Annotated in this window: 46 protein-coding genes and 1 pseudogene; 21 read left to right on the top strand and 26 right to left on the bottom strand. The window is 65.3% G+C overall.

Annotated elements, in window-relative coordinates; translation table 11 throughout:
• The first annotated feature begins 160 nt into the window (after positions 1-160).
• The 4 genes from ehuB (at position 161) to ehuA (ending at position 3,253) form a co-directional block, all read left to right on the top strand.
• On the top strand, positions 161-1,021 hold the full coding sequence (gene ehuB / locus ACNFCI_RS13325; RefSeq protein WP_084855740.1) for an ectoine/hydroxyectoine ABC transporter substrate-binding protein EhuB: 861 nt from the start codon (positions 161-163) through the stop codon (positions 1,019-1,021).
• A gap of 62 nt (positions 1,022-1,083) precedes the next feature.
• On the top strand, positions 1,084-1,743 hold the full coding sequence (ehuC, locus tag ACNFCI_RS13320) for an ectoine/hydroxyectoine ABC transporter permease subunit EhuC (protein WP_084855739.1): 660 nt from the start codon (positions 1,084-1,086) through the stop codon (positions 1,741-1,743).
• Positions 1,740-2,396, top strand: coding sequence for an ectoine/hydroxyectoine ABC transporter permease subunit EhuD (gene ehuD / locus ACNFCI_RS13315; protein WP_084855738.1), 657 nt, complete (start codon positions 1,740-1,742; stop codon positions 2,394-2,396). Before ehuC ends, ehuD begins: the two co-directional genes overlap by 4 nt.
• The gene (gene ehuA, locus ACNFCI_RS13310) at positions 2,396-3,253 is read left to right on the top strand and encodes an ectoine/hydroxyectoine ABC transporter ATP-binding protein EhuA (RefSeq protein ID WP_084855737.1); all 858 of its coding nucleotides are present in this window, start codon (positions 2,396-2,398) and stop codon (positions 3,251-3,253) included. Before ehuD ends, ehuA begins: the two co-directional genes overlap by 1 nt.
• Before the next feature lie 123 nt (positions 3,254-3,376).
• On the opposite strand, the gene ACNFCI_RS13305 is transcribed toward ehuA, so the two are convergent.
• Positions 3,377-5,125, bottom strand: coding sequence for a BCCT family transporter (locus ACNFCI_RS13305; protein ID WP_368829150.1), 1,749 nt, complete (start codon positions 5,123-5,125; stop codon positions 3,377-3,379).
• A 263-nt stretch (positions 5,126-5,388) separates the two neighbouring features.
• Between ACNFCI_RS13305 and ACNFCI_RS13300 the strand changes: the two genes are divergently transcribed.
• Positions 5,389-6,006 carry a dihydrofolate reductase family protein gene (locus tag ACNFCI_RS13300; RefSeq protein ID WP_368829149.1) on the top strand — a complete coding sequence of 206 codons (618 nt, stop codon included), beginning with the start codon at positions 5,389-5,391 and terminating at the stop codon, positions 6,004-6,006.
• A 163-nt stretch (positions 6,007-6,169) separates the two neighbouring features.
• On the opposite strand, the pseudogene ACNFCI_RS13295 reads toward ACNFCI_RS13300, so the two are convergent.
• From ACNFCI_RS13295 to ACNFCI_RS13260, 8 genes and pseudogenes are all read right to left on the bottom strand, one after another.
• Positions 6,170-6,331: pseudogene (locus tag ACNFCI_RS13295) on the bottom strand (hypothetical protein); the annotation flags it as partial.
• A gap of 396 nt (positions 6,332-6,727) precedes the next feature.
• The gene (locus ACNFCI_RS13290) at positions 6,728-7,912 is read right to left on the bottom strand and encodes a type III PLP-dependent enzyme (protein ID WP_368829148.1); all 1,185 of its coding nucleotides are present in this window, start codon (positions 7,910-7,912) and stop codon (positions 6,728-6,730) included.
• The gene (locus tag ACNFCI_RS13285; RefSeq protein WP_368829147.1) at positions 7,909-9,663 is read right to left on the bottom strand and encodes an IucA/IucC family siderophore biosynthesis protein; all 1,755 of its coding nucleotides are present in this window, start codon (positions 9,661-9,663) and stop codon (positions 7,909-7,911) included. The genes ACNFCI_RS13290 and ACNFCI_RS13285 overlap by 4 nt, the downstream gene beginning before the upstream one ends.
• On the bottom strand, positions 9,660-10,802 hold the full coding sequence (locus ACNFCI_RS13280; RefSeq protein WP_084855732.1) for an MFS transporter: 1,143 nt from the start codon (positions 10,800-10,802) through the stop codon (positions 9,660-9,662). Before ACNFCI_RS13280 ends, ACNFCI_RS13285 begins: the two co-directional genes overlap by 4 nt.
• A complete protein-coding gene (locus ACNFCI_RS13275; RefSeq protein ID WP_368829146.1) occupies positions 10,787-12,565 on the bottom strand; it encodes an IucA/IucC family protein in 1,779 nt (592 codons plus the stop codon). Before ACNFCI_RS13275 ends, ACNFCI_RS13280 begins: the two co-directional genes overlap by 16 nt.
• Positions 12,562-13,761 carry an ATP-grasp domain-containing protein gene (locus tag ACNFCI_RS13270; RefSeq protein ID WP_084855730.1) on the bottom strand — a complete coding sequence of 400 codons (1,200 nt, stop codon included), beginning with the start codon at positions 13,759-13,761 and terminating at the stop codon, positions 12,562-12,564. Before ACNFCI_RS13270 ends, ACNFCI_RS13275 begins: the two co-directional genes overlap by 4 nt.
• Before the next feature lie 91 nt (positions 13,762-13,852).
• Positions 13,853-14,140: a hypothetical protein gene (locus tag ACNFCI_RS13265; protein WP_367302687.1), complete on the bottom strand. Its 288-nt coding sequence runs from the start codon at positions 14,138-14,140 to the stop codon at positions 13,853-13,855.
• Positions 14,141-14,172: 32 nt separating this feature from the next.
• Entirely contained in the window at positions 14,173-14,943 is a 771-nt protein-coding gene (locus ACNFCI_RS13260) for an HpcH/HpaI aldolase family protein (protein WP_084855729.1), read from the bottom strand.
• A 211-nt stretch (positions 14,944-15,154) separates the two neighbouring features.
• On the opposite strand from ACNFCI_RS13260, the gene ACNFCI_RS13255 reads away from it, so the two are divergent.
• Positions 15,155-15,547, top strand: coding sequence for a GFA family protein (locus tag ACNFCI_RS13255; RefSeq protein ID WP_084855728.1), 393 nt, complete (start codon positions 15,155-15,157; stop codon positions 15,545-15,547).
• Positions 15,548-15,599: 52 nt separating this feature from the next.
• On the opposite strand, the gene nhaB is transcribed toward ACNFCI_RS13255, so the two are convergent.
• On the bottom strand, positions 15,600-17,102 hold the full coding sequence (nhaB, locus tag ACNFCI_RS13250) for a sodium/proton antiporter NhaB (protein ID WP_368829145.1): 1,503 nt from the start codon (positions 17,100-17,102) through the stop codon (positions 15,600-15,602).
• Positions 17,103-17,252: 150 nt separating this feature from the next.
• Between nhaB and ACNFCI_RS13245 the strand changes: the two genes are divergently transcribed.
• Together ACNFCI_RS13245 and nudC are read left to right on the top strand one after the other, a co-directional pair.
• On the top strand, positions 17,253-18,065 hold the full coding sequence (locus ACNFCI_RS13245) for a crotonase/enoyl-CoA hydratase family protein (protein WP_084855726.1): 813 nt from the start codon (positions 17,253-17,255) through the stop codon (positions 18,063-18,065).
• A 36-nt stretch (positions 18,066-18,101) separates the two neighbouring features.
• Positions 18,102-18,932, top strand: a complete 831-nt coding sequence (gene nudC / locus ACNFCI_RS13240; protein ID WP_084855725.1) for an NAD(+) diphosphatase — start codon at positions 18,102-18,104, stop codon at positions 18,930-18,932.
• Here the strand turns inward: nudC and ACNFCI_RS13235 are convergent.
• The 4 genes from ACNFCI_RS13235 to ACNFCI_RS13220 form a co-directional block, all read right to left on the bottom strand.
• Positions 18,900-19,679 (bottom strand): TSUP family transporter, encoded by a 780-nt coding sequence (locus tag ACNFCI_RS13235; RefSeq protein ID WP_084855724.1) that lies wholly within the window; start codon positions 19,677-19,679, stop codon positions 18,900-18,902. The genes nudC and ACNFCI_RS13235 overlap by 33 nt on opposite strands.
• A gap of 209 nt (positions 19,680-19,888) precedes the next feature.
• Positions 19,889-21,244 (bottom strand): glutamine synthetase family protein, encoded by a 1,356-nt coding sequence (locus tag ACNFCI_RS13230; protein ID WP_416768014.1) that lies wholly within the window; start codon positions 21,242-21,244, stop codon positions 19,889-19,891.
• Between the two features lie 9 nt (positions 21,245-21,253).
• Positions 21,254-21,832: a helix-turn-helix domain-containing protein gene (locus ACNFCI_RS13225; protein ID WP_084855722.1), complete on the bottom strand. Its 579-nt coding sequence runs from the start codon at positions 21,830-21,832 to the stop codon at positions 21,254-21,256.
• Positions 21,825-23,114, bottom strand: a complete 1,290-nt coding sequence (locus ACNFCI_RS13220) for an NAD(P)/FAD-dependent oxidoreductase (protein WP_368829144.1) — start codon at positions 23,112-23,114, stop codon at positions 21,825-21,827. The genes ACNFCI_RS13225 and ACNFCI_RS13220 overlap by 8 nt, the downstream gene beginning before the upstream one ends.
• Positions 23,115-23,280: 166 nt before the next feature.
• Between ACNFCI_RS13220 and ACNFCI_RS13215 the strand changes: the two genes are divergently transcribed.
• The 4 genes from ACNFCI_RS13215 to ACNFCI_RS13200 all read left to right on the top strand — a co-directional run bounded on the left by ACNFCI_RS13215 (position 23,281) and on the right by ACNFCI_RS13200 (position 31,283).
• Positions 23,281-27,999, top strand: coding sequence for an NEL-type E3 ubiquitin ligase domain-containing protein (locus ACNFCI_RS13215; RefSeq protein WP_416768013.1), 4,719 nt, complete (start codon positions 23,281-23,283; stop codon positions 27,997-27,999).
• Between the two features lie 94 nt (positions 28,000-28,093).
• Complete coding sequence (locus ACNFCI_RS13210) at positions 28,094-28,981, top strand: LysR substrate-binding domain-containing protein (RefSeq protein WP_368829163.1); 888 nt, start codon at positions 28,094-28,096, stop codon at positions 28,979-28,981.
• Between the two features lie 95 nt (positions 28,982-29,076).
• Complete coding sequence (aguA, locus tag ACNFCI_RS13205; RefSeq protein WP_084855719.1) at positions 29,077-30,186, top strand: agmatine deiminase; 1,110 nt, start codon at positions 29,077-29,079, stop codon at positions 30,184-30,186.
• Entirely contained in the window at positions 30,186-31,283 is a 1,098-nt protein-coding gene (locus ACNFCI_RS13200) for an extracellular solute-binding protein (protein WP_084855718.1), read from the top strand. Before aguA ends, ACNFCI_RS13200 begins: the two co-directional genes overlap by 1 nt.
• A 119-nt stretch (positions 31,284-31,402) precedes the next feature.
• Here the strand turns inward: ACNFCI_RS13200 and ACNFCI_RS13195 are convergent, their stop codons facing one another.
• The 8 genes from ACNFCI_RS13195 to ACNFCI_RS13160 form a co-directional block, all read right to left on the bottom strand.
• Positions 31,403-33,364 carry a DNA topoisomerase III gene (locus tag ACNFCI_RS13195; protein ID WP_416768012.1) on the bottom strand — a complete coding sequence of 654 codons (1,962 nt, stop codon included), beginning with the start codon at positions 33,362-33,364 and terminating at the stop codon, positions 31,403-31,405.
• Between the two features lie 244 nt (positions 33,365-33,608).
• Positions 33,609-34,043: a GNAT family N-acetyltransferase gene (locus tag ACNFCI_RS13190; protein ID WP_084855716.1), complete on the bottom strand. Its 435-nt coding sequence runs from the start codon at positions 34,041-34,043 to the stop codon at positions 33,609-33,611.
• Positions 34,036-35,202: a cupin domain-containing protein gene (locus tag ACNFCI_RS13185; protein WP_084855715.1), complete on the bottom strand. Its 1,167-nt coding sequence runs from the start codon at positions 35,200-35,202 to the stop codon at positions 34,036-34,038. The genes ACNFCI_RS13190 and ACNFCI_RS13185 overlap by 8 nt, the downstream gene beginning before the upstream one ends.
• An 81-nt stretch (positions 35,203-35,283) precedes the next feature.
• Positions 35,284-36,654, bottom strand: a complete 1,371-nt coding sequence (purB, locus tag ACNFCI_RS13180; protein ID WP_084855714.1) for an adenylosuccinate lyase — start codon at positions 36,652-36,654, stop codon at positions 35,284-35,286.
• A 245-nt stretch (positions 36,655-36,899) separates the two neighbouring features.
• The gene (gene hflD, locus ACNFCI_RS13175) at positions 36,900-37,526 is read right to left on the bottom strand and encodes a high frequency lysogenization protein HflD (protein WP_324818307.1); all 627 of its coding nucleotides are present in this window, start codon (positions 37,524-37,526) and stop codon (positions 36,900-36,902) included.
• Entirely contained in the window at positions 37,523-38,647 is a 1,125-nt protein-coding gene (gene mnmA / locus ACNFCI_RS13170) for a tRNA 2-thiouridine(34) synthase MnmA (protein WP_084855712.1), read from the bottom strand. The genes hflD and mnmA overlap by 4 nt, the downstream gene beginning before the upstream one ends.
• 58 nt (positions 38,648-38,705) lie before the next feature.
• Positions 38,706-39,146 (bottom strand): NUDIX hydrolase, encoded by a 441-nt coding sequence (locus ACNFCI_RS13165; protein ID WP_368829140.1) that lies wholly within the window; start codon positions 39,144-39,146, stop codon positions 38,706-38,708.
• Between the two features lie 191 nt (positions 39,147-39,337).
• Positions 39,338-41,563: an NADP-dependent isocitrate dehydrogenase gene (locus ACNFCI_RS13160; protein ID WP_084855710.1), complete on the bottom strand. Its 2,226-nt coding sequence runs from the start codon at positions 41,561-41,563 to the stop codon at positions 39,338-39,340.
• A gap of 429 nt (positions 41,564-41,992) precedes the next feature.
• Between ACNFCI_RS13160 and icd the strand changes: the two genes are divergently transcribed.
• A complete protein-coding gene (icd, locus tag ACNFCI_RS13155) occupies positions 41,993-43,249 on the top strand; it encodes an NADP-dependent isocitrate dehydrogenase (protein WP_084855709.1) in 1,257 nt (418 codons plus the stop codon).
• A gap of 70 nt (positions 43,250-43,319) precedes the next feature.
• On the opposite strand, the gene cspD is transcribed toward icd, so the two are convergent.
• Positions 43,320-43,577, bottom strand: a complete 258-nt coding sequence (cspD, locus tag ACNFCI_RS13150) for a cold shock domain-containing protein CspD (protein WP_084855708.1) — start codon at positions 43,575-43,577, stop codon at positions 43,320-43,322.
• Positions 43,578-43,806: 229 nt separating this feature from the next.
• Between cspD and clpS the strand changes: the two genes are divergently transcribed.
• Complete coding sequence (gene clpS / locus ACNFCI_RS13145; protein ID WP_043212233.1) at positions 43,807-44,169, top strand: ATP-dependent Clp protease adapter ClpS; 363 nt, start codon at positions 43,807-43,809, stop codon at positions 44,167-44,169.
• A 30-nt stretch (positions 44,170-44,199) separates the two neighbouring features.
• The gene (clpA, locus tag ACNFCI_RS13140) at positions 44,200-46,470 is read left to right on the top strand and encodes an ATP-dependent Clp protease ATP-binding subunit ClpA (RefSeq protein ID WP_416768011.1); all 2,271 of its coding nucleotides are present in this window, start codon (positions 44,200-44,202) and stop codon (positions 46,468-46,470) included.
• Positions 46,471-46,641: 171 nt separating this feature from the next.
• On the opposite strand, the gene infA is transcribed toward clpA, so the two are convergent.
• The 3 genes from infA to aat all read right to left on the bottom strand — a co-directional run bounded on the left by infA (position 46,642) and on the right by aat (position 48,406).
• The gene (gene infA / locus ACNFCI_RS13135; protein ID WP_002553999.1) at positions 46,642-46,860 is read right to left on the bottom strand and encodes a translation initiation factor IF-1; all 219 of its coding nucleotides are present in this window, start codon (positions 46,858-46,860) and stop codon (positions 46,642-46,644) included.
• 102 nt (positions 46,861-46,962) lie between these two features.
• On the bottom strand, positions 46,963-47,670 hold the full coding sequence (locus ACNFCI_RS13130) for an arginyltransferase (protein ID WP_084855706.1): 708 nt from the start codon (positions 47,668-47,670) through the stop codon (positions 46,963-46,965).
• Between the two features lie 55 nt (positions 47,671-47,725).
• Positions 47,726-48,406, bottom strand: coding sequence for a leucyl/phenylalanyl-tRNA--protein transferase (gene aat / locus ACNFCI_RS13125; protein WP_368829139.1), 681 nt, complete (start codon positions 48,404-48,406; stop codon positions 47,726-47,728).
• 477 nt (positions 48,407-48,883) lie between these two features.
• Between aat and ACNFCI_RS13120 the strand changes: the two genes are divergently transcribed.
• The 6 genes from ACNFCI_RS13120 to cysG all read left to right on the top strand — a co-directional run bounded on the left by ACNFCI_RS13120 (position 48,884) and on the right by cysG (position 56,418).
• Positions 48,884-51,322 carry a DNA translocase FtsK gene (locus ACNFCI_RS13120; protein ID WP_368829138.1) on the top strand — a complete coding sequence of 813 codons (2,439 nt, stop codon included), beginning with the start codon at positions 48,884-48,886 and terminating at the stop codon, positions 51,320-51,322.
• 62 nt (positions 51,323-51,384) lie between these two features.
• Positions 51,385-52,008: an outer membrane lipoprotein chaperone LolA gene (lolA, locus tag ACNFCI_RS13115; RefSeq protein WP_084855703.1), complete on the top strand. Its 624-nt coding sequence runs from the start codon at positions 51,385-51,387 to the stop codon at positions 52,006-52,008.
• An 11-nt stretch (positions 52,009-52,019) separates the two neighbouring features.
• Positions 52,020-53,345, top strand: a complete 1,326-nt coding sequence (locus ACNFCI_RS13110) for a replication-associated recombination protein A (protein ID WP_224458684.1) — start codon at positions 52,020-52,022, stop codon at positions 53,343-53,345.
• Positions 53,342-53,716: a fluoride efflux transporter CrcB gene (gene crcB / locus ACNFCI_RS13105; RefSeq protein WP_084855701.1), complete on the top strand. Its 375-nt coding sequence runs from the start codon at positions 53,342-53,344 to the stop codon at positions 53,714-53,716. The genes ACNFCI_RS13110 and crcB overlap by 4 nt, the downstream gene beginning before the upstream one ends.
• Before the next feature lie 26 nt (positions 53,717-53,742).
• Positions 53,743-55,023, top strand: coding sequence for a serine--tRNA ligase (gene serS, locus ACNFCI_RS13100; RefSeq protein WP_084855700.1), 1,281 nt, complete (start codon positions 53,743-53,745; stop codon positions 55,021-55,023).
• The gene (cysG, locus tag ACNFCI_RS13095; protein ID WP_084855699.1) at positions 55,024-56,418 is read left to right on the top strand and encodes a siroheme synthase CysG; all 1,395 of its coding nucleotides are present in this window, start codon (positions 55,024-55,026) and stop codon (positions 56,416-56,418) included.
• Positions 56,419-56,556 lie beyond the last annotated feature (138 nt).

Genomic DNA, 56,556 nt, shown 5'->3' with positions numbered 1-56,556 from the left:
AGGTCGACACCCGTTACACGAACAAGAGCCTGTCGGCCCGCCGGAACGCTCGGGCTGTGCACCGATCGAACGACACATCCGGCCTTCGCTGTTTTGCTCCACTGCCTCCTATACACACAGCCGTCACCGACGGTTTGATAACAAGACAGGAGATTCATTGATGAGCCAGCCTCCTTCCGCCAACGCGGTATCCCCCTTCAAGCGTCTGCTGGTGGCCTGTGCGGCCTTGGGCCTGGTCGCCAGTGCCCAGGCGACCACCCTGGAGACGATCAAGGAGAACAGCCGTATCCGCATCGGCTACGCCAACGAAACGCCGTTCGCCTTCACCGAGACCGACGGTCGGGTCACGGGCGAGTCGCCGGAGATCGCCAAGATCATCTTCCAGAAGATGGGCATCAAGCAGGTCGATGGCGTGCTCACCGAATGGGGGGCATTGATCCCCGGGTTGCGCGCAGGCCGCTTCGATGTGATCGCCGCCGGCATGTACATCACCCCGGCGCGCTGCAAGCAGGTGATCTTCACCGACCCGCAGTACGCCTTGCCCGACACCCTGCTGGTGGCCGCCGGCAACCCGAAGAACCTGCACAGCTATGCCGACATCGCCAAGAACCCCGAGGTGAAGCTGGCGATCATGGCCGGCACGGTCAACCTGGCCTATGCCCGCGATTCTGGCGTCAAGGACGAGCAGATCCTCCAGGTGCCGGACACCACCGCCCAGTTGCAGGCCGTGCGCGCCGGGCGCGCCGATGCCGCGGTGGGCACCCAGCTGACCATGAAGGGCCTGGCGAAGAAAGGCGGCGAGAAGGTCGAGGCGATCGGTGACTTCAAGGACGACCCGGCCCACACCGGCTATGGCGCCCTGGCGTTCCGCCCCGAGGACAAGGACCTGCGCGATGCGGTCAATGCCGAGCTCAAGCGTTGGCTGGGCAGCGAGGAGCACCTCAAGGCCGTGGCCCCGTTCGGCTTCGACCGCTCCAATGTGACCGACAAGACCGCCGCCGAGCTCTGTGCCCAGCAATGAATCGAGGTGGCATGGCCTCTGCCATGCCGTTCCCTGCGTAATCCGATTATTCAGGTCGAACCATGGGTGAATTGATACCGCTGTTACTGCAAGGGGCCTGGATCACCATCCAGGTCACATTCTTCGGCTCGTTGCTGGCTATCGTCGCTGCGATCCTCGCCGCCCTGGGCCGGCGCTCTTCGTGGCGGCCCTTGAGCTGGTTCTGCGTGGCCTACATCGAGCTGTTTCGCGGCACGTCGCTGCTGGTGCAGCTGTTCTGGCTGTTCTTCGTGTTGCCGTTGCCGCCGTTCAACCTGGAGCTGAGCGCCTACACCGTGGCCATCGTCGGCCTTGGGCTGCACATCGGGGCCTACGGTGCCGAGGTGATGCGCGGGGCCATAGGCTCGGTGGCCAAGGGCCAATACGAGGCCTGCGTGGCGCTGAACATGCCGCCGGCCACGCGCTTTCGTCGCGTCATCCTGCCCCAGGCGCTGTTGGCGGCGATCGCACCGGGCACCAACTTGCTGATCGAGCTGCTCAAGAACACCTCCCTGGTGTCGTTGATCACCTTGTCGGACCTGAGCTTCCGCGCCCGCCAGCTGGACCAGGCGACCTTCCAGACCCTGGAGATCTTCAGCCTGACCCTGCTGCTGTACTTCGTCCTGGCGCAGGTCATCAACTTCGCTATGCGCGGCGTCGAACGACGCCTGGGCCGTGGTCGTCTGCGGGGGAGCCTGTCATGAACGTCTGGGACTGGAACTACGTCGCGCAGATCTTGCCCGACCTGCTGCAGGCCTCGCTCAAGACCCTGGGCATCACCCTGGTGGGCTTCATGATCGCCATCGTCCTGGGCTTGTTCCTGGCCATTGGGCGGCGCAGCCGGCAAGTGGTCATCGCCTGGCCGGTGACCCTGCTGATCGAGTTCATCCGCAGCACGCCGCTGCTGATCCAGGTGTACTTCCTGTACTACGTGTTGCCCAACTATGGCGTGAACATGACCGCCATGCAGGCGGGCATCCTCGGTATCGGCCTGCACTACGCCTGCTACATCGCCGAGGTGTACCGCGGCGGGCTGGACGCCGTACCGCGCAGCCAGTGGGAGGCCGTGGTGGCGTTGAACTTCGCTCCCTGGACCGCCTACCGCACGATCATCCTGCCCCAGGCCGTGCGGCCGATCCTGCCGCCGCTGGGCAACTACCTGATCGCCATGCTCAAGGACACCCCGGTGTTGTCCGCCATCACCGTGGTGGAAATCATGCAGCAGGCCAAGAACGTCGGCTCCGAGAGCTTCCGCTACCTGGAGCCGATCACCCTGGTCGGTCTTTTCTTCCTGGCCTTGAGCGTCGCTCTGGCCTACCTGGTTCGGCGCCTCGAAGTGCGCCTGGAGTTACGCTAATGATCGCGCCTGTCTCGAACCTCGCCACCCTTGCCACCAGCCCCCAGCAGCGGGACCACGCCATGCCGGAACCGACTATCGCCCAGCCGATCGTCGCCTTCCGCGACGTGACCAAGCGCTACGGCAACTTCACCGTGCTCGATGGCCTGAACCTGGAAGTCGCCCCGGGCGAAAAAGTGGCGATCATCGGCCCCAGCGGCTCGGGTAAGTCCACTCTGCTGCGTGTGCTCATGACCCTTGAAGGGATCGACCAGGGCATGATCGAGGTGGATGGCGAGTCGCTGACCCACATGCCCGGGCGCAACGGTGGCCTGGTCAGTGCCAACGAACGCCACGTTCGCCGCGTGCGTGCGAAGATCGGCATGGTGTTCCAGAGCTTCAATCTGTTCCCGCACATGAGTGCCCTGCAGAACGTTATCGAGGCACCGGTTCAGGTGCTGGGCGTCAAGCCTGCCGAGGCCCGTGAACGTGCCGCCGAGCTGTTGGAGATGGTGGGGCTGGGCACCAAGTTCGATCACTACCCCTCGCAGCTTTCCGGTGGCCAGCAGCAGCGCGTGGCGATCGCCCGGGCCCTGGCCATGCGGCCGAAGGTGATGTTGTTCGACGAGGTGACATCGGCGCTGGACCCCGAGCTATGCGGGGAGGTCCTGAATGTGATCCGCCGGCTGGGCAGCGAGCACAACCTGACCATGCTCATGGTTACCCACCAGATGGGCTTCGCCCGTGAGTTCGCCGACCGGGTGTGCTTCTTCTACAAGGGCCAGATCCATGAACAGGGCGCGCCGGCCCAGCTCTACGAGAACCCCCAGCAGGAGCGGACCCGGGCTTTTCTGAGCGCGGTCAGGGAGGCCAACTGACGGGGTAATGCCATTCGCGGGTAATCCGCTCCTACAGGCTCAGCGCCACCTTGTGGGAGCGGGTTTACCCGCGAAGCAGGCGACGCGATAGCGGCAGGGCAGCCGCTACCGCGCCGTACGACTTCAGAGCTGGGTGGCCTGGGCCTCGGTGTGGGCGCGCTTGGTGGAGGATTTCTTCTCCTGCACGACGATGTAGAACTCCTCGCCATGCTTGACCGCACCGTAGAGCACGGCTTTTTCGATCAGCTCGGTGCCGCGCAGGTGGCGCAGCATCATCGGGTCCTTGCGCAGGTCGCGGTACAGCGCCAGGCACAGCAGCACCATCACGATGACAAAGGGCAGCGACACGACGATGGTCAGGTTCTGCAGGCCCGTCAGGGCCTCGCCCGGGTTGTTCGGGTCGCCGATGGCCAGCATGATCGCCGCCACCGTGCCGGTCAGGGCGCCCCAGAAGATCACCGTGGCACGGGACGGGTCGGTGGTGCCGCGCTCGGACAGCGTGCCCATCACCAGGGAAGCGGCGTCTGCGCCGGAGACGAAGAAAATACCCACCAGGACCATCACCAGTACCGAGGTCACCGAGGCCCACGGGTAGCTTTCCAGCAACTGGTACAGCGCATGGTTGCTGTTCACCGCGCCATTGACCAGCTGGTAGGTGCCTTCCTGCAGGGCGTCGATGCCGGCGCCGCCGAAGACGGTGAACCAGATCAGGCTCACCAGGCTCGGCACCAGCAGCACGCCGGTGACGAACTGGCGAATGGTGCGGCCGCGGCTGATGCGGGCGATGAACATGCCCACGAACGGTGTCCAGGAGATCCACCATGCCCAGTAGAACACGGTCCAGCCGGCCAGCCAGCTGTCCATCTGTTCGCCGCCGCTGGCACTGGTGCGGGCCATCATCTGCGGCAGCATTTCGATGTAGACGCCGATGGAGGTCGGCAGCAGGTTCAGCATCAACAGGGTCGGGCCGACGATGAAGGTGAACAGCGCCAGCGCCAGGGCCAGCACCATGTTGGTGTTGGACAGCCACTGGATGCCCTTGCCGATGCCCGAGACCGCCGAGGCGACGAAGGCCACGGTGAGCAGGGTGATGATCGAGATGTAGAAGATCTTGCCCGGGTGTTCGATCCAGCCGTTGTACTCCAGGCCGCCGGCGATCTGCAGGGCGCCCAGGCCCAGCGAGGCGGCCGAGCCGAACAGGGTGGCGAAGATCGCCATCATGTCGATCAGGCGACCGATGGGGCCGTTGGCGTGGCGGCCGATCAACGGACGGAATGCCGTGGAGATCAGTTGCGAACGCCCGCGGCGGAAGGTGCCGTAGGCGATCACCAGGCCGACGATCGCATACATGGCCCAGGGGTGCAGGGTCCAGTGGAACAGCGTGGTGGCCATGGCCACCTGCATCGCCTCGCTGCTTTGCGCCGCGGCGGTGCCGGGCGGCGGGGACACATAGTGCGACAGCGGTTCGGCCACGCCGAAGAACATCAGGCCAATGCCCATGCCGGCGCTGAACATCATCGCCACCCACGACACGGTACGAAACTCGGGGCGTTCGCCATCACGTCCCAGCGGCACCTTGCCGTAGCGGCTCGCCGCCAGCCATAGCACGAACACCACGAACAGCGTGGAAGTGAGGACGAAGAACCAACCGAAGTTGACGATGACCCAGGACTGGGCCGTGGAGGCGCTGGCCGCGAGGCTTGCCTGGCTGACGAAGCCCCATATGACGAATGCGATTGCGAGGATGCTGGTGATGCCGAAGACGATCCAGTCGATCTTGCCCTCCAGGTGACGATCCCGTTTGGCCTCTTCGGTCTGCGAAGGGTCCGTCACGCCAAGCGCGAGGGTTTCAACGTTCTCTTCCGTTGCCATAGTGTAATAACGCCCCTTTGGTGGGTGCCTTGCCGCTGCAGGTTGTAGTTTTTTTAAGCGTGCCGCTGTGCATCGACAGCCGCCCCGGAACCAGGCCGTGCTGTCGAGGCGGGATTATCCTGCTGAAAAAAGGGGGCTTCCTGTCCCAAGACCGTCCTGACACGTCCTTGTAACGACGCCCTGGCCAGCTGTCGATTTGGCTGTGCGCCGTTCGACCATGAACAGGGGCGGCATATCGGCGGCCCAGAACTGGAGATCACACCATGCGCAAGCTCATCGTTGCCGCATTCGTTTCGCTCGACGGCGTCATGCAGGCCCCTGGCGGTCCGAGCGAAGACCTGAGCGGCGGGTTCCGTTTCGGCGGCTGGCTCGTGCCCTATGCCGACCAGGCCTTCGGCCAGGCCATCGATGCGTTGTTCGCCGAGCCGTTCGAGCTGCTGCTGGGGCGGCGCACCTACGACATCTTCGCCGGTTACTGGCCCCGTATCGGCGCCGAATCGAGCGATCACATGATCGCCGAGGTGTTCAACCGTATCCCCAAGCATGTGGCCACCCATCACCCCGCAACCCTGGAATGGCACAACAGCCATGGGTTGCAGGGCGATGTCCGGGAGGCCGTGGGCGCGCTCAAGCTGCAAGCGGGCGACCGTTTGCTGACCCAGGGCAGCAGTGAACTGGTGCAGCAGCTGCTGGCGGCGGGGCTGGTGGATGAGTTGCTGCTGATGGTCCACCCGATCCTGCTGGGCGCGGGCAAGCGCCTGTTTGGCGACGATGCCCAGCCGGCAGCCTTTACCCTGGCAGACTCGACCGCGACGCCGAGCGGCGTGCTCATCAGCCGCTATGTGCGCAGCGGGGAGGTGCGGACCGGGTCGTTCGACTAGCGCCGGTAAGGACGCAGGGCGGCGGCAGGACCGCCCAAGCGCCGGCCCCCCGGCGCCCCCCCAGCCCGGGGGGCGCCGGGGGGCCGGCGATTGGGCCCGGTGGCCCAGTGCAAAAAAAACCGCACCTTTGTCAGGTGCGGCTTTGTCGAGCAGGCCTCTGGCCTTAGCGGTCGTTCTTGGTGGAAGAGTCCACTGCGTTCGACAGCCCTTTGCTGTTGTGCGTACCCGGCGTGGTGCCGGAGATCGCAGTGGCTTTGGTCAGGCCGCGGGTGTCTTTCGACTGGGCGATGCCCGAGGTGGCAGTACCGTGGCCTTTGCTGTCGTTACGGTCCTGACCATAGTGGTTGCCGCTCAGGCCGTGGTCACGAGACGCCTTGCCGGCATGCCCGTCGGATTTGCCCAGGCCCAGGCCACCGTCACCATGCCCAGCGCCCAGGCCGCCGCCGTGTCCACCACCGTGGCCGCCGCCATGACCACCGCCGCCGCCGTGGCCACCACCACCGCCACCGCCGCCACCACCGCCTTTGGCATAAGCCGATGCGATCGGTGACATCTCAGCAGGCAGGAAGGCTGTGGTGCCCAATACCAGTGCAAAAGCAGCCACGGCAGCCAGGGTTTTCTTCATGATTTAAACGCCTCCAGGGGCGAGTGTTGTGATGTGTCCTATGGACCGGTCGCGGCGACTTTCGTTCAAAGCCGCCCGACGAAATAGCCGGCCTGGTCAACCCTCCAGGAAGACCATGCGCGGCGGTGCGTGCATGAGGAAATCGCGGTGGGAGATATTCCAGGCATAGGCGCCGGCCAGGGTGAACACCAGCAGGTCGCCGACCGCCAGTGCCGGGATCGGCTGGCGACGGGCCAGCACGTCCTTGGGCGTGCACAACTGGCCGACCAGGGTGACGGTCTGTTCCTCTATTTCCGCGCACTGGTCGCCCCGCACCACCACGAACGGGTGGTCGTGCCCCTGGGCTGCCGGGGTGCGGAAATGGTGGGTACCGCCGCGGGCGATGGCGAAGTACTCGCCGTGGTTGCGCTTGATGTCCAGCACTTCCATGGCGTAGTAGCCACAGGGCGCGGCGATGTAGCGGCCGATTTCGAACCGCAGGCGCACATCCGCCATGCCTTCCTCGGCCACCACCTGGTGCAGGGCATCGCAGAAGCCTGGCCAGTCGAAGGAGCCGTGCGGGTCCCGGTAGTCGATGCCCATGCCGCCCCCGACGTTCAGCAGCGTGAGCGGCAACTGAGCGTCCTGGGCGATGCGGCGGAAGGTGCGGCAGTAGGCGCGGATCAACTGCAGGTGGGCTGCCACGTCGAGCTGGTGGGAGAGCAGGTGGAAGTGCAGCCCCTTGAGGGTGAGCAACGGTTCTTCGCGCAGCACGGCCAGGGCCTGGTCGAGCGCCTCTTCATCCAGGCCGAAGGGGGTCGGTTTGCCGCCCATCACCAGGCGGCTGTCAGGGGCTTCGTCGAGTTTCAGGTTCAGGCGCAGCAACAACGGAATGGCTTGCCCGGTCCTTCGGGCCAGGGCCGCCAGGCGGCGCAACTCGTGCAGGCTTTCCACATGGAAGGCGTCGAGGTTGCCGGCCAGGGCGGCTTCCAGCTCGCTTTCCAGTTTGCCGGGGCCGCCGAAGATCAGCGGGTGCTCGGGGCAGTGCTGGCGCAGCCAGGCCAGCTCGCCGCCGGACGCTGCCTCGAAGCCATCGACCAAAGGCGCCAGGGTGCGCAGCACCGCGGCCTCCGGGTTGGCCTTGGCAGCATAGAACAGCTCGCAGTTGCCCGGCAGCGCGGCGCGCATGTCGCGCACCCGCTCGCGCAGGGCGGGCAGGTCGTAGAGGTAGGCGCAGATGGGTTCCTGCTGCTCGCGGCGCAGGTTGGCGAGGGCATGGCTGATACGCGGTGGCAGGGTCATGCGCGTGCTCCGTGGAAGAGGGGGTTGGGCAGGGCGGTGTAGCCGGCTTCGCGGTCGGCGCGCTGCAGCAGCCGGGTCATGAAGTTCTCCTTGCTGGGCAGGGTGGCGCCGGCACACAGCTCGCTGAGTTCGGCCGGGTTGCCCAGGTGTTCGCACTGCGCTTGCAGTTGCTGGCCGAGCTGGGTCCACAGGCGTTTCTCCAGCGCCGCGTCGCCGTCGGCGAGGTGGAACAGGGCCTCGCCCAGGTTGTTGACCAGCGCGCAGTAGGCAACACGTTTCCAGGCTTTTTCCGGGCTGTAGTACAGCGAGGCGCGGGTGCGCTCGTCGAGGTCGGCCAGGCGTTGCTCGGGCCAGTGCCCGGCCACCAGCTTGGTACCTTCCAGGTCGCGTACCCACACCCGGCACGGCAGGCCGTCCTCGTCGAAGCCCAGCAAGGTGTTCTGCAGGTGCGGCTCAAGCACCACGCCTTGGCGGTACAGGCAATGCAATACGCCGCCGAGCAACAGCCCGGCATAACGCTCCAGCCACAGGGCGGCGGCTTCCTCGCGGCTCAGGCCCAGGCGGGCGGCGCACTGGCGCAGGCGCGAGGCGCACATGCCGTGGCCATCCAGGCCCCAGGTGAACAGGGCCATGGCCACTTGCGGCTGGAAGGCCTCGCGGCTGGCGGCATCGAAGTTGCTGCGATAGAGAATGCCGAAGCATTCGGTCACCTCGCGGGCCTCTTCGGCGCTGCCCAAGGCGCTCAGATCAAGGGTGCTGGCCGCCGGTTCCGGCATCAGGGCGAAGCCGGGCTGGTGGACGGCCAGGTCGGCCATGGCCGGTTGCAGCAGGTGGGTCAGGGCGACGGCGCTGTCGAGCTCGTACCAGGCATTCTTGCGGATGCAGTTGGTCAGGCGCACGTGCACCGAGAACTTGAGGAAGTAGGCCAGCTCCGGGTGGTAGAGGGTGCGCACCGAGGAGGTCGGGTACAGCGGTACGCCGCGTGCGCCCTTGTAGGTCATCAGGCCCTGGGCCATGGCCCGCTGCACCAGCGGGTTGGCCAGGATGCGCTCCACCTCCCACGGGTGGCAGGGGTAGAGGTTGTCCTCGCCGCAGAGCTGGCGCAGGGTCGGGCGTGGGTCTTCGCCCAGGTGGCGCACCAGGGAGGGGGCCACTTCGAACCAGTGCAGCGAGAACTGTGCGCCCACTTCCGGCGAGCAGGCCAGCAGGTCGTCCAGGCCTACACCTTCACGGCTCTTGGGGGTGGGGTGCAGGGCATGGCCCCATACCTGGTGCTGCTCTGAGCGCAGCAGGCTGTCGGCGGGCTGACGGTGGGCCGGCACGGCATGACGCAGGAAGGTCTGGGTGATGTTCAGGCTGTTGTTGATCTGCTGCATCAGTTCGCCGTGACGCTCGGCGCAGGTCAAAGGCGCCAGCAGCAACTGGGCCAGCTCCAGGGCGCCCAGGGGGCGCCAGCCGTGGCCGTTGCCCTTGAAGTAGGGGGCGCTGGTGAAGCGGCAGCGCCCCAGCACGCTGGTGCGGTCGGCGGCCAGGGCCAGGCGCCCGCCTGGCAGGGTGATGCAGATGCGCTGGCCGGCGAGCTGGCGCAGGCTCATGGGCAGATCCTGGCCCTGGGCGTCGAGGCAGGCCTCGCCACGGGGCAGGGCGTATTCGCGCAGGTAGCAGTTGAGCAGGCACTCGATGGCGTGACGCTGGGCGTCACCGGCCAGGGCGTGTTCGTGCAGGGATGGGTAATCGGTGGCCAGGGTCATGCGGTGATCTCCCGTTGAGCGACAAGTAGAGGGCGGGCCAGCAGCAGCGCGGCGAATGCGGCGAGGCTGGCGACCAGGAACGGTGAAGCGATGCCAAGGCGTTGGCTGACCAGCCCCGCCACCACGCCGGCGGCGGCGCCGGCCCATTTGCCACTGGAGTCGAACCAGGCGAACAGGCGCCCGGCACTGCCCTGGTTGCGCCGCTGGCTGAGGCAGCGGTGCAGGCCGATGAAGGCGAGCAACATGCCCAGCCCGCCGAGCAGGCGCCAGGCGAACAGCAGCCACGGGTCGCTGGCGCCGAACTGCAGCACGTTGCCCAGGGCGAACAGCGCAAGCCCCGGCAGCAGCAAGTTGCTTTCATGGCGCTGGAACCACGGCAGGGCGACCAGGTAGACCAGGTGCGGCAGGGCGTAGAGCAGGCCGATCAGGGCATCGTTGCGCACCCCCAGGGCTTCGCCGTAGGGCACGAAGTAGGGGAAGGTGACGACCATGGCGAAGCAGAACAGGAACTGCACCACCAGCAGGCGCGGCAAGTCCTGGGGCAGCTCGCTGCCAGTGTCGCCGGCTTTCTTGCGCGCCTTGGCCTGGCCGCGGTCGTCGGGCAGCGGCAGGATCAGCACGAACGCCAGCAGCGGCAGCCAGGCCAGCACACGGTACAGCTCCTGGCCCATGCCGCTGGCGGTGAGCAGGCCGAGCAGGATCGGCCCGCTGATCATCGCCAGGCGCGCCGAGTACTGGGTCCAGTTCAGGGCGCGCGACAGATTGCCGTCGTTGAGCTGTGTGGCCAGGTAGGCATTGGAGGCCGCCATGGCGCCGCCGAAGGTGCCCTGGATCACCAGGGCCAGGGCGAACACCGCAAGGTTCGGGCTCAGGCCCGCGAGCAGGAAGCCTGCGGCCAGTCCGGCATGGGCGCGCAGCAGCGACAGCCGGCAACCGTGGCGATCCGCCAAGCGGCCCCAGATCGGCGCCGCCAGGGCGGTGCACAGCGTGGGCAGGACGAACAGCACGCCGATGCTCCAGCCCGGTGCGTCCGGCGCCAGGTCGGCAAGGATGCGTGGCAGGTACAGGGGCACGCCCAGGGCGGTGAACGCCGACAGGTAGTGCCCCAGCAGCACGCTGAACATCAGGCGTCGGGACATGTCGGGCCCTCCAGCAGGAAGTTCCGGGCGCTGTAGCCATAGAACTTGTTGATGTCCTGGGCCCCGGACCAGGCCTTGCTGAACAGGCTGCCGGCACTGAGCAGGTACTTGACCGGCAGGTAGGGGCTGTCGAGCAGGAAGCGGCGTGCCTCGCCGCAGTCCAGGCCTTCGCCTTCGAGCTGTTCCAGGCAGGCGTGCAGGCGCTCGCGCAGGCGCTGGTACAACGCCTGGCGCGGGGCCAGCCCGGCTTCGGCGATGGCCTCAAGGGGGGCGACGATGTTCAATTGCAGGGTGATGGTGGTGAACATCTCCGCCAGCGGCTCGAAACGCTCCACACGGATGCGTTCGTCGCGCAGGCCCTGGCAGCGTTCGGCCAGGTCTGGGCAGGTGGCCAGGAAACGGTGCGGCCACAGGCGTGCGGCGTCGTTGTCCTTCATCAGCAGGCGCAGGGGCTGGCCCGCCTGGAACATCAGCACGGCGTTCTGCTGGTTGGCTTCCAGGGCGATGCCGTAGCGCAGCCACAGGCGCAGGTGCACCTGCAGCAGCAGATCCAGGTACTGGTCCAGCCAGGCCAGCAGGTCGCCGCCATGGAAGCGCTCGGCCAGGGCCTGGACGAACAGCCGGCCGTCCTCCAGCGGGCTGGCCAGGGCCGCCACCGGTACCAGGGTGGTCTGCTCCAGCCCTTCTGGGTAGTGGCGCACGATATAGGCCAGGTGCTTGTGCTCGCCGACGTGGCCGCCATGCAGTTCGTCGACGTGCCGGTAGCGGCCGGCCAGGGCCGGGTCGCGCTCGGCCAGGGCCTGCAGGATGCATTGGAAGGCATGGCCGTCATACAGGGTGCTGGGCTTGATCAGGCGCAGGTTGCGGGCCCCCAGGGTGCGTACCAGCAGCGGCAGCTTGATGTGCCAGCGCGGCTGGTCGACACAGGCGACGGTACGCACCGAGAGGGTCGGCTGCACCCACAGCGCAGGGGCCGGGGCACGCACGGCGCCGTCCGGCAGGCCATGGCGCTCGAGCTCCGGCCAGGTCATCGGGTGTACTGGCAGCAACGCGTGGGTATGGGCCAGGGCCGGGGCCAGGCCCACCTCGGCGAAGCTTGGCCAATGCGCGGGTGGGGCGCAGGTCAGCGCCAGGTCGCCCTGAGGCACGGCCAGCCAGTTCAATTGCAAGCGTGGGGCGAACTCGGGCGCGTAGCGTTGCAGGGCGTCCTGGTCGAAGCCGCTCTTGGCGCGGGCGGTGGGGTAGAACGGGTGGTCGAGGTAGCTGGCCAGGCGGTCGATTTCCAGCAGGCGTGCATCCCAGGTCGGTGCATCGAGCAACGCGGCCGGGTGCGTGCCTTGCTCCGCGCGAGCCTGTCGGCACAGGGTGCGGTGCGACACGGCGCAGTCGGCCTCCTCGCCGTAGGCGCGGAACAGCGCCAGGCTCTCGTCGTCCAGCCCCTGGCTCATCAGGGCCAGCCAGGCCGCGTGGCCACGCTCGTGCAGAACCTGGCCAGCCTGCTCGCGCAGCCAGGCGTCGCCGACCGCGCTCCAGGCCTGCAGCGCTGCTCCCCGGCGCACGGGCAGCCAGAGCTCGCCGATGTCCAAGTGGCTGACCTGCAGCCAGGTGTCGCAGGGTTGCGCCCGTGCATGTGCGGCCAGCGCCGTGGGCAGCGGGCCGAGGCGGCCCTGAGTGACCAGGCCGCGGATGTCCTCGCGCAGGAAGCAGTCGATGATGCGTTGGCCGATGGCTGCCTGGTCGGTGCAGGCTTGGGCGGCATTCATGCGATCACCCAGCGCAGGTCGGCCAGGGTGGCCTGCAGGCGGGCCTGGAGGCGGGCATCGTCGCGCTCGATCAGGCGCAGCACGCCGATGTAGTCCTTGTTGGAGTTGCTCAGGCGAATGTCATCACCGGCCTGGTGCAGGGCGCGATAGTCGTGCCAATGGCCGTCACCTTCGTCCTGGAAGCTGCCGGGCGCCTCGCGCAGGTGTCCGGAGCGTTCAGCTACCAAGTAGTGCACCAGGGCATGGTTGTCGCCAGGTTGGGGTTCGGCGAGGGCCTCGCCCAAATGCAGGGCCAGGATGCGGTCGAACCAGCCTTGCGGTAGCAGGCGCTCGAGCAGGAACTCGCGGCCGTCGCCGATGCTGCGGTAGTTGATCTCCACCAGCACCGGGCCGTGGGCGGTGAGGATGAACTCGCTGTGGCAGACCCCGAAATTGATGCCGAACGCGGCCACCTGGGCCAGTGCTGCGGCACGGTGGGCCTGGCCCAGGGGGCCGTTCCAGCGGGCGGCCAGCTCGACGAAGTACGGGGGCTCGGACAGGCTCACATCGAAGCCGCCGATCGCCCTCAGGCGCTGGCCGTCACCGAGGGTCTCGAGGGTGAACAGGGGACCCTCCAGGTAGGCTTCCAGCAGCAGCGCGCGGCCCGGGTTGAGTTGCCAGAAACGCGTGCAGTAGGCGCTGAGCTCATTGGCACTGCGGCACAGCTGTACATCGAGGCTGGCAACGCCTTCCCGTGGTTTGGCCACCAGCGGGTAGCAGGCATCGGCGGGCAGCGCCGCGCCTGGGGTGAGGACATGGAACCAGGGGCTGGGCAGGCCGAGCTGCTGCAGGCGCTGGCGCATCGCGGCCTTGTTCTTGGCAGCGTGGCACAGGTGCCAGTCCTTGCCGGGGCAGCCGAAAGCCTCGGCCACCAGGGCGGTGGCGGTCTGCAGGTGGTCGCTGTTGGAGAACACCGCCCGGGGCGCCCAGCCGTGGGCATTGACCAGCTCGATCACCGCGAGCGGGTTGAACACGTCGCACTCATGGATCTGCAGGCGCTCGGCCGGGTAGCCGACATTGGCCAGCAGGCGGCGGTGCTGCTGGGCGTGGTCGGTGACCAGTACCACCGGCAGGTCCCGGGCCAGGGCCGCGGGCAGGAAACCTTCGGTGATGGCGGGGTGGGCGATGTGGGTGAGGATCACGAGCGGTCGTTGCATGCTGGCCTCCGAATGGGCGGCAGCCGTCCCTCCGCGGGGAGCGGACGGCTGTGGGGTGGTACGGGAAAGGGCGTGGGTTAGAAGCGGTAGTTCACGCCGAGCGTGACCGTGCGCCCGGGATACCGTCGGACAGTGCCTGGATACGGCCGCTGCGGCTCTCGTCCAGGCCGCGCACGCTGCCTTTCTTCAGGTCCTGCTCGTCGACGACGCTGCGGCTGCCGCTGTAGGTGAGCACTTCCGGCGCGCTGGCCTTGCCCAGGACATCGCCCTTGATGACCATCGGTTCGACGACGATCGGATCGTCTTGCTCCGCGGCATGAGCGATACCGACTGCGAGCAGGCTGAGGGGGAGAGCGAGTAGATGGCTTGTTGTTTTCATTCGTACTGGCAACTGCTTGTGGCTGGAAAGGATCAGGTGGTGGGTTGCAGCTCGGCCAGGCGCTTTTTCAAGGCGCCGTGCAGCAGGCCGCGGTCTTCGCCGGCCAGGTAGCTGCGGATACCCAGGGCTTGCCAATGGCGATGCTGCTCCGGGGTACGCGGGTTGGCGCAGAACGGGACGCCGGCTTGCTGGCAGGCACTGGCCACCTCCTGCAAGGCCTGCCAGACCTGCGGATGCAGGGGGTCGGGGCCCAGCTGCAGGTCCAGGGCAAGGTCCAGTGCGCCTTCCAGGACCATGCCGATGCCGGGCAACTGGAGGATGTCGGGCAATGCGCGCAGACCGGCGGCGCTTTCGATCATCGGCACGATGGGGCAGGCCTGGTTGGCCTGCTCGATGTAGTGGGGCAGGGGCAGGCGGCCGAAGCCGGTCACCCGGCCACCAGTGATGCCGCGACGCCCCAGGGGCGGAAAGAATGCAGCCTCGACGGCGCGGGCGACCTCGGCCGCGCTTTCCACCCGGGGCAGTACCACCGCCTCGACACCGGCATCGAGGGCGCGACCGATCAGCTTGGGGTCGACCTCGGGAACGCGCAGCCAGGGCGATACCCCGGCAGACTCGCAGGCCCGCACGCAGTGCATCAGTTCGTCGCCGGCGCGCAGCAGGTGTTCCATGTCGAGGATGAGGAAGTGATAGCCGGCGAGGGCGATCATTTCGCAGAGCCAGGGAGAGGGGACGGAATTGAGCAGGCCATAGGCGTTTTCGCCATTCCTTAGCCTTGCCAGTATGGGTGAGGGTCGAATCATCCTGAACGAACTCCCTGACGAATTTTTAGCGAATGATAACGACTCGCAAATAAATGTAAATTACATTTTTGTTATTTTTCTGAAATGCATGATGGCTAAAAGCCGTATGGTACGGGGGTTCCAGACGGTTTCGCGTGACGTCGACAGGGAAGGTACAGGCGTAGGGCTATCCTTTCATTGACGTCAAGATCACGGCGAAAGGAGGTCGGATATGCACCTGTTCACAGGCGGTTGCCTTTGCGGCCAGGTTCGTTTCGAGGCTTCGGGGGAGCCTTACAGGGTAGGGATTTGTCATTGCCTCGATTGCCGCAAGCACCACGGGGCACTGTTTCACGCGTCGGCGATTTTTCCTGAAAAGGCGGTGAAGGTCGAAGGGCGGACGGGCGACTATGCCGGGCGGTTTTTCTGCCCGCGCTGCGGGTCGTCGGTGTTTTCGCGAAGCGGGGACGAGGTGGAGCTCCACCTGGGCGCGCTGGATGCGCCGGACCAGTTCACGCCGACCTATGAAAGCTGGACCGTTCGGCGTGAAGGGTGGTTGCCGGCGTTCCCGCTCGCCCGGCATTACGCGGGCGACCGGGAAGGGACGGGGCGCACCGAAAGCTGATCGAGTCGTGCGCATATGCCAAGGCATGCACGGGGCAATGTAGGAGCGTTCCTCAGAGCCAGTAGGTCACCGCCCACCACCCCAGTCCGCCCATGACCACGGTATAGGGCAACGCCATCCACACCATCCGCCCATAGGACAACCGCACCAGCGGCGCGATCGCCGAGGTCAGCAGGAACAGGAACGCCGCCTGCCCGTTGGGCGTGGCCACGCTGGGCAGGTTGGTGCCGGTGTTGATCGCCACCGCCAGCGTCGCGAAATGCTCGCGGTTCATGGCGCCCTCGAGGAAGGCCTGCTTGACCTCGGTGATATAGATGGTGGCGACGAACACATTGTCGCTGATCGCCGACAGCAGGCCGTTGGCCAGGTACAGCATGCCTGGCTGCTGTTCGGCGGGCAGGGCCAGGACCCAAGTGATCAGTGGATGGAACAGCTGTTGTTCATGGATCACCGCCACCACGGCGAAGAACACCACCAGCAGCGCGGTGAACGGCATGGCGTCCTGGAAGGCGCGGCCCAGGCGGTGTTCATCGGTGATGCCGGTGAATGCGGTGATCAGCACGATCACCAGCAGGCCGATCAGGCCCACTTCGGCGACGTGCAGGCCCAGGCAGACGATCAGGATCAGTGCGGCAATGCCCTGCACCAGCAGGGCCACGCGTTGGGCCTGGGTGCGTGCTGCGTCGTCCTCGGCGGCATATCGGGCCAGCACCTGGCGCACGCGTTCGGGCATCAGGGTGCCGTAGCCGAACAGGCGCAGCTTTTCCAGCAGTACGCAGGTCACCAGGCCTGCGGCCAGCACCGGCATCGACACCGGCGCGACCTTGAAGAAGAACTCGCCGAAGTGCCAGCTCATTTCATGGCCGATCAGCAGGTTCTGTGGCTCGCCAACCAAGGTGCAGACGCCCCCCAGGGCCGTGCCCACGGCGCCATGCATCAACAGGCTGCGCAGGAAGGCGCGGAACTGGTCCAGGTCTTCGCGGTGCAGCTGGGCGACCTCATGGTCGCTGTCCAGCTGCGAATCCTCACGCGGGTTGGCCCCTGAGGCGACGCGGTGGTAGACCGCATAGAAACCAACCGCGGCGCTGATGATCACCGCCGTCACCGTCAGCGCATCGAGGAATGCCGAGAGAAAGGCCGACAGCACGCAGAACAGCAACGACAGGACCGCCTTGGAGCGCACGCCCAGGAGGATCTTGGAAAACAGGAACAGCAACAGCTCCTTCATGAAGTGGATGCCGGCCACCATGAACATCAGCAGCAGGATCACCGGGAAGTTGTGCAGCAATTCCTCATAGAGTGCTTCAGGCGTGGTCATCTTCAGCAACAGCGCTTCGACCAGCAGGAGGCCGCCCGGCATCAACGGGTAACACTTGAGCGCCATCGCCAGGGTGAAGATGAATTCGATCACCAGCACCCAGCCGGTGACCACCGGGCCGAGGGTGGTCAGCAACAGAGGGTTGAGCACCAGGAACAGGCAGATGACCGCCTTGTACCAGAGCGGCGAGTGGCCCAGGAAACCGCGGGCGAAGGCGCCGGTCAGGGAACGGGACATGAATTTGTATCCTTATGATTCAGCAGTGGCGCAAAGTGCCCGATGCGCGCGTTGGGTGCAAGGCGTTCAGTCCCGCTTTTGGCAAAAGCGCGGCCTTGTGGGTGCGTTATAGTCCGCTGCGTGAATATTGTTACGTAAGGAGTGCCATCCGTGACCGAGTATCGCGCGTTCAAGGTTGAACTGACCGATAACATCGCCCATGTGCAGATCAACCGCCCGGAAAAACTCAATGCGATGAATGCCGATTTCTGGCAGGAGATCCGCGACATCTTCCAGTGGGTCGACGACACCGACGCGGTGCGCGTGGTGGTGCTCAGCGCCGCCGGCAAGCATTTCTCCGCCGGTATCGACTTGGCCTTGCTGGCCCAGCTGGCCGGGCAGATGGGCAAGGACGTGGGCCGCAACGCACGCCTGCTGCGGCGTACCATCCTCGGCCTGCAGGCGTCGTTCAATGCCGTGGACAACTGCCGCAAGCCGGTGCTGGCGGCGATCCAGGGTTATTGCCTGGGCGGGGCGATCGACTTGGTTTCGGCTTGCGACATGCGCTATTGCAGCGCGGACGCACAGTTCTCGATCAAGGAAATCGACATGGGCATGGCGGCGGATGTCGGCACCTTGCAACGTTTGCCGCGTATCATCGGCGATGGCGTGATGCGTGAGATGGCCTATACCGGTCGCAACGTGGCGGCGGCCGAGGCCCAGCGGATCGGGCTGGTCAACCGGGTGTTCGACGATCAGGCTGCGCTGCTCGACGGAGTCTTTGCCTTGGCGGCGCAAATTGCGCAAAAATCGCCGATTGCCGTGGGCGGCACCAAGCAGATGCTCAACTACATGCGCGACCATCGCATCGACGATGGCCTGGAGTACATCGCCACCTGGAACGCCGCCATGTTGCAGTCCGAAGACCTGCGGGTCGCCATCGCGGCCCACATGAGCAAACAGAAACCGACGTTCGCCGACTGACCGGGCCGGGGGACGCGCTTCAAGGAACCCCCGAACATGTCAGCACGCTGGACTACCGCAGTACTCGACCCGCAGATCACCGGCGGCCTGGCCGTCGCCCGCGGCCCGGAAGGGTTCCTGGTGGATGACGACGGCGCGCTGTTCCCCCGCCAGTGGCTCAAGGGCCAGGACCTGGACGTGCTGTGCGAGCACGGCATCGGCTACCTGGACGGCCAGCCGGTGTTCCTGCTCGAGCTGCGCGCCACTGCCCAGGTGCCGGGCTGCACCTGGCGCGGCCTGCGCCAGTTCATGCTCGAAGGCGACATGCAGACCTACACGGTGCTGGGCTATGCCGCGCAGATCGGCACCTGGGCCCGCGAGCACCGTTTCTGCGGCAGCTGTGGCCAGCCCATGGCTCAGATTCGCTGGGAGCGGGCGATGTACTGCCAGCCGTGCGACCTGCGCAGTTACCCGCGCATCTCGCCGAGCATGATCGTGTTGATTACTCGCGGCGACGAGGTATTGCTGGCGCGCTCGCCGCGCTTCGTCACCGGCGTGTACAGCACCCTGGCCGGCTTCGCCGAGCCTGGCGAGTCGGCCGAGGACTGCCTGGTGCGCGAGGTGCGTGAGGAAGTGGCGGTGGAGGTCAGGAACATCCAGTACATCGGCAGCCAGTGCTGGCCGTTTCCTCATTCGATGATGCTGGGCTTTCACGCCGAGTACGCCGGCGGCGAGATCGTCATGCAGCCGGACGAGATCGAGGACGCCCAATGGTTCAATGTGCACGACCTGCCGCCGCTGCCGGCCGGGCGCTCCATCGCCCGCTACCTGATCGACCTGTATGTGGCCCGTCGCCTAGGCCTGCCCGAACCAGTGCTGCCACACTAGGCGCACGGTCAGGGCCAGCACCACGGCGATGAACACCGGGCGGATGAACTTGCTGCCGCCGCTGATCGCCGTGCGGGCGCCGAAGAAGGCGCCGACCATCACCGACAGGCCCATGGCCAGGCCGACGATGTAGTCCACCTGCCCGGAAACGATGAACACCGTCAGCGCAGCGATGTTGCTGACGAAGTTCATGCTGCGCGCCACACCGCTGGCACGGACCAGGTCGATGGGGTAGAGCAGCAACGTGCTCACCGTCCAGAACGCCCCGGTGCCTGGGCCTGCCACGCCGTCATAGAAGCCCAGGCCGAAGCCCTGCGGGAACTGCCATTTCTTCTTGATCGGCACGTCGGCGTCCAGCGGTGCCTTGGGCGTACCGCCGAACAGCAGGTAGACGCCGCAGGCGAAGACGATCACTGGCAGCATCTTGTTCAGCCAGTCGGCGGGCATGAAGTGCGCCGCCACGGCCCCGAGCAATGCGCCGACCAGGGTGCCCAGCAACGCCGGGCGCCATTGCGCCGGGTGGAACAGCTTGCGGCGGTAGTAGGTGAAGCCGGCGGTGGCCGAGCCGAAGGTGGAACTGAGCTTGTTGGTGCCCAGCACCAGGTGCGGCGGCATGCCGGCGGTGAGCAGCGCCGGCGTGGTGAGCAGCCCGCCGCCGCCGGCGATGGCGTCGATGAACCCGGCGACGAAGGCGACCAGGGCAAGGATCAGCAGGGTGAGCGGTTCTACGGTGAGTTCGAAGGGCATGGGGGGCTTTGGCAGGCTGGGGAGACGGCGAGGGCCGCGCTAGAGGGGGTACATGGTAATCGGCACACGAAGCGGTTGCCAATCGGGCCTTTGGGGCTGCGTTGCAGCCCTTTCGCGGCACAAGGCCGCTCCTACACGGTACTGCGGTGTTCCTGAGCGGCCTCGTGCCGCGAAGGGGCGCGCAGCGCCCCCAACCAAGCCCACACCTATCAGAGGAACCAGCGATATTCCCGCGCACTGACCTCATGCATGAACGCCAGGTGGTCCTGGCGCTTGTTTTCGCAATAGACCATCACGAACTCCTCGCCCAACCCCTCGTTCACTGCCCGGTCGCTGCGCATCGCCGCCACGGCGGCGAGCATGTCCTTGGGGAAGTCGATGCCGCTGTCGCGGTCTTCGTTGAGCGGTGCGATCGGCTCCTGCGCGGCATCGAGCCCATGCTCCATGCCGCACAGGATCGCCGCCAGCACCAGGTATGGGTTGGCGTCGGCCCCCGCCAGGCGATGCTCGATGCGCAGGTTGCGGGCATCGGACTCGGGGATGCGAATGCACGCATCGCGGTCCTCGAAGCCCCAGCTGGCGCGGCTGGCAGCATTGACCATAGCGCCATAGCGGCGAAACGCATTGTGGTTGGCGGCGAAGATCGGCATGCAGTGCGGCAGCAGCGCCAGGCAACCGGCCACGGCGTGGCGCAGCGGGCGCTGGCTGTCGGCGGCCAGCAGGTTGTTGCCGGCCTCGTCGTAGAGGCTCACATGCACATGCATGCCGCTGCCCGGTGCATGCAGGTAGGGCTTGCTCATGAACGAGGCGCGCAGGCCGTGCTTGAGGGCAACGCCTCGGGTGCTGCGGCAGAACATGGCCGCCCAGTCGGCTGCGCGCAGGCCATCGTCGCAATGGCCGAAGTTGATCTCGAACTGGCCAGGGCCGAGCTCGGCGGTGATGACGTTGGCGTCCACACCTTGGGCATTGGCTGTATCGACCATGTCCCGTAGCACGTCGGAGAACCGCGATAGGCGCTCGATGTGCATGTTGGGCTGGTCGTCGGCATCGTCGCTGAACGGGTCGTGGGGGAACTGTGGCAGGCCTTCTTTGAGCGCACGGTCGAACAGGTAGAATTCCAGCTCGAAGGCCACCACCGGGCGGATGCCCCGACGCTGCAGGCGCTGTAGCACGCGGGCGAGCACTTCGCGGGGCTCGAACTCGATGGGCGTGGCGGTGCCGTCGGAGGTGATGAGCATCTGCCCCAGGGGCTCGCGCTCCCAACTCACGGGCTTGAGGGTGCCGGGCACCAGGCGACGCGGCGCGTCCGGGTCGCCGTCGGCGAAGCAGTAGTTGCCGATTGGGAACAGCCCACCCTGCACACCCAGCAGCACGCAGTTCTGGGGCAGCTTCAGGGGGCTGCCGGCGGCGACCTTCTCGAGCATGTCCACCGGGTAGCGTTTGCCATAAAAATGCCCGGGGATATCCAGGCTGATCAGGTCCACATGGCGTACATCGGGGTGTCGGGCGCGGAATGCGCGAACTTCACTGAGCAGGTCGGGAACGCTTTTTGTTGTCATTGTCATGCTGTGCTCTCAACGGAATACCCAGAGGACGCGGGTCGTCTGGTCGGTCAGGTTGGCGTAACGGAACTGGCTGTGCGGCGGCAGCTGGAAACTGTCGTTGGGGCCAAGGGTCACCGGCTCGTCACGGCCTTCCAGCCAGACAGTCAGTTGCCCTTCGAGCACGAACCCGCCCTGTTCGGAGCTGTCGTCCAGGTGCCCCTCGCCACTGCTGGCGCCGGGCGCCAGGTGGCTTTCGAGCATGGAGAAGCTGCCGGTGAGGGTGGGCGAGACCAGCACGTCGGTGACGCCCTCGGCGTAGTAGATGGTGCGCCGCTCGCCGGGACGGGTGACCCAGCCCAGCGCCCGGGGCTGGTTGGCCTGGTAGAAATAGGTGGTCGGGACGTGCAGGGCTTCGCTGATGGCGGTGAGGTCCGCCACGGTCGGCCGCGACAGGCCGCGTTCGACCTGGGACAAAAAGCCCAGCGAGCGGTTGACCCGGCTGGCCAGCTCGCCCAGGGTCAGGCCCCGGTGTTTGCGCAGGTCGCGGATCAGCAGGGCCAGGCCCTGGGTGTCTTCGTCGGTGCGCCGTGCGGCGTTGGCTTCAGACATGGTCGCGCAACCTGTACCAGGCCTTGGCGGCGGCCTCCAAGGGCGCGGCCATCAGCTCCCCGCCGGGGAAGCGGCCGTTGTCGATGCCCTGGTACAGGCCCAGCAGGTCGTCATCGCCGAGGATCGCATCGCTGACCGCTCGCGCTCCGGCCAGGGTCGGCAGCACGCCGTGGCCGGAGAAGCCTTGCAGCCAGTAGCGCTGGCCCTGGCGGCCGATGTCTGGGGTGCGCTGGATGCTGCAATCGATATGCCCGCCCCAGGCGTAGTCCAGGGCCACACCGGTGAGCTGGGGGAATACGCGTTCCAGGTACGGGCGGGTGGCGCTGGCGACATCCTTGGGGATACCACCCAGGTAGGTGCAGCCGCCGCCGAACAACAACCGATGGTCGGGGGTCAGGCGGAAATAGTCGGGCACGAACTGGTTGTCGATCACGCAGCTGTTACGCGGCAGCAGCGACTGGGCGAAGTCCGGCTCCAAGGGCGCCGTGGCCACCTGGTAGGAGCCCACCGGCAGCAGGCGGCGCGAGAGGTTGCGGTCGAGGCGGTCGATATAGGCATTGCAGGCCAGCACCAACACCTGGCTGCGCACCTCGCCGTGGCCGGTGCGGGCGACGAACCCTGCGGCGCTTTCGTGGTAGTCGAGCACCTGGCTCTGCTCGAAGATCCTGCCGCCGGCGGCCTCGATGGCCGCGGCCAGACCCTGGGCCAACTTCAATGGATTGAGATGGGCGCCGTTGGGGTCGTACAAGGCGGCCTGGTAGCGCGGGCTGCCGATCCATTCGGGCAACTCGTCGCGGCGGATCAGGCGCAGGCAGTCGTAGCCCCATTTCTGTTCCGCCTCGCGCAGGGCTTCTTCGAGCAGCTTCACCCGGCGAGGCATGACGGCGGTCCACAGGCTGCCGACCCGGTAATCGATGTCGAATCCGTGGCGCCCGGGTAGGTCGCGCAGCTCTTCGGCGGCCCAGCACATGCTATCCCAGAGCCGACGTGCCCGCTCCACGCCCAGGGCCTTTTCCAGGGGCGGCATGTCGCACGACCAGCCCAGCAGGGCCTGGCCGCCGTTGCGCCCGGAGGCTGCCCAGGCCACCCGGCTGGCTTCCAGTACGGCCACCCGCTTGCCGGCCAGGGCCAGGCGCAGGGCGGTGTGCAAACCACTGAAGCCTGCGCCGACGATCAATATGTCGACGTCCAAGACACCCTGCAGGGTAGGGCGTAAAGGGAGGGTGTCGGGATAGGTCTGGGCGTAATAGCTGGCGACGTGCTGCGCGGATTGCTTGAACATGCAGGCCTCGTGAAATTTGTTTTTATTTATTTCATGAAAAAATAGCAGATAAATTTCATAGCGCCAGCGGTGCACGACCGAATGCACTGGGTATTAGCTATCTATCCGTTGTCAGGCGTTACCAGTGGTTAGCCTGCGCTCTCCATTCTCAGCGGGAGATACCCCCATGGCAGCCACCGGACGCAGGAAGCCTACGGTCGATACGCTGGCCATTGCCCAGCACTTTCAGGACCAGCGGATCGTCAAGCGATTGCCGCCCTGGGTCATCGACATCCACGCCATGTTCTACCCGGTCTTCGTCGATGCGCTGGTGACTGGCCTGGAGTGTCGCCTGCGCCTGCAGACGTTATGGTCGGGGGTGGAAAAAATCGACGTGTTCGCCAAGCGCAAGCTGCAGGAGCGCATGCGCGAGGACTATGGCGATGCTGTCGACATCGACCAGTTGTATTTTCGCCAGCAGTATCACTTCATTTCCCCTAGCACCGGTGTCTGGGCGGGGCACTACCCGCTGCAGGACCGTGACGAGCTCGACATCCCCCTGATCACCGCTGCGTTGCATAATTTCCAGGAGAAAGAGACGCGGCCCGACGGGCAGCCCAAGCGCAACAAGCTGGTCGATGCACAGGGCAATGAGGTGGACCGGCCCAGTGCATTGGAGTTCGCCAAGTTGTGCCGCGAGCTCGACCACGGCCAGCAGTACCAGAACCATCTGAGTGCCATACTCGATGCGCCCGCTGCTGCAGGTGAACGGGATTTCAAGACTGCCTTGGCCGAGCTGCAGCGCTCATCGATGACGGTCGATGCATTCAAGGCCTACAGCGAAAAGATACTGTCCTGGTCTGAGCTGCAGGTGGTGATCCGCTTGCATGAAAGTGCAGAACCCGGATCGTTGGACGGGTTGCCGGTGACTGCCAAGCAGTTGCGTGCATTCGGATGCGACCTGCAACAGATCGTCGTGCTCGATGCCGTCAAGGGCGGCTTGGGGGGGTATTCCAGCAAACGGGTTTTGGTCTACATCCCCGATGATCCGGTCAGCCCGTGGTGTGCGGCAGACAACCTCGATGCATTCGCCCGCAAGATCCTGGGCAAGCGTCTGCGAAACGCCGAGTATCGGCATTTCTTCAGCCGCTTCGTGCTCCATCGCGACAGGCCCTCGTTCTTCAGCAAGGTCATCAAACGTCTGGGAGACGTCGCGGACTGGGCCACCCGCGACCTGGACGAGCACATGAAGGCCTACCCGAAGCCGTTGTTCGAACACCTGGCAAAAGCGCGCATCGCTCAGATCAAGGAAGACGCGGCGACCCTGGCAGCGCCTGTCGCCAGGATCGACCGTGCCAAGCAGGAGGCCTACCACGCCTGGCTCGAAACCGCAGGCTGGACGTTGTTGGGCATGGCAGGGCTGTTCGTGCCCGCCATTGGCACTGCGCTGCTCGCCGTGATGGCCTGGGAGCTTCTGGAGCAGGTGTTCCAGTCCGTCAAGGATTGGTACGAAGGGGATACCAAGGCAGCCCTCGAGCACGTCACCAATGTGATAGAAGAGGTCGCGATCCTTGGCGTGTTGAGTGCAGGTGAGATTGCCCTGCGCTCGTCCTGGAACCGTGCGGCGGCGGTGGACCGGCTGGTGCCGACCTTGCTGGAGGATGGCAGCGAGAAACTGTGGAACCAAGACCTGGCACCCTTTCGCAGCGAGCCGCCGCCTGAGCAGGCGCTCGCGGACGAGCGTGGCATCCAGACGCTGGGCGAACAGCAGTGGATCGAGCTGGACGGTCATCACTACGAAGTCGCTCAGCGCAACGAAGACACCTGGCATTTGCGCACCCAGGACCGCGATTCGCCGGTGGTGATGCGTAACGGCGCAGGCCAGTGGTATGTGCCAGGCGAGCAGACGGACCTGGTTGCCTACCGCAGTGCGCCACCGCCCAGCGAGGCAACGCCCGACGCGCAAGGCATCCATGGCCAGGGCGAGCTGCGCTGGATAAACATGCAAGGGCGTTTCTACCAGGTGTGGCAGGACACGGCCGGAACCTGGCGCCTGCGTGCCCGTGACCGTCATGCGCCGCAAGTGGTGCACAACGGGGCCGGTGCCTGGCGACTGTGGAGCGAGCAGCCGGGCGAGTGGGACGACACCCACAGGATGTTCCGTCGCCTGGGCGGCCTGTTCCGGTTGCTCTCGACCGAGCAGATCGAGCAGGTCATGGCCCTGCATGGGCTCGGTGCGGACGATCTGCGTGGGTTGCATGTCTATGGCCGGGCGCCGGACGGCGAGCTGGTCGATACGGTACAGCGTGTGGTACTGGCCAACCGCGTCCGGGACCTGATGAGCGGTTTGCGGCAAGGGCGGTCTGACCTCGACCAGGCCCTGCTGACCCAGGCACGCAGCTATGTGGCCGTCGATGTGGTGGATGACGAAGGCCTGGCCGATGCGCTATGGGCGCAGCGGCGAGGCTTTGTGCAGCACCTGTACGACGCGCTCAACCCGCTGGACGCCGAGATGCAGGTCTTGCGCCGGGACTTTGCCAGCCTCCATCGCCGGGCGGCGGAGCAGGTGCTGGAGACGGCAAGCGAAGAAGAGCGCCAACGCTTGATCGATACCGGGCAGGTGCCGTGGCGCCTGGCCGAGCTGGCCCGTGCGCACAGTTTGCGCATTCGGGGCGCCCGGGCCTTGGAGGCATTGTGTTTCGACACCCCGCAAACCCTGGACCTGGCCAAGGTCGTACTCAGGCTGCTGGCGAACCTCCCGCACATGACGAACGGAGCGCGTTGGGCGCTGTTCGACGGCGAGGGGCTGGGGCCGTTGTTGATGACGTCGGGCCAGGGCCCGCTCTACCGCCTGGTTCACCTGGAGGGTCAGTTCCTGCTGACCGACGCACAGGGCCAGGCCTTTGGCGAGGCCGGCGAACTGTTCGAAGCCCTGGCCGATGCCTTCGACGAGACCGAACAGGCTGCCTTTGGCCGTGAACAGCCCTTTGCCCAGGCATTGCGGGCTTGGCTGGTGAACAGGGTGGTCCTCAACCGTGAGGAGATGCTCAGCGTGTTGGGTGGGCATCAGCCCGCCGGTGCGTTCCTGGCGCCTCTGCAACTGAGTGATGGCCGTATCGGCTACCCGCTCAGTGGCGGCTGGTTCCGGATAGGGGCTCGCAGGCCCCGCGGGATCGCCGCACGCGTGCGACACCTGTACCCGGATTTCAATGACCAGCAGATCGAACAGTGGATCGTGCAAGTACAAGAGCAGGAGCGGGAAGGGGGCGTACAAGCCGTCCTGGACGATTTGGATGAACAATATCGCGAATTGCGTCGAACGCTCAGGCGTTGGCAATGGGCGACTATCAGCCCAGCGGAGCGCAGGTGCCGGCGGATGGTGCAGGAGGGGTTGATCAATTGCTGGCGGCATCTGGTCCCGGAGCAGGCCAGGCAGGAGATTGACTCCGTCTATATGCTCTCCTATGGCGGTGAAGGCATGAGTGCATTGAAAAGCCTGCCGAGCTTGCCGGACCGGATCAAGTTCCCGCATGTGAGTGTGCTGGCGTTGCGTAGTGTGCGCCTGGAACGGATTCCTGATGGGTTCCTGCAGGCCTTTTTCAACCTGCGAGGCTTGGAAATCACCAATTGCCGACTGCGTGAGCTGCCGTTGCACCCGATATTCGTCAACCAGCTGGAGGTGCTGGACCTTTCGGGCAATCGCATCGTGCTCAACAGGCTCCAGGCTGAGCGAATAGCCAGATGCCGTGCGTTGGTGTACCTGAATCTTTCGAACAATCCGTTGTACACGGCGCCCTCCGTTGCCGGCATGCCCGACCTCAATACACTGCTGCTGCGGGACGCCAAGTTGCTGACTGTGCCGCAGGGGGTGGTGCAGCACCAACGCCTGAGCAACTTCGATATCCGCGGCAACGAACTGAGCGATGTTCCGGCTGATCTCACGCGATCGTTGGTGTGGCGCAACGGGCGGGTGCGTATCGAGCACGAAGCGATCGACACTGCCGCCCAGCAACGCCGATGGCATGAGCCAGACCATAGCCGTGTATTGCAGCGCCTGCGTTGGCAGGATTTCGTTGCCCCGGCTGCACGCGACGATATGGCCATGGATTGGCCTCACGTGGAAACATTGACCGAGAGCCGGAACTTCTTTCATCTGGTCGCGCAACTGTCGACGTCCGAGGGTTTTGCCTGGGATGCCTCGGCCCGAGACCTGGCCAACCGGGTGGGGCAGATGCTCGTGGTGATGCGGGACAATCCCGATATCCGTCAGGAGCTGCTCGCCAACGCCTTGGCGCAGACCTGCCAGGACAACGCCATGCTGTGCTTCCTCAATCTGGAAGTCCGGGTGCGTGTCTGGAAGGCGTTGTCCAGCGACACTGAGAGTGCCCGGGCGTTGTTGGCGCTGGCAGGACAGCTCTGGCGCCTGGATCAACTGGACGACTTCGCCTACAGGCATGCGCAGCAACTGGCCAATCGGGGCAACGAGTCCATCGAGGTGACTTTGGCGTTTCGCCTGGAGCTCAATGACCGACTGGACCTGAACCTGGAGCAGGTGACCATGGATTATCGTCCCTTGGCCGATGTCACGGACGAGGATGTCGAGCGGGCAGCGTTGCAGGTGCAAGCGGACCAGCTGGAAAGCACTTTGGTCGTCTGGATCACCGAACAGCCTTTCTGGAACCGCTACCTCGATGAACGCTACCCAACGATGTTCGAAGTACCGGATGCCCAGCATGCTGCGTTGGAGCGGTTGTTCGAGGCGCAGGCGCCACGGGAGGTGATCGATCGGATGCAGGAAGAGATCAACCGGCGTGAGCTGGAGGTGCGTATGGACCTGACGCGCAAGGCCCTGAGAAAACACGCACGCGACTGGAAAGTGCCCATCTCGTTCGACTTGGAGCCCTGAGCGGCTTGGTCGCGCATGGGCAGCGTCGTACGGTGACGGGCCGAGGATACTGTGCTATATGTCCCGCTCCGATTGCCGTTGCGCAAACCTGCCCATGCGCCGCCTGCCTTCCCTGACCGCCCTGCGCACCTTCGAGTGCGCTGCCCGCCACGGCCATTTCGGCCGTGCCGCCGCCGAGCTGTGCGTGACCGACAGTGCCGTGAGCCACCAGATCCGCCAGTTGGAAGACCAGCTCGGCGTTGCGCTGTTCGAGCGGACAGGCCGGCAGGTGCGGCCCAGTGCCGAGGCCGAGCGTCTGCTGCATCACCTGCAGCAGGCCTTCGAACTCATCGGCAAGGCCTGTGACGAACTGCGCGACCCTGCATCCCAGGCGGTGCTAAGGGTCGCAGTGACGGCAGAGCTTGCGCAGAAATGGCTGGTGGCCAGGCTCGCCGATTTCAGCAGCCGCTACCCGCACATCACCCTTCATTTGCTCGAACAGCCCATCGATGCCGGCGCTCCGGCGGTGGATGTGGACATCGCCATCACCTATGGCACCAGTGCGCTGGATGCCAGCACCCATTTCGTCCGGCCCTTGCCGCTGTTGCAATTCTTCCCGGTGTGCAGCCCCGGGCTGTTCAACCAGGGTGGGCTGAAGCGGCCGCGCGACCTGGTGCGCCATTGCCTGCTGCATGACGACCAGGACGGGCGCACCTGGACCACATGGCTGGCGACCCATGCCGAGGACGCCTTGCCCACCCGCCAGTTGTACTTTCCCCATGCGGCGCTGGCCCTGGAAGCCGCTGTGCTGGGGCAGGGGGTGGCGATGGGCGACAACCTGACCTGCCAGTCCGACCTGCAAAGTGGTCGTCTGGTGCGCCCGTTCAGCGCCAGCGTGACAGCCCAGGGCCAATACGCGCTAGTGTGCGAGCGGCTGCGCCTGGAGCGGGGCGCTGTGGCCCAATTCATCGAATGGTTCATCGAACAGATTGCCGAATCCTGAATTCAATTCACCTATCGTGAAATTTTCATCGTTGGAAGGGCGCGGCGGGCCGGCGTAGCGTGCAGTCATCACTCACCGATGACGAGGTTCGACCCATGGCGCGTACGCTGACCACCACTCCCAAGGCCGATGGTTTCCGCCTGCCCGGCGAATTCGAGCGCAAGGCGCGCTGTTGGCTCGGTTGGCCGGAGCGCCCGGATGTATGGCGCAACGGCGGCAAGCCTGCCCAGAAGGTCTGGGTCGATATCGTCACCGCCATTGCCTCCAGCGAGCCGGTGACCGTGTGTGCTTCCGCTGCCCAGTATGCCAATGCCCGGCGCTTGCTGCCGGCCCAGGTGCGGGTGGTGGAGATGACCTGCAACGACACCTGGTTCCGTGACAGTGGTGCGTGCTTCGTGGTCAACGATGGCACTGGCGAAGTGCGTGGCGTGGACTTCGAGTTCAACGCCTATGGTGGCCTGGACGGCGGCCTGTACTACCCATGGGACAAGGACGACCAGATTGCCCAGAAGATGCTCGAAATCGAAGGCCTGGACCGCTACCGCGCGCCGCTGATCGCGGAACTCGGCGGCATCCAGAGCGATGGCCAAGGCAGCTTGCTGACCACCGAGCAGTGCCTGCTCAACCGTAACCGCAATGCTCATCTGGGCAAGGAGGAAGTCACCCGCAGGCTCGAGGACTACCTGGGCGCCGAGCAAGTGATCTGGCTGCCGCGTGGCTGCAAGTTCGACGAGACCGACGGCCACGTGGACGACCTGGCGTGCTTCGTGCGTCCGGGCGAGGTGGTACTGCAATGGACCGATGACCGCAACGACCCGCAGTGGGAAATCTACCAGGAGGCCTACGATATCCTGCGCAGTACCCGTGACTGCCGTGGCCGTGAGCTGAAGGTGCACAAGCTGCCGCAACCCCAGGTGCTGGAGTGGACCGCCGAGGAGGCCGCAGGCCTGGACCAGGTTGACGGCACCCACCTGCGCCAAGCCGGTACCCGCATCTGCGCCTCCTACATCAACTATTACGCCGGCAACTCGGCCATCGTCGTGCCGCTGTTCGGTGACCGCAACGACAGCGTGGCCCAGGCCACCCTGGCCGAGCTGTTCCCCGACCATCGCATCATCGGCATCGAGAATTCCCGGGAAATCCTGCTCGGCGGCGGCAACGTCGCCTGCATCACCATGCCGCAATACGCTGCCGGAGGCCGCTGATGAACGCGCGCCCGCTGGCCCTGGCGGTCGCCCTGGGCTGTTGTGCGTCGGCGGCCCAGGCAGCCGACGCACGACAGCCGACCGTCAACCTGTACATCTGGGGCGAGTACCTCGCGCCCGATACCTTGAGCAACTTCGAGAAGCAGACCGGTATCCATGTGGTGGCCGACCACTTCGACTCGCTGGAGACGGCCGAGACCAAGTTGCTCACCGGCGGCAGCGGTTACGACGTGGTGCTCAGCGCTGGCCAGCATTTGAGCCGGGCGATCGCCAGCGGTGCCCTGCAACCGCTGGACAAAAGCAAGCTGCCACACCTGGCGGGCGTCGGCGAGGAGTTCCGCCAGCACATGGCAGTGTTCGACCCGGGCAACCGCTATGCCGGTACCTATGCCTGGGGCACCACTGGGGTGGGCTATCAGGCGCAGGCAGTGGCGGCGCGGCTCGAGGATGCGCCACGCGACAGCTGGGCGATGCTGTTCGACCCGCAGGTGGTGGCGAAATTCGCCGATTGTGGGGTGAGCCTGCTCAACGACCCCAACGAGGTGTTCGCCGCGGCGATGCGCTACCTGGGGCTGGACATCAACCAGCAGCGCATGGAAGACCTGAAGGCCGCCGAGGCGCACCTGCGCAAGGTCCGCCCGTACATCCGCTATTTCGACAACGACCGCAACATCAACGACCTGGCCAACGGCGAGACCTGCGTGGCGATGTCATGGAATGGCAACGTGGCCATCGCCCAGGCCCAGGCCCAGGCGGCGGGCAAGGGGTTCAGCCTGGACTACAGCATTCCCAAGGAAGGCACGCTGATCTGGCTCGACGCCCTGGTGGTGCCCAAGGATGCGCCGCATCCTGACGCCGCCTGGAAGCTGATGGACTACCTGATGCGGCCGGAGGTGATCGCGCCGATCACCGATACCATCCACTATGCCAATGCGATCACGGCTGCGGACCGCTTGGTGGACCCGCAGATCCGCCAGTCGCCGGGGACCTACCCACCTGCCGAGGTGAGGGCTCGGTTGTACAGCAAGAATGACAATGGCAAGCAGTTCAACCGCGAGCTGACACGGGCGTTCAGTCGGCTCAAGAGCGGGACCTGAGGCTGGGGTTCGCCTACCCCGGCGCAATCGCGGGGCAAGCCCGCTCCCACAGACGCTGGAGACAGTGCGATCCTTGTGGGAGCGGGCTTGTCCCGCGATAAGGCCAGGCAGGCGATACATTAGCTGGAGGCCTTGCGCCGTGGCTGCCTTGGCTTGCGGCTGGTGGTTTTGTTCTCGGTACCTTTCCCGGAAGCGCGCCGCTTCTTCTTCCAGGGGGCCCCTTTCCCCCCAGCCGGCACCGGCGGCCCGCTGATGGTCAGGCGCATGCCGCTGCAGCGCTGTACCAGCTTGCCCATCCATGCCGACTGCCGGGCGACGAATTCCTCCAGGCTCATCTCACCGCTCTGCACCATGTCCAGCGCCTGTTCCCAGATGGCCGTGGTGCCCGGGTCGGCGATGGCCCGGGGCACGGCATCGATCAGGCTGAACGCCGCCGGCGTGGCGGACAGGGCCTTGCCGTGCTTGACCAGGTAGCCGCGGTCGAGCAGGCCCTGGATGATGCTGGCGCGGGTGGCCTCGGTGCCGATGCCGGTGGTTTCCTTGAGCTTCTGCTTGAGCAGTGGGTCGTCCACCAGCTTGGCCACGTTCTTCATTGCCTTGATCAGGTCGCCTTCGGTGAAGGGCTTGGGTGGCTGGGTCCACAGGTCCTTGAGCTGCAGGCCACGCACGGCGCAGGCCTGGCCGTGATGCAACGGCGGCAGCACTTGCGCGGGCGGTGCTTCGCGGCCCTTGGCGGGTGTCAGCGCCTCGGGCAGGGCGCGGCGCCAGCCAGGCTCGACGATCTGCTTGCCCACCGCGCGCAAGGCGTGGCCGACGCAGTCGAACTCGGCCTGGGTGCGGTCGTATTCATGGTTGGGCAGGAACTGCGCCAGGTAGCGGGCGCGGATGAGGGTGTACACCGCCTTGTACTTGGGCGGCAGACGCGAGGGGTCGCTGGCGGCGGCGGTGGGGATGATACCGTGGTGGGCGCTGACCTTGGCGTCGTTCCAGGCCCGGGAGCGGCGTTGCGGTTCCAGGTGCGGCTGCAGTGGCGCGAGGCTGGCGTCGACGCGTTGCAGGGCCGCCAGGATCGCGGGGGCCTCGGCATGCTGGCTGAGCGGCAGGTAGCCGCAATCACTGCGCGGGTAGGTGATCAGCTTGTGGGTTTCGTACAGGGCCTGGGCGATGTCCAGGGTTTCCTGGGCACCGAGGCCGAGCTTCTTCGAGCACACCTCCTGCAGGGTGCCCAGGTCGAAGGGCAGGGGCGCGGCTTCGCGTACGCGCTCGGTGGCGACCTTGGTCACCTGGGCGCTGCCGGCAGCGCCGATGGCGGCTGCGGCCTGCTGGGCCAGGGCCTGGTTCAGGCAGCGGCCCTGGTCGTCGCAGGCGTCTTCAGGCGCGCGCCACTGGGCATTGAAGACGCTCCCGGCGCTTTCCAGCTGCACCTCGATGGCCCAGTAGGGCACGGGCACGAAGTCGGTGATGCTGCGGTCGCGGTCCACCACCAGCCGCAGGGTTGGAGTCTGCACCCGGCCCACCGGCAATACGCCCTGGTAGCCGGACTGGCGGCCGAGCAGGGTGAACAGGCGGCTCATGTTCATGCCGATCAGCCAGTCGGCGCGGGAGCGGCCCAGGGCCGAGTGGTACAGGCTGAAGGTGTCCTGCCCTGGCAGCAGGCGCGCCAGGGCCTTGCGGATCGAGGCGTCGTCCAGGGCCGAAAGCCACAGGCGCTGGATCGGCCCGCGGTAGCGGCAATGTTCCACCAGCTCGCGGGCGATCATTTCGCCTTCTCGGTCGGCATCGGTGGCGATCACCAGCTCCCGGGCTTCGCCCAGCAGCCGCTTGACTGCCTTGAACTGGCTGGCGGTCTTGGGCTTGACCAGCATCTTCCATTTTTCCGGGATGATCGGCAGGTCGGCCAGGTTCCAGCGCTTGTAGCGTTCGTCGTAGCTGTCGGGCGGGGCGGTTTCGAGCAGGTGGCCGATGCACCAGGTCACGCAGACGTCGGTGCCTTGCCAGCAGCCGTCGGCCTTGCGGTTGGCGCCGAGGACCTTGGCGATGTCTTTTGCCTGGGAGGGTTTTTCGCAGAGGAACAGGCGCATGGCCGGAAGTGCTTCATCGGAAAATGATGAGCACTAGAATGCGCAAGCCAGGGCGTGTAGGCAAGCTTTATCTGGATGGATATACAGTTTTCGGGTGGGCGCAGACCTGTAGGAGCCGCCTTGTGCCGCGAAAGGGCCGCAAGGCGGCCCCAGGTTCGAGCGTCGTCGCACAAGGCGACGGGGCTGCGATGCAGCCCTTTCGCGGCGCAAGGCCGCTCCTACAACAGGTGCTGGAGGCGCAATCTCAGGCCGGCTCGCGAGAGTCGCGCACCATGTCCACATGGGGAATGCCGGCTTCGAGGAATTCCTCGCTGACCACCCGGAAGCCCAGGCGCTCGTAAAACGGCGTGGCATGGACCTGGGCGCTGAGCATCTGTTGCTTGAGGTCGCGGTTCTGCGCCTCGATGATCACTGCGCGCACCAGCATGTCGCCGACCTTCAGGCCGCGCCAGTCCTTGAGTACCGAGATGCGACCGATGGTACCGTCGGGCAGCAAGCGGGCGGTGCCGATCGGGTAGTCGCCCTCCAGGGCCAGGAAGTGCAGGGCGTCCTGGTCCTCCGCGTCGAACTCCAGCTCTGGCGGAATGTGCTGCTCGGCAACGAACACCGCTTCGCGGATACGGCGGATATCGGCGTTGTCTTTGTGCCAGTCGGCGAGGCGAACGCTGATCTTATTCATTGGCAAACCCCAGGCTTCCTTGTTTGACCAGTTGGCAGAGCAGTGTCAGGCCTTCTTCGTCTTCCAGCCACTGTACAAGGTTTTCGATGTGCAGGGCGTCGGCGGCGCACACCAGCTTCAGCAGCTCGCGCAAGTGGCCCGAGAGCAGGCGGCTCTGGCCGCTGGCGAACAGCAGTAGGTTATCGTCGACCTCCGACCAGGCCAGGCGCGCGCTGGGGTTGCGGATCAGGATGGCGCCCTGTTCCAGGCTGTCGACCAGGTCGTCTTCGCTCAGCTCCTCGCCGGACACCAGCTCCGGGTAGCGCGGCTCGGTCATGAACTGGCCGAACCAGGTCAGCAACAGGCGCTCGTCACCCATGTGCTCGGCCAGCAGGGCCTTGAGGCGGTCCAGGGCATCGTGCTGGATCTGGTGCGGGTCGCTGGCCGGCTGGGCGTCGGCGTCGCTGTAGCGCTCTTCTTCGGGCAGGAACTGGCTGAGGAAGTCGGTGAAGTGGGTCAGCACTTCGGCGGCGCTCGGGGCGCGGAAACCTACCGAGTAGGTCAGGCAGTCGTCCTCGGCCACGCCGTAGTGGGCCAGGCGAGGCGGCAGGTAGAGCATGTCGCCGGGCTCCAGGGTCCACTCGTTGCTCTGCTCGAAGTCGGCGAGGATGCGCAGGTCGGCGTGCTCGATCAGTGGGCTGTCGCTGTCGCACATCTGGCCGATCTTCCAGTTGCGCTTGCCATGGCCTTGGAGCAGGAACACGTCGTAGTTGTCGAAGTGCGGGCCGACGCTGCCGCCGGGCGCTGCGAAGCTGACCATCACGTCGTCGATGCGCCAGCTGGGCAGGAAGCGGAAGTGTTCCAGCAGTTCGGCCACTTCCGGCACGAACTGGTCCACTGCCTGGACCAGCAGGGTCCAGTCACGCGCCGGCAGGTCGGCGAAGCTGTCCTCGGCGAACGGGCCGCGGCGCAGCTCCCAGGGGCGCTCGCCGTGCTCGAGCACCAGGCGCGACTCGACTTCCTCTTCCAGGGCCAGGCCGGCCAGCTCGTCGGGGTCGAGGGGGCTTTCGAAGTCCGGGAAGGCCTGGCGCACCAGCAGGGGTTTCTTCTGCCAGTAGTCACGCAGGAATTCACGGGCTGTCAGGCCGCCGAGCAGCTGCAGTGGAGTATCAGGATTCATGTTCAACCTATTGAAAAAACGTAGTTTTTATCCGGGAATAAAAACGCCCGGCCAAGCCGGGCGTTGAACGCGAGGATCAGCTTAGATGCGCTTGGCCTGCGCTGCGGCGTTACCGATGTAGGTCGCCGGGGTGAGCAGCTTGAGCTCGGCCTTGGCTTCGGCCGGCATGTCCAGGCCGTCGATGAAGGTCAGCAGCGCGTCAGGGGTGATGCCCTTGCCACGGGTCAGCTCCTTGAGCTTCTCGTAGGGGTTCTCGATGTTGAAGCGACGCATGACGGTCTGGATCGGCTCGGCGAGCACTTCCCAGCAGGCGTCCAGGTCGGCGGCGATGCGCTGGGTGTTGATTTCCAGCTTGCCGATGCCCTTGAGGCTGGCTTCGTAGGCGATGACGCTGTGGGCGAAGCCCACGCCCAGGTTGCGCAGCACGGTGGAGTCGGTCAGGTCGCGCTGCCAGCGGGAGATCGGCAGCTTGCTGGCCAGGTGCTGGAACAGCGCGTTGGCGATACCCAGGTTGCCTTCGGAGTTCTCGAAGTCGATCGGGTTGACCTTGTGCGGCATGGTCGAGGAGCCGATTTCGCCGGCGACCGTCTTCTGCTTGAAGTAGCCCAGGGAGATGTAGCCCCACACGTCGCGGTCGAAGTCGATCAGGATGGTGTTGAAGCGGGCGATGGCGTCGAACAGCTCGGCGATGTAGTCGTGCGGCTCGATCTGGGTGGTGTAGGGGTTGAACACCAGGCCCAGCTCGTCCTCGATGAAGGCGCGGGCGTTGGCTTCCCAGTCGATCTGCGAGTAGGCCGACAGGTGGGCGTTGTAGTTGCCCACGGCACCGTTGATCTTGCCCAGCAGCGGCACGGCGGCAACCTGGGCGATCTGGCGCTCCAGGCGGTAGACCACGTTGGCCAGCTCCTTGCCCAGGGTGGTCGGCGAAGCCGGCTGGCCGTGGGTGCGCGACAGCATCGGCACGTCGGCGTACTGGTGGGCCAGGGCGCGAATGGCATCGGCGATCTGGCGCATCAGCGGCAGCAACACGTCGTCACGGCCGGCGCGCAGCATCAGGGCGTGGGACAGGTTGTTGATGTCCTCGCTGGTGCAGGCGAAGTGGATGAACTCGCTGACCTTGGCCAGTTCCGGCAGGGTCGCGGCCTGCTCCTTGAGCAGGTATTCGATAGCCTTGACGTCGTGGTTGGTGGTGCGCTCGATTTCCTTGACGCGTTCGGCGTGCTCGAGCTTGAAATCGGTGGCCAGGCTGTCCAGCAGGGCGTTGGCTTCGGCGGAGAATGCCGGCACTTCGCCGATCTGCGGGTGGGCGGCCAGGCGCTGGAGCCAGCGCACCTCGACCAGGGCGCGGAAACGGATCAGGCCGAATTCGCTGAAGATGGGGCGCAGGGCCTGGGTTTTGCCGGCGTAGCGGCCGTCTACAGGGGAAACCGCAGTGAGCGAGGAGAGCTGCATGGGGTGTTCTCGGACAGTCAGGCTTTTGGAAGGGCGCATATCATACATGAAAATTGCGCCGCAGTTGGGTGGCTGACCAAAGGTCAGCGCTATGAATCATGTTGCAGTGCCCCTGTAGGAGCGGCCTTGCGCCGCGAAAGGGGCGCGCAGCGGACCCCGGGTCTTGGATCTGGCTTGGATCGCCGGGGCCGCTTGGCGGCCCTTTCGCGGCGCAAGGCCGCTCCTACAGGGCTTGCGTTGGTCCTTCAGGAAGGCGCGCGCATCATGTCGTACAGCTGGTTGAGCAACTTGCGCCGGCTGAACACCAGCTGCCAGCGGTGCCCACCCAGCTGGCGCCACAGGCGCGCGGCGCGGATGCCGGCCAGCAGCAGGGCGCGGATCTTCGAGGCGTTGCCGGCCTGCTGCAGGAAGCGCATGTCGCCGTGCACCTGGATCCGCTGGCGCAAGGTGCTCAGGGTGTCCTGGTACAAGGCTCCACTGGAAGCGATGACATTATCGTGAACCAGGCCGAAGTGGTCGGCCTGGGCCTGGATCTGCGGCAGGCGCTTGCCGATGGTGTCGAGCATGTCGTCGCGCTTGGCCAGCTGACGCTCCAGACCCAGCATCGACAGTGCATAGCGCAGGGGCTCTCGCTGCAGGCTGCTGGGGTCGCGTTCCAGGGCGCCGACCAGCGCGCGGTAGCCGTCACGCAGGTTCAGGTCGTCACCGCCGAACACCTCCAGGGTGTCCTTGGGGTCGCGGACCAGCAGGCTGCCGAGCATGCAGCCGATATTGGCCTCGCTGGCCTGGCCGGTTCGGGCGATGCGGTCGACCAGCACCGCAGCCTGGAACACGCCGCCCAGGGCGACCAGTTGCTCCTGGAGATTGGTCATTGGCGTGGGCTCCAGGGCTCGGCAGCCTCGATCACGCCGCCGCCCAGGCACACCTCGCCATCGTAGAACACCACCGATTGGCCTGGCGTGACGGCACGCTGTGGTTCGTCGAACACCGCGCGGTAGCCGCCCTCGGTGCGTTCCAGGGTGCACGCCTGGTCGCCCTGGCGGTAGCGCACCTTGGCGGTGAGCCGGCGCGGGCTGCCCAGGTCGACCGGGTTGACCCAGAAGATCTCCGAGGCCAGCAGGGCGCGGGAGAACAACCAAGGGTGTTCGTTGCCCTGGCCGACCACCAGCACGTTGCGGGCGAGGTCCTTGTGCAGCACGTACCACGGCTCGTCGCCGGCATCCTTCAGGCCGCCGATGCCCAGGCCCTGGCGCTGGCCGATGGTGTGGTACATCAGGCCGTGGTGGCGGCCGATCACTTCTCCGTCGGTGGTTTCGATGTCGCCGGGCTGGGCAGGCAGGTACTGCTTGAGGAAGTCGCTGAAGCGGCGCTCGCCGATGAAGCAGATGCCGGTGGAGTCCTTCTTCTTAGCCGTGGCCAGGCCGTGCTTCTCGGCGATGGCGCGCACCTCGGGCTTTTCCAGCTCACCCACCGGGAACAGGGTGCGGGCGATCTCCTTGCCGCCGACAGCGTGCAGGAAGTAGCTCTGGTCCTTGTTCGGGTCCAGGCCCTTGAGCAGCTCGGTGAGCTCGCCGGTGTCGCGCCGGCGCACGTAGTGGCCGGTGGCGATCAGGTCGGCGCCCAGGGACAGGGCGTAGTCGAGGAACGCCTTGAACTTGATCTCGCGGTTGCAGAGGATGTCCGGGTTCGGCGTGCGGCCTGCCTTGTATTCCTCGAGGAAGTGCTCGAACACGTTGTCCCAGTATTCTGCGGCGAAGTTGGCGGTGTGCAGCTTGATGCCGATGCGGTCGCACACGGCCTGGGCGTCGGCCAGGTCTTCGCGGGCGGTGCAGTATTCGGTGCCGTCGTCTTCTTCCCAGTTCTTCATGAACAGACCTTCCACCTGGTAGCCCTGCTCCATGAGCAGAAGGGCGGAGACGGAAGAGTCCACGCCGCCGGACATGCCGACGATGACGCGGGTCTTGGCGGGGTCTTTGAATGCTGGGCTGGTCATGGCTACCGGTGTGTATCTGGGGGAAAAATTCCGATTCTATCAGGCCAAGGCCTTCGCGTCAGTCGCGTAGCAGCGCGAGGCTGTGCAGCGGGCCGGCAAGGTAGTCGTCCAGGCAGCGTGGCACCAGTTCGCTGCGCCAGCGCGCAGGGGCGGCCAGCAGCTCTTCACGGGTCAGCCAGACGGCGCGCACGATGTCGCTGTCCAGCGCGCGGTCGGGGTGGTGGCGCACGGGGCGGGCGGCGAAGCAGACGCGCTGGTAGGTCACGCCGTTGCTGGGGGCTGTGTAGAGGTAGATGCCGACCACGCCGGTGAGTTCGACCTCCCAGGCGGTTTCCTCGAGGGTTTCGCGCAGGGCAGCCTGGGGTAGGGTCTCGTTGGGCTCCAGGTGGCCGGCGGGCTGGTTGAACACGTGTTGGTTGGCCTTGAACTCCTCGACGAAGAGGAACTTGCCGTCGTGCTCGACGACGGTGGCGACAGTGATGTGGGGTTGCCAGGTCATGAACAGCTCCTTGGAGGCTTGCACAGCCTTTGTGGGAGCGGGGTTACCCGCGAATGCGTCAGTGGATTCGCCATCGCATTCGCGGGTAAACCCGCTCCCACAGAGTCCGCGCTGGCGGCCAGAAATCGTTTATCCAGAAAGCACAAACCCCGGTGCGTGGCCGGGGTTTGTGGTGTTACTTCAAGCGAACCTTACAGGGCGGCGATGGCGCTGTTGAGGGTCTGGCTTGGGCGCATCACCTTGGCGGTCAGCTCGGCATCCGGGGCGTAGTAACCACCGATGTCGGCTGGCTTGCCCTGGACAGCGGCCAGCTCGGCGACGATGGTCGCTTCGTTCTCGGCCAGGGTCTTGGCCAGCGGCGCGAAGCGTGCCTGCAGGGCTGCGTCGTCGTTCTGGGCGGCCAGGGCCTCGGCCCAGTACAGGGTCAGGTAGAAGTGGCTGCCGCGGTTGTCGATACCGCCGACCTTGCGCGAAGGCGACTTGTTGGTGTCGAGGAACTTGCCGGTGGCCTGGTCCAGGGTGTTGGCCAGGACCTTGGCGCGCGGGTTGTCGTAGGTGTTGCCCAGGTGCTCCAGGGAAGCGGCCAGGGCCAGGAATTCACCCAGCGAGTCCCAACGCAGGAAGTTCTCTTCGACCAGCTGCTGCACGTGCTTGGGTGCCGAACCGCCGGCGCCGGTCTCGAACAGGCCGCCGCCGCTCATCAGTGGGACGATCGACAGCATCTTGGCGCTGGTGCCCAGCTCCATGATCGGGAACAGGTCGGTCAGGTAGTCACGCAGTACGTTGCCGGTCACCGAGATGGTGTCCTTGCCTTCGCGGATGCGGGCCAGGGAGAACTTGATGGCATCGACCGGCGCCAGGATGCGGATGTCCAGGCCGCTGGTGTCGTGGTCCTTCAGGTACTTTTGTACCTTCTCGATCATGACGCCGTCGTGGGCGCGGGCAGGGTCCAGCCAGAACACCGCCGGGGTGTTGCTCAGGCGGGCACGGTTGACGGCCAGCTTGACCCAGTCCTGGATCGGCGCGTCTTTGGTCTGGCACATGCGGAAGATGTCGCCGGCCTCGACGTTCTGCTCCAGCAGCACCTGGCCCTTGCTGTCGACCACGCGCACGACGCCGTCGGCCTTGATCTGGAAGGTCTTGTCGTGGGAGCCGTATTCCTCGGCCTTCTGCGCCATCAGGCCGACGTTCGGCACGCTGCCCATGGTGGTCGGGTCGAAGGCGCCGTTGGCCTTGCAGTCTTCGATGACGGCCTGGTAGATGCCGGCGTAGCAGCGGTCCGGGATGACAGCCTTGGCATCTTGCAGTTCACCGGCGGTGTTCCACATCTTGCCCGAGTCGCGGATCATCGCAGGCATCGAGGCGTCGACGATGACGTCGCTCGGTACGTGCAGGTTGGTGATGCCCTTGTCGGAGTTGACCATGGCCAGCGCCGGGCGAACGGCGTACAGGGCCTGGATGTCGGCTTCGATCTCGGCCTGCTTGTCGGCTGGCAAGTCCTTGATGCGGGCGTACAGGTCGCCGATGCCGTTGTTGGCGTTGAAGCCGACCTGGGCGAGCTCGGTGGCGTGCTTGGCCAGCACGTCGTTGTAGAATTCTTCGACAATGACGCCGAACATGATCGGGTCGGAGACCTTCATCATGGTGGCTTTGAGGTGCACCGACAGCAGCACGCCCGAGGCCTTGGCATCGGCGATCTGCTCGGCGATGAAGGCTTTCAGGGCCTTGCGGCTCATGACGGCGCAGTCGATGACTTCAGCGGCCTTGACGGCGGTCTTTTCCTTGAGGACGGTGGTGGAACCGTCCTTGGCGACCAGCTCGATACGCAGGCTGTCATCGCCTTCGATCAGTGCGGCTTTCTCGCTGCCGTAGAAGTCGCCCTGGGTCATGTGGGCAACGTGCGACTTGGAGTCGGCGGCCCAGGCGCCCATCTTGTGCGGGTGCTTGCGGGCATAGTTCTTGACCGACAGCGGGGCGCGGCGGTCGGAGTTGCCTTCGCGCAGTACCGGGTTCACGGCGCTGCCTTTGATGCGGTCGTAGCGGGCGCGGGATTCCTTCTCTTCCGCGGTGGCCGGCTCGTCGGCGTAGTCCGGGATGTTGAAGCCCTTGGCTTGCAGTTCCTTGATCGCGGCCTTGAGCTGCGGTACCGAGGCGCTGATGTTCGGCAGCTTGATGATGTTGGCTTCAGGGGTGGTAGCCAGCTGGCCCAGTTCCGCCAGGTGATCGCCTACTTGCTTCTCTGCGCCCAGTTGCTCCGGGAAGGCGGCGAGGATGCGGCCAGCCAGGGAAATGTCGCGGGTTTCGACGGCGATGTCAGCCGAAGCGGTGAAGGCTTCGATGATCGGCAGCAGCGAGTAGGTGGCGAGGGCGGGGGCTTCGTCGGTGAAGGTATAGATGATCTTGGAACGGGTGGGCATGCGGGTTAACTCTCTGTGTGCTGAGCGTGCTCGAGTCTCGTGGTGCGCAGGGTAGGCGCATCGCCCTGGCAGCGCCATGAGCGGAAAGTCGAGAGGCTGCGAGCGGTGATGGTGGATGCATCAGTCGAGCGTCAAGTGCTGGGCTGCGGTAACAGCACAGGCTTAGTGGCCAGGCTTGGTATCCATTCATGGCCAAGGGCGGTCCGCATTTTGCCTAGGGATCGCCCCGATGACCCTTCGGTCGCGGCGCAGTATACCAAACCATTCGGGCTAATCAGCAAGGCCAAGTGATATCGGCCCATTTATAAGACCAAAGACGTATCCGCAATGTGGTCGGTTGTCGCATGCCTTGCAGGTCGGCGGATGTGGTTTAGGCTCATTGGATCGCAGGATGTCCAATCACACCTGGAAAACGCGGAGTAGTGCAGCATGGGATACCAGAAAATCAAGGTTCCGGCGGACGGTGCCAAGATCACCGTCAATGCAGACCATTCGCTCAACGTTCCCGACAACCCCATCATCCCGTACATCGAGGGCGACGGTATCGGTGTCGATGTTTCGCCGGTGATGATCAAGGTGGTGGATGCCGCCGTGCAGAAGGCCTACGGCGGCAAGCGCAAGATCGCCTGGATGGAGGTGTATGCCGGCGAGAAGGCTACCCAGGTGTATGACCAGGACACCTGGCTGCCCCAGGAAACCCTCGACGCGGTGCGCGACTATGTGGTGTCGATCAAGGGCCCGCTGACCACGCCGGTCGGTGGGGGCATCCGTTCGCTGAACGTGGCCCTGCGTCAGCAGTTGGACCTGTACGTCTGCCTGCGCCCGGTGCTGTGGTTCCAGGGCGTGCCGAGCCCGGTCAAGAAGCCGGGGGACGTCGACATGGTGATCTTCCGCGAGAACTCCGAGGACATCTATGCCGGCATCGAATGGAAGGCCGGCTCTGCGGAGGCGAACAAGGTGATCAAGTTCCTCAAGGAGGAAATGGGCGTCACCAAGATCCGTTTCGACCAGGATTGCGGCATCGGCGTCAAGCCGGTTTCCCGCGAGGGTACCAAGCGCCTGGTGCGCAAGGCCCTGCAATATGTGGTGGATAACGACCGCGAATCGCTGACTTTGGTGCACAAGGGCAACATCATGAAGTTCACCGAGGGGGCCTTCAAGGACTGGGGCTACGAGGTGGCACGGGATGAGTTCGGCGCCGAGCTGCTCGACGGTGGCCCGTGGATGAAGTTCAAGAACCCCAAGAGCGGTCGTGAGGTGATCGTCAAGGATGCCATCGCCGATGCCATGCTCCAGCAGATCCTGCTGCGCCCGGCTGAATACGACGTGATCGCCACCCTCAACCTCAACGGTGACTACCTCTCCGATGCCCTGGCGGCCGAGGTCGGCGGTATCGGCATCGCGCCGGGGGCCAACCTCTCCGACACCGTGGCCATGTTCGAGGCCACCCATGGCACCGCGCCCAAGTATGCCGGGCAGGACAAGGTCAACCCGGGGTCGGTGATCCTCTCGGCCGAGATGATGCTGCGCCACATGGGCTGGACCGAGGCGGCCGACCTGATCATCAAGGGGACCAACGGCGCGATCGCCGCCAAGACCGTCACCTATGACTTCGAGCGCCTGATGGAAGGAGCCACGCTGGTCAGCAGCTCGGGCTTCGGCGATGAGATGATCAAGCACATGTGAGGCCAATGAAAACCGGCCAGCCCTTGCGGGGCTGGCCGGCTGCCGATGTGCCTGCAGAAGGTGGGGCCGGTCAGGCCTGTACGGTGATGCCTGCCGGCTGGGCCTCGACCTTGGCCTGGGTGGCGCCGGCGTTGGAGATGTTCACGGCGTGTAGCCCCTTCGGGCCCTGGACGATGTCGAAGGTCACGGCCTGGCCAGCCTTGAGCGTCTTGTAGCCGTCCATCTGGATATGCGAATAGTGGGCGAACAGGTCTTCGCTTTTACCCTCCTCGTTGACGAAACCATAGCCCTTGGCATTGTTGAACCACTTGACTTTACCGCTCGCCATCCTCATGTCCCTCTGCAAAGGACTCCATCACTGGAGTATCATCCGGTCATCCGCATACGAACCATGCGAAAAAATCTGGTTGACTGCGCGGATCTTTATCGACCACGGTGGGTTCTTATTGGTTGTAACACCGTTTTGCCGATAGTCAAGGTCAGACGGCGCCCGCGCCGGAAGCGGCCTGCGCGGTCAACCCACTACCTTAACCTGTCGATATGATGAAATTCTTTCCATGCAACCACTCAGCCAGATTCGACTAACATTCAATCAGGATCGCCCGCAATCGAACGAGGACGACGGCTCCGGTCTGGCGGTACAGGAAGCCAAGCCGATCCTGCAGGCGCCACCGATGTACAAGGTGGTTTTGTTCAACGATGACTACACGCCAATGGATTTCGTCGTCGAAGTGCTCGAGACGTTCTTCAATCTGAACCGCGAGCTGGCGACCAAAATCATGCTGACCGTCCACACCGAAGGGCGGGCAGTGTGCGGATTGTTTACCCGTGACATCGCCGAGACAAAGGCCATGCAGGTCAACCAATACGCCAGGGAAAGCCAGCATCCGCTACTCTGTGAAATCGAGAAGGACGGTTAATCGCCGACCACTTGGGTATGAGGTGAAGCTATGTTAAACCGCGAGCTCGAAGTCACCCTCAATCTGGCCTTCAAGGAGGCTCGTTCGAAGCGTCATGAGTTCATGACCGTCGAGCACCTGCTGCTTGCACTCCTTGACAACGAGGCCGCCGCGACCGTTCTTCGCGCCTGTGGTGCCAATCTCGACAAGCTCAAGCACGACCTGCAAGAGTTCATCGATTCCACCACACCGCTGATTCCCGTTCATGACGAGGACCGCGAAACCCAGCCGACCCTGGGCTTCCAGCGTGTCCTGCAGCGTGCCGTGTTCCATGTGCAGAGCTCCGGCAAGCGCGAGGTCACCGGCGCCAACGTGCTGGTGGCGATCTTCAGCGAACAGGAAAGCCAGGCCGTGTTCCTGCTCAAGCAGCAGAGCGTGGCGCGCATCGACGTGGTCAACTACATCGCCCATGGCATCTCCAAGGTGCCGGGCCACGGTTCGCACAGCGAGAGCGACCAGGACATGCAGGACGAGGAGGGTGGCGAGGCCGCATCCTCGAGCAACCCCCTGGACGCCTATGCCAGCAACCTGAACGAACTGGCCCGTCTGGGCCGCATCGACCCGCTGGTGGGGCGCGAGCAGGAAGTCGAGCGGGTCGCCCAGATCCTTGCCCGCCGGCGCAAGAACAACCCGCTGCTGGTCGGCGAGGCCGGCGTGGGCAAGACCGCCATCGCCGAAGGCCTGGCCAAGCGCATCGTCGACGGCCAGGTGCCTGACCTGCTGGCCCAGAGTGTCGTCTACTCCCTCGACCTTGGCGCCCTGCTGGCCGGTACCAAGTACCGCGGTGATTTCGAGAAACGCTTCAAGGCGCTGCTCGGCGAGCTGCGCAAGCGCCCGCAGGCGATCCTGTTCATCGACGAGATCCACACCATCATCGGTGCCGGTGCGGCATCGGGCGGGGTGATGGATGCGTCCAACCTGCTCAAGCCGCTGCTGTCCTCCGGGGACATCCGTTGCATCGGCTCGACCACGTTCCAGGAGTTTCGCGGCATCTTCGAGAAGGACCGGGCCCTGGCGCGACGCTTCCAGAAGGTCGACGTCACCGAGCCGTCGGTGGAAGATACCGTGGGCATCCTGCGTGGCCTGAAGGGCCGCTTCGAGACCCACCACAACATCGAGTACAGCGATGAGGCCCTGCGCGCCGCCGCCGAACTGGCTGCGCGCTACATCAATGACCGGCACATGCCGGACAAGGCCATCGACGTGATCGACGAAGCCGGCGCCTATCAGCGCCTGCAGCCGGAAGGTAGCCGGGTCAAGCGGATCGACGTGTCGCAGGTCGAGGACATCGTCGCCAAGATCGCGCGGATCCCGCCCAAGCATGTCACCAGCTCCGACAAGGAGCTGCTGCGCAATCTGGAGCGTGACCTCAAGCTCACCGTGTTCGGCCAGGATGCCGCCATCGACTCGCTGGCGACCGCGATCAAGCTCTCCCGTGCCGGGCTCAAGGCGCCGGACAAGCCGGTCGGCTCGTTCCTGTTCGCCGGCCCCACCGGTGTGGGCAAGACCGAGGCGGCACGCCAGCTGGCCAAGGCCCTGGGTGTCGAGCTGGTGCGCTTCGACATGTCCGAGTACATGGAGCGGCACACCGTGTCGCGCCTGATCGGTGCGCCTCCAGGCTATGTCGGGTTCGACCAGGGCGGCCTGTTGACCGAGGCGATCACCAAGCAGCCGCATTGCGTGCTGCTGCTCGATGAAATCGAGAAGGCCCACCCGGAAGTCTTCAACCTGCTGCTGCAGGTGATGGACCACGGGACCCTGACCGACAACAACGGGCGCAAGGCGGACTTCCGCAACGTGATCCTGATCATGACCACCAACGCCGGCGCCGAAACCGCCGCGAGGGCCTCGATCGGCTTCACCCAGCAGGACCACACCTCCGATGCCATGGAAGTGATCCGCAAGAGCTTCACGCCGGAGTTCCGCAACCGCCTGGACACCATCATCCAGTTCGGCCGCCTGAGCCACGAGACCATCAAGAGCATCGTCGACAAGTTCCTCATCGAACTGCAGGCGCAGCTCGAGGACAAACGTGTGCTGCTGGAAGTCAGTGATGACGCACGCGGCTGGCTGGCTGCCTCCGGCTACGATGTGCAGATGGGGGCGCGGCCCATGGCGCGGCTCATCCAGGACAAGATCAAGCGGCCGTTGGCCGAGGAGATCCTGTTCGGCGAGCTGTCCGAGCATGGCGGGGTGGTGCACGTCGACTTGCGCGATGGCGAGCTGGTGTTCGACTTCGAGACCACGGCTGAGATTGCGTGACCAGCGGGGGCGCGTTGCGGCCCTTTCGCGGCGCAAGGCCGCTCCTACAGAGCCTGCACGATCCTTGTAGGAGCGGCCTTGCGCCGCGAAAGGGCTGCAAGGCAGCCCTTGCTGCTAAAAAACACGCACAAAAAAGCCCGGCACATGGCCGGGCTTTTTCATGGCTGGAGCTTAGCGCGCACGGTAGGTGATGCGGCCCTTGCTCAGGTCGTACGGCGTCAGTTCGACGCGGACCTTGTCGCCAGTGAGAATACGAATGTAGTTCTTGCGCATCTTCCCAGAGATGTGCGCGGTTACGACGTGCCCGTTTTCCAACTCCACGCGGAACATGGTGTTGGGCAGGGTGTCGACGACAGTACCTTCCATTTCGAAGCTGTCTTCTTTCGACATGCAGTAAAGCCCTCGGTATCCAGTGATGGCCCGACGCACAACCGCACCGGGCAAAAAAGTGGCGTGGATTATGCCCGAAAACTGTGTTTCAAGCCAATGCTTTCAATTGAGGGTAACCCACCGTTGGTTGATCAGCAGTTCGATAGGCCGGTACTGGGTCTTGTAGTTCATTTTCTTGCAGTTCTTGATCCAGTAGCCCAGGTAGACCGCCTCCAGGTCCTGGCGCAGGGCTTCGGTGATCTGCCAGAGGATGGCGTAGCGCCCCAAGCTGCGGCGTTCTTCTTCTGGCTCGTAGAAGGTGTAGACCGCTGACAGGCCGTTGGGCAGCAGGTCGCACACGGCCACGGCCATCAGCCGGCCTTCGAGGCGGAATTCGTAGAACCAGCAGAACGGCAGGTCGCGCACCAGGAAGGTGGAGAACTGGTCACGGCTCGGCGGATACATGTCGCCGTCGGCGTGGCGCTGCTCGATGTAGCGCCGGTAGAGGTCGAAATATTCTTCGCGAAAGGCCGGGCGGGCAGCGGTGACGGTCAGGTCGGCGTTGCGCTTGAGGATGCGCCGTTGCTGGCGGTTGGGAATGAAGCGCGCGGCCGGGATACGTGCAGGCACGCAGGCATTGCAGTGCTGGCAGTGAGGGCGGTACAGGTGGTCGCCACTGCGGCGGAAACCCATCTCCGACAGGTCGGCATAGACATGCACATCCATCGGTTGGCTGGGGTCCAGGAACAGCGTAGTCGCCTGCTCGTCTGGCAGGTAGCTGCAGGCGTGGGGCTGAGTGGCATAGAACTTCAACCGCGCCAGCTCTGTCATGATCAACCCCTCGGCAAGACTTTGATTTAAGTGTAAGCCAGCTGGCAGAACTCGCCTAGCGAGCCCAGGTGGCCATGTTGGGCTGGTCGAGGTAGCGCGCCAGGTACTCGGCGAAGGCGGCCCGGCTGATGGTGCGGGCGCCGAGGCTGTGCAGGTGGTTGGTCGGCATCTGGCAATCGATCAGCACGAAGCCGGCGGCCTTCAGGTGGTCAACCAACGCGACGAAGCCTACCTTGGAGGCGTTGTCGGCGCGGCTGAACATCGATTCGCCGAAGAACAGCCGGCCCATCGCCAGGCCATACAGGCCGCCGACCAGCTTACCGTCCTGGCGCACCTCCACCGAATGGGCGATGCCACGCCGGTGCAGCTCGCAGTAGGCCGTTTGCATGCTGTCGGTGATCCAGGTGCCGTCGGCGTAGTCGCGCGGCGCGGCACAGGCGGCGATGACCGCGGCGAAGTCAGTGTCGAAGCTGACCTGGTAGTGGCCCTGGCGGATGAACTTGGCCAGCGAGCGAGATACGTGCAGCTCGTCCGGGAACAGGACGGTGCGAGGGTCGGGTGACCACCAGAGGATCGGTTGGCCGTCCTGGTACCAGGGGAAACAGCCATGGCGATAGGCCTGCACCAGGCGCTCCGGGCTCAGGTCGCCGCCCGCGGCGAGCAGGCCGTTGGGGTCGTGCAGGGCCTTGTCCAGGGGCGGGAAGGTCAGGGAGTCGCGGGTCAGCCAGGTAAGCATGGTCTTTCGGCGGTGGGGTAGGGGAGAGGGCAGCATGGCGCGCAGGGTCGAAGAGGTCAATCTCTGGCCTTGTGCCGCTGGACGAGTCGGGCTCCGCTTGTTTCGTGGGGGCTGGCGGAGCCTGCGATGGACCGCTTGGGGCTGCTTTGCAGCCCATCGCGGGCTGTCGCCAGTTCCCACCGAGATTGGGCCGCTCTCAAGAGTTGCGAAATCTCTGTGGAGCGGCGCAAGCCGCATGGGACATTTCAGGTGACCGCCGGCACCATCCGGCGCATTTGCTGTCATACCTGTGCAAAAACACAGCATAAGCCTTTGTCACGAAAGTAAATGCGTGCTCAAATTGCACCCATAGGGAATCCGCCCCGTTCATGCCCGTGGCGTGCTGCCATGGCGACTGGCGGGCAGTAATGTTAAAAGTAGTGGTTCGTTGACCGGACACACTACTGGACGCGCAGCAAGCGCAGGAATAGACGCGTTTTGAAGAAATCCACCGCAACCCCGACCCCCTTGCCCGTGCCCCTGTGGCGCCAGCAGCTGCATTACCGCCTCAAGGAAGGCGCGCTGATCGCTGTCGGTGCCCTGTGCCTGTACCTGTGGATGGCACTGCTGACCTACGACACGGCGGACCCGGGCTTCAGCCACACCAGCAACGTCGACCAGGTGCAGAACGCCGCCGGCCGGGCCGGTGCCTATTTCGCCGATATCCTGTTCATGGTACTGGGCTACTTCGCCTATATCTTCCCGTTGCTGCTGGCGATCAAGACCTGGCAGATCTTCCGTGAGCGCCACCAGCCCTGGGAATGGAGCGGCTGGCTGTTCTCCTGGCGGCTCATCGGCCTGGTGTTCCTGGTGTTGTCGGGCGCGGCCCTGGCCCATATCCATTTCCATCCGCCAGCGAGCATGCCGTTCTCCGCAGGCGGCGCCCTGGGCGAGAGCCTGGGCGACCTGGCGCGCAACCTGCTGAACGTGCAGGGCAGCACCTTGATGTTCATCGCCCTGTTCCTGTTCGGCCTGACGGTGTTCACCGACCTGTCGTGGTTCAAGGTGATGGACATCACCGGCAAGATCACCCTCGATTTGTTCGAGCTGGTGCAGGGGGCGGCCAACCGTTGGTGGGAGGCCCGCAACGAGCGCAAGCGCCTGGTGGCGCAGCTGCGCGAGGTGGATGAGCCCGCCTTCGACGTGGCTCCGATGACCGCCGGGAAGCGCGAGCCAATCAAGCCGCAGCCGCGCGAGCGTATTAACGAGCGTGAGGAAGTATCCGCCCGGCCGGTGGTGCAGCGCGAGCCGGTGGTGCCACGCGAGCAACCGACGGCGCCGGTGATCATGCCGCCAGCCCCGGTCAAGGCGCCGGAGCCGAGCAAGCGGGTCATGAAGGAAAAACAAGCGCCGCTGTTCGTCGACAGCGCCGTGGAAGGCACCTTGCCGTCTATCTCCATCCTCGACCCTGCCGAGCAGAAGAAGATCGAGTACTCGCCGGAGTCCCTGGCCGGCGTGGGCAATCTGCTGGAAATCAAGCTCAAGGAGTTTGGTGTCGAAGTTTCGGTGGACTCGATCCACCCGGGCCCGGTGATCACCCGCTACGAGATCCAGCCAGCCGCCGGGGTCAAGGTCAGCCGCATCGCCAACCTGGCCAAGGACCTGGCGCGTTCCCTGGCGGTGACCAGCGTGCGCGTGGTCGAGGTCATCCCTGGCAAGACCACTGTGGGTATCGAGATCCCCAACGAGAACCGGCAGATGGTGCGCTTCTCCGAAGTGCTCTCCACGCCGCAGTATGACGAGCAGAAGTCGCCGGTCACCCTGGCCTTGGGCCACGACATCGGTGGCAAGCCGGTGATCACCGACCTGGCCAAGATGCCGCACCTGTTGGTGGCCGGTACCACCGGTTCCGGTAAGTCGGTGGGCGTGAACGCGATGATCCTGTCGATCCTGTTCAAGTCCAGCCCGGAAGACGCGCGGCTGATCATGATCGACCCGAAGATGCTCGAGCTGTCGATCTACGAAGGCATCCCGCACCTGCTGTGCCCGGTGGTCACCGACATGAAGGACGCCGCCAACGCCCTGCGCTGGAGCGTGGCCGAGATGGAGCGGCGCTACAAGCTGATGGCGGCGATGGGCGTGCGTAACCTGGCCGGGTTCAACCGCAAGATCAAGGACGCCCAGGAGGCGGGAGAGGTCATCCACGACCCGCTGTATCGTCGCGAGAGCATGGACGACGAGCCGCCGGCGCTGAAGACGCTGCCGACCATCGTGGTGATCGTCGACGAATTCGCCGACATGATGATGATCGTCGGCAAGAAGGTCGAGGAGCTGATCGCCCGTATCGCCCAGAAGGCCCGTGCCGCCGGTATCCACTTGATCCTCGCCACCCAGCGCCCCTCGGTGGATGTGATCACCGGCCTGATCAAGGCCAACATCCCGACGCGCATGGCGTTCCAGGTGTCGAGCAAGATCGACTCGCGGACCATCATCGACCAGGGCGGTGCCGAGCAGCTGCTTGGCCATGGCGACATGCTCTACATGCCGCCGGGCACCAGCCTGCCGATCCGTGTGCATGGCGCGTTCGTCTCCGACGACGAGGTCCACCGCGTGGTAGAGGCCTGGAAGATGCGCGGCGCGCCGGACTACAACGACGACATCCTCAATGGCGTCGAGGAGGCCGGCAGCGGCTTCGAGGGCGGCGGTGGCGGTGGTGGCGACGGCGATGACCCGGAGGCCGACGCCCTGTACGACGAAGCTGTGCAGTTCGTGCTGGAAAGCCGCCGGGCATCGATTTCCGCCGTGCAGCGCAAGCTCAAGATCGGCTACAACCGCGCTGCGCGCATGATCGAGGCGATGGAGATGGCCGGCGTGGTCACCCCCATGAACAGCAACGGCTCGCGGGAAGTGATTGCCCCGGGTGGCCCACGCGATTGATGATCACCTTGCCGGGCGCCAATGGCGGTGCCCGGCCTACCCACTGTTCGACGAGGATTCCCATGCGCGCGATTCGCATGCTGTTGGTTTCTGCCCTGGCCCTGGGCGCTGTGTCGGCCCATGCCGATGAGAAGGATGTTGCGCGCCTGACCCAGTTGCTGGAAAAGTCCCAGACCATTTCCGCCCGTTTCTCCCAGCTGACCCTCGACGCCAGCGGCACCAGCCTGCAGGAGACCAGCGGGCAGATGTCGGTCAAGCGCCCAGGCCTGTTCTACTGGCACACCGATGCGCCCCAGGAGCAGGTGGTGGTGTCCGATGGCCAGAAGGTCACCCTGTGGGACCCGGACCTGGAACAGGCCACGGTCAAGAAGCTCGACGTGCGCCTGAACCAGACCCCGGCGCTGCTGCTGTCCGGCGATGTGTCGAAGATCAGCCAGAGCTTCGACATCACCTCCAAGGAGCAGGGCGAAGTCATGGACTTCACCTTGAAGCCCAAGACCAAGGACACCTTGTTCGACTCGTTGCGCGTGTCGTTCCGCCGTGGGCTGATCAACGACATGCAACTGGTCGACAGCGTGGGCCAGCGCACCAATATCCTGTTCAACGGGGTCAAGGCCAACGAGCCGATCCCGGCGAGCACGTTCCAGTTCAAGATTCCGGAAGGCGCTGACGTCATCCAGGAATAACGAGAGCCATCATGGACCTGTTTCGAAGCGAACCCGTCGCCCAGCCCCTGGCCGCCCGGCTGCGTCCGTCCAACCTGGACGAGTACGTCGGCCAGGAGCACCTGCTGGCGCGCGGCAAGCCGCTGCGTGAGGCGCTGGAGCAGGGTGCGCTGCATTCGATGATCTTCTGGGGGCCGCCGGGGGTGGGCAAGACCACCTTGGCGCGGCTTCTGGCGCAGTTCTGCGATGCACATTTCGAAACGGTGTCGGCGGTGTTGGCGGGGGTCAAGGAGATCCGCCAGGCCGTCGAGGTGGCCAAGCAGCAGGCCGGCCAGTATGGTCGCCGGACCATCCTGTTCGTCGACGAAGTGCACCGCTTCAACAAATCCCAGCAGGATGCCTTCCTGCCCTATGTCGAAGACGGCACGTTGATCTTCATCGGCGCCACCACCGAGAACCCGTCCTTCGAGCTGAACAACGCCTTGCTCTCGCGGGCACGGGTGTATGTGCTCAAGAGCCTGGACGAAGCGGCCCTGCGCAAGCTGGTCAACCGCGCCCTGACCGAGGAGCGTGGCCTGGGCGCGCGCCAGCTGCGGGTGGGCGACGAGGCCTTCCAGATGCTCATGGCCGCTGCCGACGGCGATGGCCGGCGCATGCTCAACCTGCTCGAGAACGCCTCGGACCTTGCCGACGATGGCGACGAAATCGGCGTCGAGTTGTTGCAAAGCCTGCTGGGCGACAGCCGCCGGCGCTTCGACAAGGGCGGCGAGGCCTTCTACGACCAGATCTCGGCACTGCACAAGTCGGTGCGTGGCTCCAACCCCGACGCAGCCCTGTACTGGTACGCACGCATGCTCGACGGTGGCTGTGATCCTCTGTACATCGCCCGCCGCGTGGTGCGCATGGCCAGCGAGGACATCGGCAATGCCGACCCGCGGGCCCTGAGCCTGTGCCTGTCGGCCTGGGACGTGCAGGAGCGCCTGGGCAGCCCCGAGGGCGAGTTGGCGGTGGCCCAGGCCATCACCTACATCGCCTGCGCACCCAAGAGCAATGCGGTGTACATGGGCTTCAAGGCGGCCATGCGCGAGGCGGCCGAGCACGGCTCGCTGGAGGTGCCGCTGCACCTGCGCAACGCGCCGACCAAACTGATGAAGCAACTGGGCTATGGCGAGGAGTATCGCTATGCCCATGACGAGCCGGACGCCTACGCTGCGGGCGAGGACTACTTCCCCGAGCAGCTCGAGCCGCGCCAGTACTATCAGCCGGTGCCGCGAGGCCTGGAGTTGAAGATCGGCGAGAAGCTGCGCCACCTGGCCGAACTCGACCGCACCAGCCCCCGCCAACGGAGAAAACCATGATTGCCTTGGTCGCCGCGGTCAGTGCCGGCGGTATCGCCGGCACGCTGCTGCGCTTTGCTACCTCCAATTGGGTCGCTGCCCACTGGCCACGCCACTTCTATCTCGGTACGCTGGCGGTCAACCTGGTCGGCTGCCTGCTGATCGGCCTGCTGTACGGCCTGTTCCTGCACAAGCCGCTGGCACCGGTCGAGCTGCGCGCGGGCCTGATCGTGGGCTTTCTGGGCGGCCTGACGACATTTTCCTCTTTTTCGCTGGATACCGTGCGCCTGATGGAGAGCGGGCAAGTACCGCTGGCCTTGGGCTACAGCGCGATCAGCGTAGTGGGCGGGTTGTTGGCCACCTGGGCCGGCCTGTCCTTGACCAAATTCTGAACCAACACACACAACGAGAGAACGATATGCTCGATTCCAAACTGTTACGCGGCCAACTTCAGGAAGTGGCGGATCGCCTGGCCTCCCGTGGCTTCAGCCTGGATGTCGCGCGCATCGAATCACTGGAAGAACGCCGCAAGGCGGTGCAGACCCGCACCGAGCAACTGCAGGCCGAGCGTAACGCCCGTTCCAAGTCCATCGGCCAGGCCAAGGCCAAGGGCGAAGACATCGCCCCGCTGATGGCCGACGTCGAGCGCATGGCCAACGAGCTGGCCGCCGGCAAGACCGAGCTGGACGGCATCCAGGCCGAGCTGGACGCGATCCTGCTGACCATCCCCAACCTGCCGGACGCCAGCGTGCCGGTCGGTGCCAGCGAAGACGACAACGTCGAAGTGCGTCGCTGGGGTACCCCGAAAACCTTCGATTTCGAGATCAAGGATCACGTCGCCCTGGGCGAGATCAGCGGTGGCCTGGACTTCGAAGCCGCGGCCAAACTGTCCGGCGCCCGCTTCGCCGTGCTGCGCGGCCCGATCGCCCGTCTGCACCGCGCCCTGGCGCAGTTCATGATCAACCTGCACACCGGCGAGCACGGCTACGAAGAGGCCTACACCCCGTACATGGTGCAGGCGCCGGCCCTGCAGGGCACCGGCCAGCTGCCGAAGTTCGAGGAAGACCTGTTCAAGATCAGCCGCGAAGGCGAGGCCGACTTCTACCTGATCCCGACCGCCGAGGTGTCGCTGACCAACCTGGTCGCCGACCAGATCCTCGACGCCAAGCAGCTGCCGATCAAGTACGTTGCCCATACCCCTTGCTTCCGCAGCGAGGCCGGTGCCTCGGGCCGCGATACCCGCGGCATGATCCGCCAGCACCAGTTCGACAAGGTCGAGATGGTCCAGGTGGTCGAGCCGTCCAAGTCCATGGAAGCCCTGGAAGGCCTGACTGCCAACGCCGAGCGCGTGCTCCAGCTGCTGGAGCTGCCATACCGCGTGCTGGCGCTGTGCACCGGCGACATGGGCTTCGGCGCGGTGAAGACCTACGACCTGGAAGTCTGGGTGCCGAGCCAGGACAAATACCGTGAGATCAGCTCCTGCTCCAACTGCGGCGACTTCCAGGCCCGCCGTATGCAGGCCCGCTGGCGCAACCCGGAAACCGGCAAGCCGGAACTGGTGCACACCCTGAACGGTTCCGGCCTGGCCGTGGGCCGTACCCTGGTGGCGGTGCTGGAGAACTACCAGCAGGCCGACGGCTCGATTCGTGTGCCGGACGTACTCAAGCCCTACATGGGCGGTGTCGAGGTCATCCGCTAAATGGACTACCTGCCGCTGTTCCACAAGCTGCAGGGCGGCCGGGTACTGGTCGTTGGCGGCGGCGAGATCGCCTTGCGCAAGGCGCGCCTGCTGGCCGATGCCGGCGCTGCGCTGCGGGTGGTCGCGCCGGACGTCGACGGCCAGCTGGCCGCGCTGGCCCGAGAGGGCGGCGGTGAAGTCCTGGTGCGTGGTTACCAGGCCGGCGACCTGGACGGTTGCCGCCTGGTGATCGCAGCTACTGATGATTCCGGGCTCAACGCCCAGGTCTCGGCCGATGCCCAGGCGCGCAGCCTGCCGGTGAATGTGGTGGATGCACCGGCCTTGTGTACGGTGATCTTCCCGGCCATCGTCGACCGCTCGCCCTTGGTGGTGGCAGTGTCCAGTGGCGGCGACGCGCCGGTGCTGGCACGGTTGATCCGTGCGCGCCTGGAGGCCTGGATTCCAGCCGCCTACGGCGAGCTGGCCGGGCTGGCGGCGCGGTTTCGCGACAAGGTCAAGGCCTTGTACCCGGACGTCAACCAGCGTCGCGGCTTCTGGGAGGATGTGTTCCAGGGGCCGATCGCCGAACGCCAGCTGGCCGGACAGGGCAGCGAGGCCGAGCGCCTGCTGCAGGCCAAGGTCGATGGTGCGGCGGTGCAGCAAGGGGGCGAGGTGTACCTGGTTGGCGCCGGCCCGGGTGACCCGGACCTGCTGACCTTCCGTGCTCTGCGCCTGATGCAGCAGGCCGACGTGGTGCTGTACGACCGCCTGGTGGCGCCTGCCATCATCGAGATGTGCCGGCGCGATGCCGAGCGGATCTACGTGGGCAAGCGCCGTGCCGACCATGCAGTGCCCCAGGAGCAGATCAACCGCCTGTTGGTGGACCTGGCGCGCCAGGGCAAACGCGTCCTGCGGCTCAAGGGTGGCGACCCGTTCATCTTCGGCCGTGGTGGCGAGGAGATCGAAGAGCTGGCTGAGGAGGGTATCCCGTTCCAGGTGGTGCCGGGTATCACCGCAGCCAGTGGTTGCTCCGCCTATGGTGGCATTCCGCTGACCCATCGCGACTATGCCCAGTCGGTGCGCTTCATCACCGGCCACCTCAAGGATGGCACCAGCAACCTGCCCTGGCGGGATCTGGTGGCGCCGGCCCAGACGTTGGTGTTCTACATGGGGCTGGTAGGGTTGCCGACTATCTGTGCCGAGCTGATCCGCCATGGGCGCGCGGCCAGTACGCCGGCGGCGCTGGTGCAACAGGGGACCACCCGGCATCAGCGGGTATTCACCGGTACCCTGGCGGACCTGCCCGAGCTGGTCGCGCGGCATGAAGTGCATGCGCCGACCCTGATCATCGTTGGCGAAGTGGTGCAGTTGCGCGACAAGCTGGCGTGGTTCGAAGGGGCGCAGCAGGGCAGTTGAATCGATGGGGCCGCTGTGCGGCCCTTTCGCGGGCCCAAGCCCCGCCGACCCACCCCCCGAGGGGCGGCCCGGGTGCCCGGAAAGGCGTGCCAGAAACCCCCCGGTGGTGAAAACCGCCAGGTACCCATACCCCCCCAA

The sequence above is a fragment of the Pseudomonas sp. NY15356 genome (assembly GCF_048068175.1).
GTDB classification, from domain to species: domain Bacteria; phylum Pseudomonadota; class Gammaproteobacteria; order Pseudomonadales; family Pseudomonadaceae; genus Aquipseudomonas; species Aquipseudomonas putida_K.
The sequence above is the reverse complement of the archived record's forward strand: the minus strand, read 5'-3'. Positions and strand labels throughout refer to the sequence as shown.

What these genes read in the sequence shown, in the direction of transcription:
- ACNFCI_RS13165 (WP_368829140.1), bottom strand. Translation starts at nt 39,146, where the DNA reads ATGACCTGGCAACCCCACATCACTGTCGCCACCGTCGTCGAGCACGAC.
- ACNFCI_RS13220 (WP_368829144.1), bottom strand. Translation starts at nt 23,114, where the DNA reads ATGTTCAAGCAATCCGCGCAGCACGTCGCCAGCTATTACGCCCAGACC.
- ACNFCI_RS13280 (WP_084855732.1), bottom strand. Translation starts at nt 10,802, where the DNA reads ATGTCCCGACGCCTGATGTTCAGCGTGCTGCTGGGGCACTACCTGTCG.
- ACNFCI_RS13225 (WP_084855722.1), bottom strand. Translation starts at nt 21,832, where the DNA reads ATGTCTGAAGCCAACGCCGCACGGCGCACCGACGAAGACACCCAGGGC.
- aat (WP_368829139.1), bottom strand. Translation starts at nt 48,406, where the DNA reads ATGCTTACCTGGCTGACCCGCGACTCCCTGACCTTCCCGCCCCTGGAC.
- ACNFCI_RS13255 (WP_084855728.1), top strand. Translation starts at nt 15,155, where the DNA reads ATGCACCTGTTCACAGGCGGTTGCCTTTGCGGCCAGGTTCGTTTCGAG.
- crcB (WP_084855701.1), top strand. Translation starts at nt 53,342, where the DNA reads ATGATTGCCTTGGTCGCCGCGGTCAGTGCCGGCGGTATCGCCGGCACG.
- cysG (WP_084855699.1), top strand. Translation starts at nt 55,024, where the DNA reads ATGGACTACCTGCCGCTGTTCCACAAGCTGCAGGGCGGCCGGGTACTG.
- ACNFCI_RS13160 (WP_084855710.1), bottom strand. Translation starts at nt 41,563, where the DNA reads ATGCCCACCCGTTCCAAGATCATCTATACCTTCACCGACGAAGCCCCC.
- ACNFCI_RS13265 (WP_367302687.1), bottom strand. Translation starts at nt 14,140, where the DNA reads ATGAAAACAACAAGCCATCTACTCGCTCTCCCCCTCAGCCTGCTCGCA.
- ehuC (WP_084855739.1), top strand. Translation starts at nt 1,084, where the DNA reads ATGGGTGAATTGATACCGCTGTTACTGCAAGGGGCCTGGATCACCATC.
- ACNFCI_RS13110 (WP_224458684.1), top strand. Translation starts at nt 52,020, where the DNA reads ATGGACCTGTTTCGAAGCGAACCCGTCGCCCAGCCCCTGGCCGCCCGG.
- ACNFCI_RS13185 (WP_084855715.1), bottom strand. Translation starts at nt 35,202, where the DNA reads ATGAATCCTGATACTCCACTGCAGCTGCTCGGCGGCCTGACAGCCCGT.
- ACNFCI_RS13285 (WP_368829147.1), bottom strand. Translation starts at nt 9,663, where the DNA reads ATGACCCTGGCCACCGATTACCCATCCCTGCACGAACACGCCCTGGCC.
- ACNFCI_RS13235 (WP_084855724.1), bottom strand. Translation starts at nt 19,679, where the DNA reads ATGCCCTTCGAACTCACCGTAGAACCGCTCACCCTGCTGATCCTTGCC.
- ehuA (WP_084855737.1), top strand. Translation starts at nt 2,396, where the DNA reads ATGATCGCGCCTGTCTCGAACCTCGCCACCCTTGCCACCAGCCCCCAG.
- nudC (WP_084855725.1), top strand. Translation starts at nt 18,102, where the DNA reads ATGTCAGCACGCTGGACTACCGCAGTACTCGACCCGCAGATCACCGGC.
- ACNFCI_RS13260 (WP_084855729.1), bottom strand. Translation starts at nt 14,943, where the DNA reads ATGATTCGACCCTCACCCATACTGGCAAGGCTAAGGAATGGCGAAAAC.
- ACNFCI_RS13215 (WP_416768013.1), top strand. Translation starts at nt 23,281, where the DNA reads ATGGCAGCCACCGGACGCAGGAAGCCTACGGTCGATACGCTGGCCATT.
- infA (WP_002553999.1), bottom strand. Translation starts at nt 46,860, where the DNA reads ATGTCGAAAGAAGACAGCTTCGAAATGGAAGGTACTGTCGTCGACACC.
- serS (WP_084855700.1), top strand. Translation starts at nt 53,743, where the DNA reads ATGCTCGATTCCAAACTGTTACGCGGCCAACTTCAGGAAGTGGCGGAT.
- ACNFCI_RS13275 (WP_368829146.1), bottom strand. Translation starts at nt 12,565, where the DNA reads ATGAATGCCGCCCAAGCCTGCACCGACCAGGCAGCCATCGGCCAACGC.
- hflD (WP_324818307.1), bottom strand. Translation starts at nt 37,526, where the DNA reads ATGACCAATCTCCAGGAGCAACTGGTCGCCCTGGGCGGCGTGTTCCAG.
- purB (WP_084855714.1), bottom strand. Translation starts at nt 36,654, where the DNA reads ATGCAGCTCTCCTCGCTCACTGCGGTTTCCCCTGTAGACGGCCGCTAC.
- clpS (WP_043212233.1), top strand. Translation starts at nt 43,807, where the DNA reads ATGCAACCACTCAGCCAGATTCGACTAACATTCAATCAGGATCGCCCG.
- ehuB (WP_084855740.1), top strand. Translation starts at nt 161, where the DNA reads ATGAGCCAGCCTCCTTCCGCCAACGCGGTATCCCCCTTCAAGCGTCTG.
- ACNFCI_RS13290 (WP_368829148.1), bottom strand. Translation starts at nt 7,912, where the DNA reads ATGACCCTGCCACCGCGTATCAGCCATGCCCTCGCCAACCTGCGCCGC.
- clpA (WP_416768011.1), top strand. Translation starts at nt 44,200, where the DNA reads ATGTTAAACCGCGAGCTCGAAGTCACCCTCAATCTGGCCTTCAAGGAG.
- ACNFCI_RS13130 (WP_084855706.1), bottom strand. Translation starts at nt 47,670, where the DNA reads ATGACAGAGCTGGCGCGGTTGAAGTTCTATGCCACTCAGCCCCACGCC.
- lolA (WP_084855703.1), top strand. Translation starts at nt 51,385, where the DNA reads ATGCGCGCGATTCGCATGCTGTTGGTTTCTGCCCTGGCCCTGGGCGCT.
- nhaB (WP_368829145.1), bottom strand. Translation starts at nt 17,102, where the DNA reads ATGTCCCGTTCCCTGACCGGCGCCTTCGCCCGCGGTTTCCTGGGCCAC.
- aguA (WP_084855719.1), top strand. Translation starts at nt 29,077, where the DNA reads ATGGCGCGTACGCTGACCACCACTCCCAAGGCCGATGGTTTCCGCCTG.
- cspD (WP_084855708.1), bottom strand. Translation starts at nt 43,577, where the DNA reads ATGGCGAGCGGTAAAGTCAAGTGGTTCAACAATGCCAAGGGCTATGGT.
- ACNFCI_RS13210 (WP_368829163.1), top strand. Translation starts at nt 28,094, where the DNA reads ATGCGCCGCCTGCCTTCCCTGACCGCCCTGCGCACCTTCGAGTGCGCT.
- icd (WP_084855709.1), top strand. Translation starts at nt 41,993, where the DNA reads ATGGGATACCAGAAAATCAAGGTTCCGGCGGACGGTGCCAAGATCACC.
- ACNFCI_RS13300 (WP_368829149.1), top strand. Translation starts at nt 5,389, where the DNA reads ATGCGCAAGCTCATCGTTGCCGCATTCGTTTCGCTCGACGGCGTCATG.
- ACNFCI_RS13230 (WP_416768014.1), bottom strand. Translation starts at nt 21,244, where the DNA reads ATGACAATGACAACAAAAAGCGTTCCCGACCTGCTCAGTGAAGTTCGC.
- ehuD (WP_084855738.1), top strand. Translation starts at nt 1,740, where the DNA reads ATGAACGTCTGGGACTGGAACTACGTCGCGCAGATCTTGCCCGACCTG.
- ACNFCI_RS13200 (WP_084855718.1), top strand. Translation starts at nt 30,186, where the DNA reads ATGAACGCGCGCCCGCTGGCCCTGGCGGTCGCCCTGGGCTGTTGTGCG.
- mnmA (WP_084855712.1), bottom strand. Translation starts at nt 38,647, where the DNA reads ATGACCAGCCCAGCATTCAAAGACCCCGCCAAGACCCGCGTCATCGTC.
- ACNFCI_RS13190 (WP_084855716.1), bottom strand. Translation starts at nt 34,043, where the DNA reads ATGAATAAGATCAGCGTTCGCCTCGCCGACTGGCACAAAGACAACGCC.
- ACNFCI_RS13270 (WP_084855730.1), bottom strand. Translation starts at nt 13,761, where the DNA reads ATGCAACGACCGCTCGTGATCCTCACCCACATCGCCCACCCCGCCATC.
- ACNFCI_RS13305 (WP_368829150.1), bottom strand. Translation starts at nt 5,125, where the DNA reads ATGGCAACGGAAGAGAACGTTGAAACCCTCGCGCTTGGCGTGACGGAC.
- ACNFCI_RS13195 (WP_416768012.1), bottom strand. Translation starts at nt 33,364, where the DNA reads ATGCGCCTGTTCCTCTGCGAAAAACCCTCCCAGGCAAAAGACATCGCC.